Raw genomic sequence first — 44,367 nt, 5'->3', positions numbered from 1 at the left:
TGCCATGAGCCAAAATCGGCCCGCCCCGGAGGGGTCGTTCGTAGGAAGCCATTGGCTGCGTCGCAACGCTCGCACGGACTACCAGTCCGCGCTTCGCGCTGCTCCTATCCACTGGCTTCCTACGAACGATCATGCTGCCTCTATATAGTCTGGAAAGACCCTATCGCCCATTCCCGATATAGGGTGACTGGTCAAGGAAAGGGTTTCGGCGCGTCAGCGCAAGCATCAGTCCGCAACACAGACAGAGCGCCAGCGTCGACGATCCGCCATAGCTGATAAAGGGCAGCGTCATGCCTTTCGACGGGAAAATTCCCAGATTGACCGCGATGTTGATCATCGCCTGACCGCAGAATTGCGCGGCAAGCCCGGTGACTGCGAGCAGGATGAACTGGTCCTGTTCGTCAAGCATACGGATTACGACGCGGACCAATATGGCGAAAAACAGCACGGCGATCACCATGCAAGCGAGCAGACCGAATTCTTCGCCGACGACCGAGAAGATATAATCGGTATGCGCCTCGGGCAGTGCGAATTTACGCGTGCCGAGGCCCGGCCCTGTGCCGACCAGACCGCCAGCGGTCAGCGTTGCCATCGCCAGCTTGTCATGCGTGATGCCATCGGTGCCAAATATCCATGCGTCGATACGCTGCTGCGCGACGGGGTAGAAATTATAGGCGGCGATGATGCCTATCAGTCCGCCGATGGCGCTCGACCAGAGCAACTTTGCTTGCACACCTGACACCATCATCAATGCAAACCAGATACCGCAGAACAATATCGTCTGGCCAAGGTCGGGCTGCAGCATCAGTGCGCCGCAGATCAATGCCGTAAAGCCCATCGAAATCGTCCGCACCGGCAACGTCGGATCGCGTTGTCGCCAGCTGATGATCCATGCCATTGTCACGGCATAGCAAGGCTTCAGAAATTCGGACGGTTGGAAGCTGGCCGGGCCAAGGCCGAACCAGCGCTGCGAACCATTCACTTCCTTGCCAAGCAAGGGAACCAGCAGCAGAAGCAAAAGGAAGAGACAAAAACCGCCAATTGCAATCCGCTTGGCCTGTTCACGCGGGTAGAGTGAAATGACAAACATCACCGGTATGCCGAGTGCAACCCATGCCAGTTGCTTGTAGAAGAAATAGAGCGGGCTGAGCGATGCTGTGTCGGTCGAAAGGCGGCGTGCGGTTGCAGGGGAACCTGCTGCTACTGCGATAAGACCGATGGCAATGAGAACCAGAAAAAGCGACAGCAACATGCGATCAAGTTCCCAGAACCAGATGCTAAGCGGTGATCGGTCACCCCGCCCCAAACGGTTCGAAAGATCGCGCTTGCCGCCAAATCCGGGCGGCAGGCTGTTTCCATTGCCCTTCAAAATGTCCAACATCACGACCCCCCGTAGCGCAATGCAGTCACTATTTCCCGGAAACTGTCGCCCCGGTGTTCGAAATCACGAAATTCGTCAAACGAGGCGCTTGCAGGAGAAAGAAGCACCGCTTCGCCTGCTTTCGCTTCGCCTGCAGCCGCCAGCGTGGCGTCGCGGAGTTTGGGATACACGCTCACTTCTACCTTGCCGCGCAATAGGGCAGCCAGCATCGCACCATCTTCGCCAAATGCATAAGCCGCCAGCACATTGCCCAGATGTGGCAGGCAGGCATCCAGATCGTCGCCTTTAGCTTGGCCACCCAGCAACCAACGGATGGCCGGGTATGCCTCCAGTGCTGGAGCGGTCGATGTCGGGTTGGTCGCCTTGCTATCATTGACATACAGCACGCCATTCACTTCGCCGATGCGTTCCATACGGTGCGCAAGCCCCGGATAGGTGGCCAGACCGCGTTCGATGGTTTCGGCGTCAATCCCCAGCGCCTCGCAAGCTGCGATCGCGCAAGCTACATTCTGCGCATTGTGCGGCCCCTGCAGCGAGGGCCAGCGGCTCTGGTCTTGGATATCCTTGGCCGAAACGCGACGCAGCCGGTGGTGGATACGGCTGGCGATCATGCGACAGGGATCGTCATCGACCGCGATCACCGACACCTTGTCGGCGTGCTGCATATGGAACAATCGCTCCTTCGACGCCGCATAGTCCAGGAAACCATCGTAACGATCGAGATGATCCGGCGTGATGTTGGTCAACACAGCAACATCGCAATCCAAACTATAGGTCAGGTCTATCTGATAACTCGAAAGTTCGAGCACATAGACTCCGCCCTCCGGCAAAGGTTCTTGCGACAATATTGGCAGGCCGATGTTTCCGCCCATCAGCGACGGCAATCCTGCCGTCTGCATCATGTGATGCAGCAATGCGGTTGTCGTCGACTTGCCATTGGTGCCCGTGATGCCAATCACCTTATGCATTGGCAGCTTGGCCCGAGCGAGCGCGAATAGTTCGATATCACCGATGATCGGCACATTGGCATCGCGCGCCTTGTTCGCGATCGGGTGGGTGTTGAGCGGGACGCCCGGCGAAAGCACCAACCCGTCTAAACCGGCCAGATCGAATTCCATCGGATCGGCAAAGGTGACGTCGCCCGTGACCTGCGCTCTTGCCTCTTCGCGCGTATCCCATGCGGTTACGTCGGCACCGCTCGCGACCAGACTGCGCACAGTGGCAAGGCCCGACCTTGCAAGGCCGAGCACTGCATAGCGTTTGCCGCGAAAGGCGTCAGAAGTGATCATCTGAGCTTGAGTGTCGCCAATCCTGCCAGAGCCAGCACAAAGGAGATGATCCAGAAACGGATCACAACGGTCGATTCCGGCCAGCCCAATTGTTCAAAATGGTGGTGGATCGGTGCCATGCGGAACACCCGCCGCCCGGTGCGTTTGAACCAGAAGACCTGAATAATCACCGAAAGCGCCTCGACAACAAAAAGACCGCCGATAATCGCGAGAACGAATTCATGATGCGCGACCACGGCGATCGCACCCAGCGTGCCGCCAAGGGCAAGGCTTCCGGTATCGCCCATAAATACTGCCGCAGGTGGCGCGTTGAACCAAAGAAAGGCAAGCCCCGCCCCTATGATCGCCCCGCACAATATCGCCAGATCGCCTGCCCCTAGGATGAAGGGCACGCCGAGATACTCGGCATATTTCGCATTGCCCACCAGATAGGCGATCAGCATGAAAGCGAGCGACGCGATAATGACTGGCATGGTTGCCAGCCCGTCCAACCCGTCGGTCAGGTTCACAGCATTGCCAAATGCCACGATCACAAAAGCGCCAAAAATAATGTACCAATAACCGAGGTCGACGACCGGTCCGTTGATGAAGGGGAAGTAGAGTTTTCCGCCCGTTTGGTGAACGATCAGGGCAACTGCGGCGCCCGCAATCAGGAACTCCAGCAACAGGCGCAATTTTCCCGAAACCCCGGCAGTGCTGCGCTTTTTCACCTTGTCATAATCGTCCATGAAGCCAACCAAGCCAAAACCGAGCATCACAACGATGCACGCCCAGACATAGCTGTTCGAAAGGTCCATCCAGAGCAGCATCGAAATCGCAATCGACGTCAGGATCATCAAGCCACCCATGGTCGGCGTGCCGACCTTGGCGAGGTGCGTTTGCGGCCCATCGGAACGGATCGGCTGTCCCTTGCCCTGGCGCACGCGCAGCATGTTGATGAAGCGCGGACCGATGATGAGGCCTATCACAAATGCCGTTCCCACAGCCGCACCCGACCTGAATGTCAGGTACCGAAATAGGTTCAGGAAACCCGCAAAGTCGAAATATTGCGCGAGCCAGTAAAACATCAATCCCCTCCGCCGAGTAAAGCCTCGACCACCGCGGATAGGCCCACGGAATTCGACCCTTTGATCAGTATCGCGTCACCGCCGCGCACTTCGTTGCAAACCCTCTCCGTCGCATCGGCAACAGACGCGCAATGGGCGAATTTTCCGGTCCAGGCAACATCGCCTGCCAACGCTTCGGCTAGCGGAGCCATCTCTTCACCGACTAGCAGCAAATAGTCGACTTTGGCAGCTTCGATCGACTCACGAAGGCCGACATGGAATTTGGCAGACTGGTCGCCCAACTCTTTCATCGAGCCCAGCACACTAACTCGCCGATCGACATCAGCGTCACCTAGTCCCTTAAGGGTCGCCGCCATCGAAGCCGGATTAGCATTGTAGCTTTCGTCAATCAGCAGCGCATCGCCGCCTTGAACAGCAATCCGGTGCCGCGCGCCGCGCCCTTTCAGCCCCCGCATGTCGGCAAGAGCCAGCCCTGCGACCGCCAGATCGGTACCGACCGCCTGCACAGCAGCCAGCACGGCGAGCGAATTCGCCACCCAATGATCGCCGGGCTGCGACAATTCATATTGCAGCATTGCACCTGGCAGTTTGGCCGTGATCAGGCTGCCACCATTGGCGCTGGCCAGATGGTCGATACAGCGCACATCGGCGCTTTCCGAAAAGCCGAAGCTGACAATCCGAGAGGCAAATTTTTCCGCATGTCGGCGCAACCGAGCGAAATGCGGGCTATCTGCAGGAATGATCGCCACACCACCCGGTTCAAGGCCTTCGAAAATCTCCGCCTTGGCGTCAGCGATACGATCTTCGCTGCCGAAATGCTCGATATGCGCCGGAGCGATGGTTGTAACGATAGCAACATGTGGGCGAACAAATTGCGTCAGTGCGGCCAATTCGCCTGTATGATTCATGCCCATTTCAAACACGCCAAATTCGGTCTCGCGCGGCATACGCGAAAGGCTTAGCGGGACGCCGACATGGTTGTTATAGCTTTTGACCGAACGGTGCACCCTCTCTGGCGCAAAACGATCGAGCGCCGCAAATAGCGCCTCTTTGGTTCCAGTCTTGCCAGCAGAGCCGGTAACGCCGATGATTTTGCCATCAACACGCTGGCGTGACGCCATGCCGAGCTGTTCAAGCGCACGCATGGTATCGGGCACTAGGACGTGCGGGCCATCGACAGGCGCGCTTACAACCGCACCGCTTGCGCCGCTGGCAAAGGCTTGTGCGACGAAACGATGACCATCGGCCTGCTCACCCTTCATCGCAAAGAACAGATCTCCGGACCCGATTTCGCGCGAGTCAAAAGCGACGCCATTGCACTCGAAATCTGTGCTGGCCGAAGCACCTGTAGCGGTGGCGATTTCGGCTGATGTCCAAAGCGGGCTCATGCGGCACACTCTCGCGCCACTTCGACATCGTCGAACGGATAGACCTTGTCGCCAATGGTCTGGCCCAGCTCGTGCCCCTTACCAGCGATCATCACAATATCTTCGGCAGCGGCAAGACTGATGGCTTTCGCAATCGCCTCGCGGCGGTCACCAATGTTCAGCGCGGAGGGCGCTCCGGCTAGGACTTGTTGGCGAATGGTGGCAGGTTCTTCGGTGCGCGGATTGTCGTCTGTGACGATTATGATGTCTGCATCGCGCGCGGCGATTTCGCCCATCAAAGGACGTTTACCGATATCGCGATCACCGCCCGCACCAAAGACAAGGATCAACTTGCCCTTGGTGTGCGGGCGCAGCGCAGCAATGGCCGCTTCCAGACCGTCTGGGGTATGGGCATAATCGACATAGACCGGCGCGCCACTGCGGCTGATCGCTGCCCGTTCGAGCCGCCCCCGCACCGGCTGCAGCCGCGCCAGATTGGCGATCACATCTTCGGCATCGCACCCGCTCGCAATGGCAACACCCGCCGAAACCAGCGTATTTGCCGCCTGATAGGCCCCGATCAGCGGCAATTTGACCTTGCTGACTTCACCCTGCACCGAAATTTCGAGCGTCTGGCCTAACTGGGTTGGCTCGCGCGAAATCAGCTTGATGCCCTGCCCTTGCGTGCCGACAGTTATCAGCCGCAACGGCCTTTCCTTGGCCCGGGCTATGGCCTTTTCCGACCATTCATCGTCAGCCCAGATCACCGCCGTAGCATTATCGGTTGCCACCTCATCGAACAGTCGCATTTTAGCTTCGAAATAGGCCTCCATCGTGCCGTGATAATCAAGATGATCGCGGCTCAGATTGGTGAAAGCGACCACTGACACTGGAACACCTGCGATACGATATTGATCAAGGCCGTGGCTCGACGCCTCAAAAATGGCATGCGTCACGCCTTCGCGTTCCAGCCCGGCCATGTTCGACAGGAAGGTTACAATATCAGGGGTGGTCAGGCCGGTGCGCACCTGCTCATTAGCGGTTGTGATACCCAAAGTTCCGATTGACGCCGCACTATGCCCGTTCATCCGCCACAACTGGCGCGTCAATTCGGCTGTCGAGGTCTTGCCATTGGTTCCCGTGACTGCCGCGACATGTGCTGGAAAGGGTGCGAAGAAGCGCGCTGCAATCATAGCAAAGGCCTGACGTGGATTGGCGTCGGCGATGTGGATTGCACCTTCGACGCGTGCCTCTGGGCGTGCGACTACAGCAATGGCACCTGCCTCTATCGCCGCCGGAATGAAATCTTCGCCATTGGCGGCTGAACCCTGAAATGCGCCGAATATTGTGCCCGGCGCGACCTTTCTGTTATCGATGGCAAACCGGTTACGCGCGTCGAGCCGGCATCACCAGCCAGCTCGCCAATCAAACTGTCGAGGCGCATCAGGTGCTCCCTTTGGGAGACCAAAGGAGCGGCATCAGTTCGGATACGTCGACATCGCGGTGGGTATCGGGAATGATCCCGAGTTGCGGACCGATCCGCTCTACCGTGCGCTTCACAATCGGCGCAGCGGTGAATCCAGCAGTGCGCTGGAAAGAGGTTTCGGTCGAGCCTTTGGGTTCGTCTACCATAGCGATGATGATATAACGCGGATTATCCATCGGGAAAGCCGCCGCGAAGGTCGAGACGACAAGATTCCGTGCATAACCTCCCGCATTTGGCTTTTCTGCGGACCCTGTTTTTCCGCCGACTCGATATCCGGGGGCATCCGCCTTCTTACCAGTGCCGTCGACAACTATCATGCGCAGCAACTGGCGCATGCGCGCGCTGGTGGCAGCGGTGAATACGCGGCGGCTAACGGGCTTTTGCCCCGGCTTGAATTTCTTGAGGGTGGCCGGGTGCCACATACCGCCATTCACCATCGCTCCATAGGCCGAAGCGAGGTGGAGCGGCGTCACCGACATGCCGTGGCCATAGCCAACGGTCATCGTGGTCAGCCGGCCCCAGTTGGCAGGCCACAATGGGCGCGAGCGCTCGGCTAGCTCGATCGACGGTCGCCGGTCAAACTCCAGATTGCGCGCCATCTGCTCCATCTTTTGTTGACCCAGATTGTCGGCAATCCGCGCTGTCACGATGTTAGAGCTGTGGATCAGCGTTTCGGGAACGTTGAGCCAACGGCCCGATGGATGGCTATCCCGGATTTTAAAGCCCCCAATCGCCAGCGGCGCAGTGGCATCATAGCGAAGCGACAGATCGCGGACTGTGCCCGCATCGAGCGCTGCAGCGACCGTGAGCGGCTTGAACGTGGAACCCAGTTCGAACACCCGATTGGTGACGAAATTTGTTTGGCGGCTGATCGGATAACGACCATCGATGATGATCTCGCCATTATCGGGGATGTTGGCGAAAACGGGGCGGTTGGGGTTGAACGAGGGCAGGCTGGCCATTGCCAGCACTTCGCCGGTATGCGAATCCAGAATCACGCCAGCCGCACCTTTGGCGTTCGTCGTCTCCATGCCTCTCGCGAGTTCGAGTTCGAGAGCGGCCTGCACCCGGACATCGATCGACAGTTCGACCGGTTTACCGCGAGTTTCCGGCGCACGCAGATGCTTGTCCATCACCCGCTCCATCCCGAGCGCACCCTTACCGTCGCGGCTAACGAAACCGAGAATATGCGCGCCGAGTTCATGTTGCGGGTACAGACGCGTGCTTTCGCGCGGAAATTCGATGGCGATTTCGCCCAGATTGTGCACCGCTCGAACCTCTTCGGGCAAAGCGCGCTTGCGCAGATATCCGGGTGCCTTGGCCGTTAGCTTGGCGTAGAACTCAGCTTCGGGTGTATCGGGAAATATACGCGCCAGACCAGCGGCCAGTTCTTTGGGATCATTGACCAAATCGGCTGGCTTGACCCAGATCGCATAGCCCTGGATCGTCCGCGCCAGTGGCGCTCCGTTACGGTCGACGATATCGCCGCGCTCAGGCACAAATTCACCAGGTGTTGCCCCGAATGCGCGGCTGCCTTCAAACAGCGCCAGCGTCGCCAAACGACCGACAATCAGCAACAGGAAAATCGCAAACAGCCCGACCAATACAAGCAACCGCCAGAAAGCAATGGCAGCATGAACCCTCGTCGCATTGATGGCATGGCGGCTATGCGGCCGGACGACGAAAGTGGTCATTGCCGCTTACGCTCCTTTTCCGACTTGGTCTGGATTTCGTGCATCAGGCTATCGGACAGCAGCTTATCGTCCATCCGTGCCAGCCGCTCGGTACGCGTTGCAGGCTCGGCGGACTTCACCTTGTTATCCTTAGGCCTTTCGACCGCCTGTCGCGTCTCTGCAACCGGCGCGACCTTTTCATCGGAGGCCACCGAGCGAATGGCCGCACTGGCATCTGCAAGGATCGAAGAGGCAGCCGCTCCGCCACCGCCAATGTCGCCTGCGGGCATATCAACCGCAACCAGAACCGGCTTTACCAGCGGCTCCGATCCGCTCAGGCTGGCAAGACCGCGTTCACCATCGATAAACTGGTCGGCGCGCGGCGGCTCATAGCCATAGAGCAGCTGGTTCCACTCTTCGAGTTGTGCGACGCTGGCACGGGTGCGGATTTCTGCCTGCAGGAAATTGATTTCCTGCTTCGTTTCCAGAATGTCCCGGTCGATGCGTGACAAGTCGCTGTGCAGCGCGGCTACGTTGAGCGACAACGGATAGAGCAGTACTGCAACCATGAACACCAGCGCTAGCCAGCCGATATTTTTGAGGCGCTTCATCGCTAGAGTCATGCCGCCAACTCCTGCTGTGACCATGCAGGAGCATCGGTGCGGATGGCCGAACGCAAGGTTGACGAACGGGCACGCGGGTTATTCTCAATCTCGCGTGCACCCGGACGAACCGCCTTAGCGGGCTTTTCAAAGGTGGCGATGCGGCTCGCCTTGACGATCGGCATGTGCCGCGAGCCGGCAGCCATCGATCCGCTGCGTTCGCGCAAGAATTGCTTGACGATACGATCTTCAAGGCTGTGGAAACTGACCACGGCGAGCCGGCCGCCGGGTTTCAAAATGCGTTCAGCGGCTTCAAGGCCCGCGGTGAGTTCATCGAGTTCACGGTTGATATGGATGCGCAGCGCCTGAAAGGTCCGCGTGGCGGGGTCCTTGGGTGCGCCAGCGCGGTGACCGAGTGCTTTGCGCACGACATCGGCCAGCTTGGTGGTGGTATCAATAGGGCGCGCAGCCACGATGGCGCGCGCGATGCGGCGCGATTTCGGTTCTTCACCGTAAAGATAGATGACATCGGCGATGTCGGCTTCTTCGGCTGTGTTGACGAAATCGGCGGCACTCTCCCCCGACTGGCTCATGCGCATGTCGAGCGGCCCCGCCTTCTGGAAGGAGAAGCCACGATCAGCCTGGTCGATCTGCATTGAAGAGACGCCGATATCGAGCACGACGGCATCAACCTGTTGCACGCCGCATTCGGCGAGCCTTTTGTCCATTTCTGAAAAGCAGGCGGAGTGGAAGTGCAAGGCACCGCCACTCCGCTCTGCAAGGTCAGCACCCGCTGCGGCGGCATCGGGATCGCGATCAAATGCATGAACGCGCGCACCCGCAGCCAGGATAGCCCGGCTGTAACCGCCAGCACCAAAGGTGCCATCCACGACATCTGAACCAGGGGTGATGGCCAGAGCGTGAATTACTTCATCCAGAAGGACTGGAATATGGGAGGAAGACTGCGTCACTTGCCGCGCCTTCCATGTTCGCCCAGCCAATATTCCAGCTCTTCGCGAACATGTGCAAAGGCGGGCGGGGCGGAATCGAGGAACACATCCGGGTTCCACAACATGAAATGCGTGGTCGCGCCGAAGAAGAAGGCTTTCTCGCCCAGCTTGCCGAAATGACGAAGCATGGGTTGCAGAACGAAGCGGCCGCTATTTTCGAACGCGGTTTCAAAGATGGAGGAAGCAACTACGCCCGCGCTCTCGCGGTCAAATTCGCCACCGCGCTGGACAGCAGCCTGCCATTGCGCCTCGATATCGGCGCGCAGCTTCTGCCGTTCGGCACGGCCGTAACCGATCAGGCAGGGAAGATTGGGGTGGCGCGAGATGCAGACAATATTCTCGCCAGAAGATTCCGCAACCGTGTCGCGCAGTTCAGCAGGTATGGTGACGCGCCCTTTGGCATCGATCGTCGATAGTCCGGAACCGGCATAGACAACAAATGCGGACACAGCCCAGAATTACCCCTTCCCTTCGGGCGCAATCCCTCATCCGCTAAAGCGCAACGCCCTCGCGTCGACGTTCTCTTGAACGCAACAAATTGGATTTCACCCCGATACAGACAGTCCATATCAAGGGAATTCGTGGGTGAAAAGAGGGATTCTATGGGAAAGAATCGCAAAACTACGTTATCTAATTGTATTTATTGTTTATTTTTCTTTTCCGCAGCTCGCGCATGCCAAAACAAAGCCTATCCTCTCACCATTGGCACAGAACATCATGCCATTGTTTTTGAACGTATTTTTTACATCCCGCATCTTCAGCTCCAGATTTAATCTAGGATTTCCCCACGCTGTCCCACAGCCCGTTGACCCTGTTCGAGTCGCGTCAAAAGCCGTTCCACCCATGCGATATTTTCCGAATTGTCGGTGCCGGGAAGCGCGGATTGCCAAAGGCTGACATGCAGCAGATCCGCGTCAGCAACGAGGATCACCTGCCCCTTTCCCGGTCGGCACTCGGCAATCAACGGCGTTTTGCCAATCCGGCAGACCCGATCGCTGGTTGCCAGCGACTGCCATTGTCCCGCAGATATAACCTGCACGCCATGCGTCCCGATTTGGACATCGGACTCGGCGGACTCGGTTTCCGCCTCCATCGGGAGCACCAGCTCGATCCCCCAATGGGCGAATAGCGGCGAATGCATCGAGGTGAAGAGCGGCCGGGCCGGATCGCCGATCGGCAAGTCGCTTGGCCATTGCAGGGCGGGGTCGGCGAAAAAAAGCAGGCGGCCGCCCGCACGCACCCATTGATCGAGCCGGACAAGTTCCTCGGGCGAGAAAGGCCGCGGCTGCACCAGCAAGGCAACCTTGGCGCGTGAAGCCTGCAACTGGGCCACATTGTCCACAGCGCTGATTTTATGTGTTTCCGATAGGCGCTGATAAAGCGCATCGGGCTCGGCTTCCCCTTTTGCAAGCGCACCGAACTCCGCCTCGCCCCATCGCAGATCGATACTGGACATAAGCACCAGCGGTTCGTTCTTACTGTCTGTTGTTTGGCGCCCTTGCCATACCCATAAGCCCACCACCCCCGAAAGCAGGGCAAACAGCAGCAACGCCCAAAGGCGACGGTTGCGCGCAATCATCGATTTAATTCGTGACAGTCTGATTGGTCTTGGGCTCTGTTTCCGTACCGACCGACGGCGTCACTCCCAGTTCAGCCAGCGGCTCATCCTTGGGCTGCGGCTCTGCTTGTTGACCAGTAGCAGTCGACGCAGGCGCTGTATTCAGGCCATCATCGGCGCGATCGAGGATCATATTTGCAATCGAAACGAACAGCAAAACGGTCAGCAAACCCAAAAGGCCTACCTGAATGCGCTGAACAGCGGATTGTGCCGGACGTGCCATCTGGCGATTAAAGCCCAATCAATCGGCTTTGTCCAGTTGCCACGGCATCGGCGGCAATCCCTTGGCCCGCATCCATTCGGGATTGTAGAGTGTCGAAAGGTAGCGGAAGCCGGTGTCGCACAGGATCGTGGCGATCCGGTGCCCCGGTCCGAGCTGCTTGGCCAATTCTATTGCCCCGGCGACATTGATGCCGGAAGAGAGGCCCAGGCACAGCCCTTCTTCAGCCAAAAGGCGGCGAACCCAGACGAGGCCTTCTTCGTCCGAAATGCGGAACTGGGTGTCGATGGGTGCACCATCAAGATTGGCGGTGATGCGCCCCTGCCCGATGCCTTCAGCCACCGAATTACCCTCGGCCCGCAATTCGCCGTGGGCATAATAATTATAGAGTGCCGCGCCATGCGGATCGCTGAGCGCGATCGTGACATTTTCGTTCTTGGCTTTGAGGCCGAGCCCAACCCCCGCAATCGTGCCGCCAGTGCCGGCCGCACAGGTAAAGCCATCGACCCGACTGTCCATCTGTTCCCAGATCTCCTCAGCCGTCGTTTCGATATGCGCGCGGCGGTTGGCGATATTGTCGAACTGGTTGGCCCAGATCGCATTATCGGTTTCCTCTGCAATGCGGCGTGAAGTGTGCACGAAATGGCCGGGATTGGAAAAAGGTGCTGCAGGCACTAGCACCAGCTGGGCTCCGAGCGCGCGGAGCGTATCCTTTTTTTCCTGGCTCTGCGTTTCGGGCATGACGATGATCGTTTTGTATCCGAGCGCATTGCCGACCAGTGCCAAGCCGATGCCGGTATTACCAGCGGTGCCTTCGACGATCGTTCCGCCCGGTTTCAATATCCCCTGCTCTTCTGCATCGCGCACGATGAATAGCGCGGCGCGATCTTTTACCGAGGCACCCGGATTGGCAAATTCGCATTTGCCGTAAATCTCGCAGCCGGTTTCCGCGCTTGGCCCCTTGAGCAGGACGAGCGGGGTGTTGCCGATAAGGTCCAATGTCGATGGCATAGTTTTCATGGAACCACAGGTAGTTTCGGATGCAACAAGACGCAAGCGATGGCGGCTTGCGCCTTTGAAAGCTGGGCTTTGCAGAAAGGAAGCAGTTCGTCGCAGTTCAAACGCTATTTGTCGAAACCGCCCGAATGAGTATTGTTATACTATATCATTTGATCTAGCAGGCCGCAAACAAGGCCATAGGGAATGATATGAAATCGCTTCTCCGTCAAAACGCGGCTGCTTCGATACTTGCATGCATGCTGATCTCCTCTCCGTCTTTTGCGCAGGAAAAATCGGATACAGATGCTAACGACGACGATTTTCACCGCACTGGTGAAATTGTCGTCACTGCTCCCTACTTCGAGCGACTCGATTTGCTCGCCGGCACGTCTGCGATCTCGGGCGAAGATTTGGCGCAGCAATCCCGCGGGCAGATTGGTGATACGCTCCTGTCGCTCCCCGGTGTGTCGGCGACAAGCTTCACACCCGGATCATCGCGCCCGGTCTTGCGCGGCTTTCAGGGCAATCGTGTAGCAGTGCTTACCGATGGTATTGGCAATATCGACGCTTCGAACACATCTGCCGACCATGCCGTCACAATCGAATCGCTGACGACCGAGCGGATCGAGGTGCTGCGCGGCCCCGCTGTCCTTCTGTTCGGAGGGCAAGCCGTTGGCGGTGCGGTCAATGCCATCGACAAACGCATACCCCGTGCAGTGCCGGAAGAGGCTGTGCATGTCGATGCGCTTGCCGGTTATGGCAGCGCAGCAAACGAATGGTCGGGCGGCGCGTCAATCGATGTTCCGCTTGCTGATCGTTTCGTGATCCACGCCGACGGCAGCTATCGCAAGAGCGATGACCTGCGCATAGGCGGCTTCCAGCTATCACCCGACTTGCGCGCTGAAGTCCTCGATCTGGCTGACGAAGAGGAAAGCGACGGCCACCTCGATATAGCCGAAGAGCTGCGCGCTGCAGCTGCCAATCGCGGGCGCGTCCCCAACAGCGCTGTCGAAACCTGGACGGCAGGCCTTGGCACCGCGTTTATCGATGAGGGCGGAAATCTTGGCGTTTCGTTCAGCATCTACGACACCAAATATGGCATCCCGGGTCGCCCCGGCGTTGGTCACCACCATAAGGAAGTCGTCAGCACCGGCGAGCAAGTTTCGATGGCCGAAGGCGATGAGGCAGCCGTGACTATCGGCCTGCGCCAGTACCGCGCCGATCTGCGCGGTGAAGTTGAAACCGGCGATGGCTTCCTAGAAAAACTGACCTTCCGCGCGGGCTATGCCGATTACCAGCACACCGAATTCGAAGGCGCAGACGTCGGCACCATTTTCAAAAGCCAGGGCTTTGAAGGGCGCGCCGAAGCGGCGCAAGCGAACCGCAATGGCTGGCGCGGTGCGAGCGGCATTCAATATATGTCACGCGATTTCGAGGCGATCGGCGCAGAGGCCTTTGTTCCGCCTAATCGTACGCGCCAATTGGGCCTGTTCACGCTGCAGGAATTCGATCTGGGCGGCGTGCATCTCGAAGCCGCGCTGCGTTATGACCGGGTCAGTCAGGAAGCACAGACACTTGGCATAAAGCGCAACTTTAACACCATGTCCGCCGCATTCGGGGCCGCCTATCTGTTTGGCGACCTGAAAGTCGGGATCAACGCTTCTCGCACCGGTCGCGCGCCTTCAGTTGAGGAACTGTTCTCGGACGGCCCCCATGTTGCGACGCAAGCCTATGAAATTGGCGATCCGACGCTTCGCAGCGAAAAGGCGTGGAATGCCGAAATCTATGCGCGCTATGACAGCACCAATGTCGATGCCACGCTGACAGTCTATTCGAACTGGTTCGATGGCTTCATCTATGAAGATGCGACCGGAGCGGAGCAGGATGACCTACCCGTCTTCCAATATTTCCAGAGCGATGCCCGCTTCTGGGGCTTTGAAGCCGATATGTCCGCGCGGCTGGGCCAAATCGGCGGTTTCGATATCGTAGTCGATGGCGTTGCCGATTACACCCATGCGTCGATCTCTAACGGTGGCGGCCCTGTGCCCCGCATCCCGCCGCTCCGCCTGCTGGGCGGGTTGGAACTGCAAAGCGGGAATCTGGATTTGCGCGGCGAAATTGAATGGTCCGCCGACCAGCGACGCAATGCTGCGTTCGAAACTGTAACGTCCGGCTTCACGCTGGCCAATGCCTCCGCAAGCTGGCGGCCTTTCGGACGCGACCGCAACATCGCGCTGATTGCGTCGGCTAACAATCTGTTCGACGTCACGGCTCGACGTGCCGCGTCCTTCACAAAGGATTATGTGCCTTTGGGTGGGCGGGACTTCCGTCTAACGGCACGATTCAGCTTCTGATTGCGGTTTGACTCATCGGACGTTCAGCTTAGACTTTCCAATGTCGGCTGAACGCCACTTTTGAGGAAATATTTATGCGCAAACTGATCGCAACATCGTTGATTGCAGCAACATTGCTTTTGTCAGCCTGCAACACGGTAAAAGGCCTCGGCGAGGATATCGAGTCGGTCGGCGAAGCGGGCGATCGCGCAATCTAAGCGGCTCTAAGCCGCCTCAACTCCCTGTTCTACCTCAGCTTCCGATTTTTCTCGGCGGCGCTGGGTGAACCAAATTGCGACAAGCGCCAGTTCGTAGAGCAGGCAGAGCGGCACTGCCAAGAGCAACTGTGAAACAACGTCAGGCGGTGTCAACACAGCTGCAACGGCAAACGCGCCAACAATGGCATAGCGCCGACCAGCTTTTAGCTGGTCGCGCGTTACGATCCCTGCGCGCTCAAGCAGCATCAGCAAAACCGGCAACTGAAAAGCCACGCCAAAGCCGAAAATAAAGGTGGTGGCAAAGCTGAGATAGTTGCCCACGCCAGGCAGCGCTTCCTGTGTAATGCCGCCGACCTCGCCTTCAAATCCGAGGAGGAATTTGAGCGCAACCGGCATCGCGCCAAAATAGGCCAAGCTCGCACCGAGACCGAACAAGATCGGCGTCATCATCAAAAACGGCAGGAATGCCTTCTTCTCGTTTTTGTAGAGCCCGGGTGCAACAAAGCGCCAGATCTGCGTCGCCAATACCGGAAAGCTGACCATCATCGCCGCGAACAGGCCAACCTTCACCTGCACGAAAAAGGCTTCAAAAATGTCGATATAGACCAGCTTGTCCTGCCCGACATTTTTGAGCGGCTGCACCAGCCAACCGTAAATCGGTTCAGCGAAGTAAAAGCAGACGCCGAACGAAATCGCGAGGGCCAGCACGCACCACAGCAAGCGGTTGCGTAGTTCGATCAAATGATCGAGCAGCGGCATCTTGCTTTCGTCGATATCCTTCACTGCTGCGCCTCGGCCTTGGGTGCCGCAGGCTCGGCAGGTTTCGCTTCAACGTCGGGAGGAGGCAGCGAATCATATTCTCTGACCGGCGGATGCTCGCGCATGATGCGCTCATTTTCGGCCGCCCATTTCTTTTCCAAATCATCGAGTTCTGACTGGCGCACCATTTCGTCGATGCCGCTGCGGAAATGCGATGCCATCCGCCGCGCCTTGCCGACCCATTGCCCGACATAGCGCAGCACACGTGGCAAATCCTTTGGTCCGATCACCAGCAGTGCGACCAGAGCGACCAAAAGCAATTCGCCAGATGCGATATCAAACATGCGGGTTCAGCCCGAAATCAGGGGGTCAGATGGTCTTGTCGGCCTGTTTCTCGGCGTCGACCGTATCCCCCTGCGCAGCGTCGATACGCGGCGCAGGCTTGGCATCATCGTCTTCGGCCATGCCTTTTTTGAAACTTTTGATGCCCTTGGCGACATCGCCCATCATGTCCGAAAAGCGGCCCTTGCCGAACAGCAGCAGGATGATGATGCCGACGACCAGCCAATGCCAGATGCTGAAACTACCCATTTTCCAAACTCCTCGTGCGGGGTTTCCCCCAATCGCTGCGCCGATAGCAGCTATGTTGCTGAAAGGATTTAGGCGCTTTCGTCACCAATTTCCAGTTCGACGTCGCCTCCTTCGGGCAGATCGCCGCTTTCGATCGCCGAAAGCCCCTGCAATCCCTCCAGCGCAAGATCGACTGGATCGAGCAAGCCTGCCGCTTTCAGATCGGCAAGCCCGGGCAAATCGCGACGCGTAGCAAGCCCGAAATGCGTCAAAAACTCTCCGGTCGTCGCGTAAATCAAAGGCCGCCCCGGTACCTCGCGCCGACCGGCAGGGCGCACCCATCCTGCCTCCATTAACACGTCGAGCGTTCCCTTTGAAATCTGCACGCCGCGGATCGCCTCAATCTCGGCGCGGCTTACAGGTTCGTGATAGGCGATAATCGCCAGCGTCTCGACTGCAGCCCTGCTCAACTTTCGGCTTTCCTCACGCTCGCGGCGCAGCAGATGTGCGAGATCAGCCGCAGTCTGGAAGTGCCAGGTCTTACCGCGCTTGACGAGCTCTATGCCACGCCCCTGATAATGCTCCTCCAGTTTCGTCAGCGCATCGGCCACGTCCACTTCTTCGCCCACATAGGCGCGGATCTGTTCAACCGACATCGGGGCATCGGATGCAAAAAGCGTGGCTTCGACTGCTCGCACCGCCGGATCATGCTCAATCATCATATCCCTGCCCCCGCGCTCCGTTTCACCATCAACGGTGCAAAACTTGTTTCCTGCTGCAATTCCACCCTACCCTGCTTCGCCAATTCGAGCATGGCAAGGAAGCTGGACGCCAAAGCCGAGCGCCGCAGCGCCGGACTAGCATCTGGTGGAAGAAATACCTCCAGTTGCGTCCAATCGAGCGCATGGCCAAGCATCGCCGAAACCCGCTCCAGCGCTTCTTCCAATGTCATCACAGCACGGCGTTTGACCACATGCATCACAGGCGCGTTGCGCGCTTGCACCTGGCCGTAAGCCGACAGTAGTTCGAAGAAATCACAGTCCCACGCGGTGGTGCGCACCACGCGCAAGCCTTCGGGTGCACCACGCAGGAAAATATCGCGCCCGATCCGGTCGCGCGCCATCAGACGCGCCCCGCTTTCGCGCATCGCATTGAGCCGTTCAAGCCGCAATTGGAGCCGCAACGCCAGTTCTTCAGGCGACGGGTCTATCTCGGGGTCCTTCGGAAGGAGCAACGCCGATTTGAGATACGCCAGCCAGGCCGCCATCACCAGATAGTCAGCCGCAAGTTCCAGCTTCAAGGCACGGGCATTCTCGATAAAGCCCAGATATTGCTCGACCAGCTGGAGGATCGAAATCTGCCGCAAATCGACTTTTTGCGTCCGCGCGAGCGTGAGCAATAGATCGAGCGGCCCTTCCCAGCCATCGATGTCGATGGTCAGACGTTCGCTGTCGTCGGCGACCTCGAGCGGTGCGGTTTCGACCGCATCGAAATCAAGGTCGTCGTCTAGGCCCATGATGCACCCGTTTCTGCATGGGTCGCCTTTGAGTCCGCGAGATGCGCAGCCAGCCCGAGCAATTCGTCGCGCTTCGCAAGCACATGATCGAGCCGATGTTGGTCGAACGAAACCGAAGGAAGTGCCGACTTCGCTGCCTTCACTCTGCGCAGAGCTTCTTCGGAAATATCCGGCAACCTGTTTGCGATGGCCACCATCTCATCAAACCGACCCCAGCAATTGAGCGCAACATCGCATCCCGCAGCGATACAATCCACCGCATGCGTTGGCACGTCGCCTTTCAGCGCCTTCATTTCAAGATCATCGCTCATCAGCAGGCCGTCAAAGCCGATCTCGCCTCGGATGATCTCCTCAATCACCGTTGGCGACATGGTGGCACATCGCTCGCTATCCCAAGCGTCATAAACCAGATGCGCCGTCATCCCCATCGTCGCGCTATTGAGCGCGCGAAACGGCGCGATATCCTGTTCGAGTTCTTCGCGTGTTGCATGGACATGCGGTAGCTCAAAATGGCTGTCGACCACGGCGCGACCATGCCCTGGCATATGCTTGATCACGCCTGCCACGCCGCCTTTGTGCAAGCCATCGAGCACGGCCCGACCTAAGGCTGCAACACGCATCGGGTCAGATCCCATCGCCCGGTCACCAATTGCGGGCGTCGTATTGGGCACGCGCACATCGAGGACAGGCAAGTAATTGACCGTGATGCCAACCTCGTTCAGCACCAATCCCAGCGCTTCGGCATTGACCCGTGCGGCCTCGATCGCGGTCATGGCCGATATGTCGTACAGCGCATCAAAGGCGGAGCCGGGCGGGAAATCTGGCCACACCGGCGGCTGCATCCGCATCACCCGTCCACCTTCCTGATCGACAAAAATCAGTACGTCGTCACGGCCGTGCAGCGAACGCAATGAATCCGTAAGCGCACGCACCTGTTCTCGATCACGGATATTGCGCCGGAAAAAAGTGTATCCCACCGGATTTACTTCAGCGAACAGCGCGCGCTCATCGCTGGTCAGTTCTTCGCCGGACAGCCCGAATATGACTGGTTTCATGACTGGACCGAACTCCGAAATGGTCTCGCGGAAAAGGCTAGGTCAGCTTGGCTTCACTGACAAGCGCGTCGCCTAGCCTCAGAGGTGAATCCTGTGCAAAACAGGCAAAAAATGGGCCGTGGAGCGATGCCCCGCTCCACGGCCGAATATGCCTTCATCCCCCAATGAAGGCAAATCCGCCTTTCGGCGATTATTTGACCACCATGCAATTCTCGCCCGCAGCTTTCAGCTTGGCGCATAATTGCTGGGCCGCCGCCGGATTGGCAGCGACTGCCTGCAGTCGATAAACCTTGCGTCCGCCTTCGGCAGCACCTTCAGCGATGCGGCGGTTCAGCCCTGACAGGAAACCAAAGCGTTTGCCCATCGCAGCCCAGGCCTGATCGGCCTTGGCGGAGTCGCTGAATGCGCCGAGCTGGACGAAACCGGAGCCTGCGGGAGCGGGACCAGACTTAACCGGTGTTGCGCCCGGAGCTTGTTGCGGCGCTTGTGCGGCTGCCTTGGCCTTGGCAGGATCGATCGAGACTTCGACCTTCTTGCCCTCACTCGCGGCGAACGCAGAATCGCCTTCGCCCTCAAATTTCTTGCCTTCGCGGTCAGCGGGGGCGACTTTATAGTCGCCTTCCTGCGCCGCAATCAGCTCACCATTGCCCGAAGCGCCGCCCGACTGGTTGCGCTGAAGCCAGTAGATGCCGCCAACAATTGCCGCAAGAAGCGCCAACCCGGCCAAAACGAGCCCGGCGACTTTCAGCGGCGATGCGCTTTCTTCATATTCATAGCCGTCGGCGGTTTCGAGCCAGGGCAGACGATCGGGATCGTCAAGGCCCAAATCTTCGTCGCGATCGCTATCGGTCATCGCTTATATTCCCTCTGGTCACCTATACCGGGTTACATCTGCGTTGCGGCTTTAACACCCATCAATCGCAGCCCGTTTCGAATAACCTGCCCGACTTTATCTGCCAAGAAAAGCCTTGCACTGCTCAATTCTGGGGATTGTGCCAATATGAAGCGCTTGTCCGGCTGGTCGTTACCGAGGTTCCAATAGGCGTGGAAGGCTGCGGCCAGATCACCAAGGAAGAAGGCGATACGGTGCGGTTCGCCAGCTTTGGCGGCTGCCTCAACGATACGCGGTAGATTGGCGCATTCACGGATCAGTGCCAGTTCTTCGGAGCCGAGCAAATCGAGATGCTCGGCTCCGGGCTTAAAGCCCTCCTCCGCCTCTGCCTTACGCAGTGTAGAGCAGATACGGGCATGCGCATATTGCACGTAAAATACTGGATTGTCCTTCGACGCCTCGACCACCTTGGCAAAGTCAAAATCCATCTGCGCATCGGCCTTTCGCGTCAGCATCGTGAAGCGGACAACATCCTTGCCCACTTCGCGCACGACATCGGCGAGCGTTACAAAATTGCCCGCCCGCTTTGACATTTTGATCGGCTCCCCGCCGCGTAGCAGGCGCACCATCTGCACCAGCTTCACGTCGAATTCGACCTTGCCTTCGGTCAGCGCGATGACTGCTGCTTTAATGCGCTTCACCGTACCGGCATGGTCGGCACCCCAGATGTCGATCAGCCAGTCGGCGTCCTGTGCCTTCTGGAAGTGATAAGCCATGTCGGCCCCGAAATAGGTCCAGCTGCCATCCGATTTGCGGATCGGGCGATCCTGATCGTCGCCAAACTGGGTCGATTTGAACAAGGGTAGCGTCACCGGCTCCCAATCGGGATCGGGCTCACCCTTGGGCGGTTCGAGTTCGCCATCATAGACCAGCCCACGTTCGCGCAGAAAGGCTTCAGCCGCCTCGGGCTTCTTCGCGCGTTGCACTTCGGCTTCGGAGGCGAAGATATCGTGGTGAATGCCAAGCAAAGCGAGGTCCGAACGGATCATCTCCATCATCATCGCAACCGTGAATTGCCTGAAAGGAACCAGCCATTCAGACTCTGGCGCATCGACGAATTTGTCGCCATGTTCGGCAGCAAGTTTCTGCCCGACCGGAACCAGATAATCGCCGGGATACAGCCCTTCGGGGATGTCACCGATATTCTCACCCAGCGCCTCGCGGTAGCGCAAATGCGCCGAGCGAGCGAGCACATCGACCTGCCCGCCTGCATCGTTGACATAATATTCGCGCGTCACCTTATAGCCTGCAAATTGCAGCAAATTGGCCAGCGCATCGCCGACCACAGCCCCACGGCAATGGCCCATATGCATTGGGCCGGTGGGGTTGGCCGAAACATATTCAACATTGACGGTCTTACCGCTGCCAAGGCTGGAGCGGCCATAATCATCGCCTTGCGCTGCGATGGCCCGCAGTTCGCCAAGCCAGATCGATGCATCGAGTTTCAGGTTGAGAAAGCCGGGACCGGCAATCTCTACGCCCGTCACGCCCGCCACCTTTGCAAGCTCGGTAGCAATCGCATCGGCCAAAGCGCGCGGATTGGTGCCTGCGGGCTTTGCCAAAACCATCGCGGCGTTGGTGGCCAAATCGCCATGCGACGCGTCACGTGGCGGTTCGACCGTCACAGCCTTGCGGTCGAGACCGCCCGGCAGGACGCCAGCAGTTTCCAGCGCATCAAGCGCGCTGTTCAGATGGGCGGCAAATTGGACGAAGAGGGTCACTGGGTTCTTTTCCTGATTATAGGGATGCGGCTGCGCAAATCTTGCAGCCCCCTAGTCCATGCCACGGAAAAGAAAAAGGGGGCCAAGCGGCCCCTTTCGGGTCCGCCCTTATCGGGTCACATTATATCGGAGCTGGTCTTCGGTCAGCTGAAAGCCGAGGAGAAGTTCGAAACTGGAGCGCTGGATAGCCGCACGCACTTCGGGATCGGCCATCGGATCCAATGCCGCATCAGCGTCGCCGGGCTTGCGCTTCTTGGTCAGTTTTTGAACAATTTCAGGCGGCAATGCTGCCGAAGCGGGATCGATATAGGCGGCACCCTTACCTGTGCCCGATGCCCGATATTGGCCATCGGCAAAGTTCAGCGTCACTTGCCCGATCCGCTTTGCAACAACGGCGGTTCCACCCTGCACAACTGTGGAAAAATAAGGCAGCGTCACCGAACGCGCGCCGCGTGCATCACTTCGCCGGGCCTGAACTTCAAAATCGGCGACCGAATAGATTTTGTCTCCGCCGCTGTTGCACGACGGGCGAACCTTGGTGATCGACGCCACGACGTCAACCGAATCCGATGTCTGGGGAGCACCTTGCGCGAACAGCGTAATATCGCCGGTGCCGTCTGCCACAGCAACCGTCGGGCAACCTGTGCGTGTTGCAGTAACACCGACGCCCGATGAGACGTCCAACTCCCCGTCGCCCGCACAACCAGCCAAAGCCAGCGCCAGAAGGGAAGCGGAAATTGCGGTAATTCTCATCAGGGTGAAATCCTCTTGGGGCTATGGCTTGCTAGCCGTTTGATGCGTCTTTATCGGCGAGCACAATACAGTGCAACAAGGGAAAGGCCTTGGCCATTGGCTCCGGATTACCTAAATGACATTGCGCATGACTGAACAAACCGAACTCCGCCCCCGTCTCGACATCCTGCTTGCTGCCCCGCGCGGCTTTTGCGCAGGTGTGGACCGCGCCATCCAGATCGTCGAACAGGCGCTAGAACGCCACGGCGCGCCGATCTATGTGCGGCATGAGATCGTGCACAACAAATTCGTCGTCGACAGCTTGAAGGCCAAGGGCGCGATCTTTGTCGATGAACTCGATGAAGTGCCTGCCAATGCGCATGTGGTGTTTTCAGCGCATGGCGTTCCGAAATCGGTGCCAGCAGACGCCCAGAACCGTGGCCTCGCCTATTTCGACGCCACCTGTCCGCTTGTTTCGAAAGTGCATCGTCAGGCGGAGCGTCAGGTCGAGGCAGGCCGCCATATTCTCTTTATCGGCCATAAAGGCCATCCCGAAGTGGTCGGAACATTTGGCCAGGTGGCTGATGGTGCGATGACTTTGGTTGAAACCGAGGAAGATGCGGAAAAATTACAAGTTTCGGATCCCGCAAATCTCGCATTTCTGACGCAAACGACGCTGTCGGTTGATGATACGGCGGAGATTGTAGCCATCCTGCAACGGCGTTTTCCGGCGATTGTCGGGCCGAAAGGCGAGGATATTTGTTACGCAACATCCAACCGGCAGGCAGCGGTCAAGGCAATTGCCAATCAGTGCGATCTGGTTCTGGTCATTGGCGCTCCAAATAGCTCCAACTCGCTCCGGCTGGTTGAGGTTGCGGAAAGAGCGGGCACTCCGGCGCGTCTCGTCCAGCGGGCAGAAGAAATCGATTTCGCCTGGTTGGACGGCGTAACGACCTTGGGCATCACGGCAGGTGCTTCGGCACCCGAAGTGCTGGTCCGGCAATTCATCGCCCGCATTTCCGAACAATATGATGTCCGCGAAAATCAGGTTGTGACAGCCGAGGAGAGCATCACTTTCAAGCTTCCCCGCGAACTTGCAACGGCTGCTGACGCGGCCTGATGGCGGTCTATACGCAAGTCAGCGCCGAGGCAGCAGCGCAATTGCTGGCACGCTATGATGTGGGAAAGCTCGTATCGCTGAAAGGCATCGCCGAGGGAGTGGAAAACAGCAACTACCTGCTGGAAACCGACCGTGCGCGCTTCATTCTGACGCTCTACGAAAGCCGCGTCGACCCGGCGGACTTGCCTTACTTCCATAATCTGCTGGCGCATTTGCATGCGGCTGGCTGTCCAGTGCCGCGTTTTATAGACGATCGGGACGGCCGATGGCTGCAAGATGTGAGAGGCAAAGAGGCCTGCCTGATCGAATTCCTCCCCGGCATATCGGTATCTGAGCCAACGCCAACACAGGCAGCAGCCGTCGGTAAAGCACTTGCCAAAATGCATATGGCAGTGGCGGATTTTCGCGAATTGAAGCCCAACCCGCTTGGGCAGAGCAGCTGGAAAGCACTGTTTGACCAGTGTGACCAAACCGCCGCAAATGCTTTGCAGGCCGGATTTGCTGGTGAAATCGCGCGGGAATGCGACTGGTTGTCTGAAAACTGGCCGCCGAATTTACCTCAATGTGCGGTCCATACCGATTTGTTCCCCGATAATGTCTTGATTCGGGGCGATCAGGTCGGCGGGCTGATCGATTTCTATTTCGCTTGTACCGATTTCCGGGCCTATGATCTGGCGGTGACGCATGCTGCATGGAGCTTTACCGCCGACGGGCAGAACTACCTCGCCGACATTGGCCGCGCGCTTCTCGATGGCTATTGTGAGGTCGTCCAGCTCACCGGCGATGAAAAGCAGGCGTTCCCTGCCCTCGCCCGCGGAGCCTCGCTTCGCTTTCTGCTCACACGGCTGTACGACTGGATCAACACGCCCGCCGACGCCATGGTGACACGCAAAGACCCGCTGGCCTTTTATTATCGGCTGAATTTTTACAGAAATGCCGAAAGCAGTGCATTGTTCGGGGCGGTGTAATGAAGAAAGTCGAAATCTTCACTGATGGTTCTTGTAAGGGTAATCCCGGGCCCGGAGGCTGGGGGGCGGTTATCCGTTACGGCAAGCATGAAAAGGAAATATCAGGCAGCGATCCCGATACGACCAACAACCGCATGGAAATGACCGCAGCCATCAACGCGCTCAATCTGCTGATAGAACCGTGCGCCGTCATTCTGCATACTGACAGTAAATATGTGCTCGGCGGCATTACCAAATGGGTGGAGGGCTGGAAGCGCAATGGCTGGAAAAACGCCTCGAAACAGCCTGTGCGCAACGCCGACCTATGGCACGATCTGATCGAAGCCGTCGCACGTCATCAGGTCGAATGGGTGTGGGTCAAAGGCCATAATGGCCATATCGAGAATGAACGCGCGGACCGGCTGGCCAGCGATGCCGCCGCCTCAGCCGGAACGCGGTGACAAAATTCAGCCTTCGCGGGTTTCTGCGCCGGGCCCGTTCTTTTGGATCGACTCGATGGCGTTTTTGGCTGAAGCCTTGCTCTTATAGCCTTCGGTCCAGAAAATCGTTTCGCTGTTATATTTGAAATAGGCGACATACTCGCCCGCCTTGTTTTGCTTGATTTCAAAATAATGGGCCATGGTTCCTCCTTATCGCTCAGCCTTAAGTGGTCAAACTATCAAGTTGGCAATCTGGCGCAAGGCAAATGCATGTAAATTTAGCGGAAACGGTCAGTAGAATAGAGAGCCGGAACAATTTCGAAAGGCAGTTCGCGCTGTAACAGCAAAGCTGCGGCAAGTTGAGCAACCGCGGGAGCGGTCTGGATGCCAAACCCGCCCTGGCCTGCAAGCCAGAAAAACTGCTCATTTTGCGAGTCGCGTCCGATAACCGGCTTTCTGTCCGGTGCGAAGCTGCGCAGGCCTGCCCATTTGCGTTCGATACGCACGACGTTCCAGTCAACCACTTGCTCGAACCGATCGAGCGCTATCGCAACCTCAAGCTCTTCGGGCGCAGCATCGCAGGGGGGAGTCGCTATTTCGTCATGCGGACTAAGCCATAGCCGCCCACCCGCATCGGGTTTAAAATAAAAGCTGCCATCAAGCCCGACCACGAGCGGCAATTCCGCAGGAGCCGACGGAGCAACCTCAATTTGTATCATCGTGCGCCGAAAGGGTTGAATATCGAGTTTTCGTATTTGGGCCAGTTGAGCTATTTCATCGGCCCATGCACCGGCCGCGTTGACCACCATCTGCGCTACAAAACCCCCAGCAGCCGTTTCGATCTTCCAATAGCCACCGGTGAAATTTAGCGCTCGGACTGGAGCCCTGCACACAATCTCGCAGCCAAGTCGACGAGCCGAAGAGAGATAGGCCTGATGCAAAGCAGCAACATCAATATCGCAGCAGTCCGGTTCCCACATTGCGATGTCCCAACCGTCTCTGCGTCCCGAAAGATACTCATCGATTGCCTTTTTTGGCAGTCGTTCCAGTGCCACAGAGCTTGCCGCAAAATTGGTCTGCAGCTCTTCGGCGGCGGCCTGGTTCTCAACCGTACCGATATGCAGCGCACCACGCGGACTTAAAAAGCCGCGGTCAGAAAAATCCGTTGGCGGAGTGGCCAGAAATGCTTGGGAGGCCGTCGTCAGCGGCTGGATTGCAGGACCGCCATAGGTCTCGCTCCAGAAGGCGGCGGAACGGCCGGTCGAATGGTAGCCGGGAAACTCCTCCGCCTCGATAAGCAAGACTGATTTTTCGGCCGCAATTTCGGCTGCAAGGCTGGCGCCGGCCATTCCGGCTCCAATGATGGCAACGTCAAACTGGCTCATAATTTTGGCGCGTGACGATCAAAAAAAGTGCTGATAGCCGACAGGCATTTGTCGCGCACAGCATCTGTTTCGCGCAAAAGTTCGTGCGCGGCTTCGTTTCCAAACAGCACAAGCTCACTGTTTGGAAGTCTTTTGGCATCCTGGATCACGCGCTTGGTATCAACCAGCCGGTCTGCAGTGGTTGCCATCAACAGCACCGGTAATGTCACTCCCTCCAGAACATCTGGCGCAGTCAGCTGCCTGGTCGAGGCAATCGCCCTTTCGACCCAGTGCCAGCTTGGCGGCCCTAATCGCACGTCGGGGCGTTTCTCCCACCAATACAGCTCGTCTGCATAGCGTTGGGAATCATGAGTCAGGATTTTCGAACGTACATTAAGAGGCGAGCCCGGCTTTTCTCCCTCTTTCCACGCCACCCGGTTGGGATCGCCCAGTGCGCGCATCAGCTTAGCTACGGCATGGTGCACCGCATAGGGCAGGCCCATTGTTTGGATTCCGAGCATGGGCGCCGACAAGGCGACAGCTGCCGGATCTATCGCCTTTTCGCACAAAGCACGCATCGCCAAATGACCGCCCATACTGTGCGCGACCACGACATGAGGCCCGGGGGAATGCAGCTTCCACTTGCCCCAAAAGTCCTTCAAATCAGCAATCCAGGTGGAGAAATCATCGATATGCCCGATATGCGAATCCGGCAGCAATCGCCCTGATCCACCCTGCCCGCGCCAATCAATTGCGGTTACGTGCCAGCCCAAACGGGCAAAATGGTCAAGCATTTCGAGATATTTCTCATAATGATCGCCCCGACCCGGCAGAAAAAGCATCGATCCGCGCGTTTCGGTTTCGACGCCGCCAATGCAGTTTACTGCGGGCCAATCGACGCGCCGAATCCGCCAATTGTCGGGTGCGATCCAGAATCCTTCTCGCGCATATGAAGGGATGGATCGCCTTATCGTTTCCGTTTGGGCTTCGGGCATGGTTACCTTTTGGAAAGCTCTGATGGTTAACAGGGTGGCAATATGGACCAGAATTATTTCGCTTACGCGCTGCTTGGCGGCTTGGCAATTGGCCTACTGGTGTCGATCTATTCGGACATACGCCACCGGCTTATTTACAATTCAGTGACGGCGTCGATCGCCCTGTCAGCACCCCTATACTGGCTTGCTACGGGTACGTTTGGCTGGCCGGAGATCGCTTATTATCTTGGCGCAGGAATCCTCACTTTTCTGTTCTTTGCCCTGTTTTTCCACTTCGGAATGATGGGTGGCGGTGATGTGAAATTGTTCGGCGCGGTGGCGCTTTGGTTTCCACCACTGGTCGTATTGAAGTTCCTTTTCAACGCCAGCCTGCTCGGCGCGTTGGTAACCATAATTTTCTACATCATTCACAAGATACGAAAAGGAAGCGGTCAGGTCCGCGTTCCATATGGCGTCGCAATTTCGCTCGCCGGCCTTTGGTGCGCCGGTGAACAGTTTTTTAACCATTTTAGGTGATTAGCTGTCTCATTCAGGGGACCGTTCAGGAGCTTGTTCGTCATGGATAGGAAAAAAGTAATCTTGCTGGTCTGCGCGCTGCTTATAGCCGTAGTCACCGCCTTCATGGCGCGAAGCATGTTTTCAGGCGGGGGTGCGCCCAAAGCGGTGGCACAGATACCCGTGGTCACTGGCCCGAAGGTCATCGTAGCAACGCGCGCATTGCCAGTCGGAACCATTCTGACGGCAGACAGCCTACGCTACCAGCCTTGGCCTGAAGAGCTGATCGAAGAAGCCTACTTCATAAAGAAGGATGGCGAGCCTGACCAGACGACCAATTTGGTCGGTACCGTCGTGCGCAATCCGATTACAGCCGGACAGCCGATCACCCAGGGTTCGCTTGTCGCGCCTGGCGATCGCGGCTTCCTTGCTGCGGCACTTGGGCCCGGCATGCGCGCGGTATCCGTTCCTGTCTCTACGCTCACTGGTGTTTCCGGCTTTGTCTTCCCCGGCGACCGTGTGGACTTGGTTCTGACCCAGAATGTCAACGGCGCAGGCACTGGCCAGCCACTGAAAGTGTCGGAAACCATCATCCGCAACCTTCGCGTGCTGGCTACCGATCAGCGCTCGACACCCTCTGTCGATGAAAAGGGCAACAGCGTACCTTCAAAGTATAAGCTGGTTACCATTGAGGTGACGCCACGTATCGCGGAGAAGATTGCTGTCGCGCAGACAATCGGCACGATCTCTCTTTCTCTCCGTTCGCTCGCCGACAACGCCGCCGAACTCGAAATGGCGCTGGCATCGGGCGATGTGAAAGTGCCCAATGGGGCAACGGCCGAGGAAGAAGAAAAGTTCCTCGCATCGGTTCAGAAGCAACCGACCGCTGGCCCCAGCACCTATGCAACAGGCGGCGACGTTTCACGCTTCCAGCGCAGCAGTGTTCCCGCAATCACACCTGTGCAGATCGCGACCGAAGCTGTGAAGGTTGAAAGGCAAATCGAACAGGTTCGCCGTGGCAGTGTCGTTCGCGTGTCTCGCGCAGGTGCTGTCCAAGAAGTCAATGTGGACCGGAGGTAGTATAATGACCATCAAATCACTCATGAAAGCCGGTGCCGCAGCAATTTTTTTCGCCGCATCGATTTCCACCGCAGCTAACGCGGCGCCCGTAAAGGTCGAACCTGCCGCATCGAAAACCGGTGGACGCCTGATCGTTCTTTCGGTCGGTCGTGGCGAGCAGATCAACCTCGGTTCTTCGGTATCTGACGTTGTCGTGTCGAACCCGACGATCGCCGATGTTGACGTTCGCAGCCCCCGCCAGATCTACATTCTGGCGAAGGGCCCCGGCGAAACTACGGTCTATGCAACAGATGCTGCTGGTCGGACCGTGTATTCAGCAACCGTTCGCGTCGGCAACAATCTCGACTCGATCGATCAGATGCTACTGCTGGCCATGCCCGAGGCCGATATCAAGGTTTCGACCATGAACGGTGTGGTATTGCTAACCGGCACTGTAGCCCAGCCCGAAGACGTCCAGGAAGCCGAAATGCTGGTTCAGGCCTTTATCGGCGACCAGACCAAAGTCGTGAGCCGACTGAAGACGGCAGTGCCTTTGCAGGTCAACCTGCAGGTCCGCATCGCCGAAGTCAGCCGCTCGCTGGCGAAGGAAATCGCATCCAACTTCAAGACACGCGACAATGATGGCAATGGCCTTGTCTTTGGTGTCGGACGTGGCCGCAACGTGGGTACGATCGGTGATCTCGACACTTCCGGGCTTCCGCGTCTGGACGCATCGTCGCTTTATGGGTTGCCAGCTGGCTCGATTTCGCTGCCCTTCAACCCTGCAACGGGCCAATTCATCACGGGTGGAACGCAATATACGTTCAATAACCCGGTCGGTAGCAATGTGTTAAACCTTGCAGGCAAACTGTTTGGTATCGACGTGGCAGCCGCGTTCGATATCGCCGAGCGTGCTGGACTTTCTACTACGCTCGCTCAGCCGAACCTGACTACCATTTCGGGTGAAACCGCCGAATTTCTCGCGGGTGGACAGTTTCCGATCCCTGTTGCCGACAATTTCGGTTCGGTCTCCGTACAGTTCCGCGATTTTGGCGTCAGCTTACGCTACACGCCAACCGTTCAAGCTGACGGCCGCATCCTTTTACGCGTCCGTCCGGAAGTCTCCGATATCTCGTCGCAGGGCGCTGTTCGTATTGCAGGTACCGAAATTCCCGCAATTACTACGCGTATGGCAGAAACCACCGTCGAACTTGGCTCGGGCCAAAGCTTCATGATTGCCGGTCTGCTCTCCAACTCGGCAAACACCTCCGTCGACAAATATCCCGGGTTGGGCGATGTCCCAGTGCTCGGCGCCCTGTTCAAGTCGAACGGATGGAAGCGCAATGAGACCGAACTGGTCATCGTCGTAACGCCTTATCTGGTGAAGCCGGTTTCGGAATCAGAAATCAAGCTGCCAACCGATGGCTACAACACACCGAGCGATCTGGAGCGTATTCTACTGAATAAGACCGCATCCAATCTATCTGGTTCGACCGATCGACCGATGCCGACACTGGCTCCTGACGATGTGAAGGGCCCTGAATTTGGCACAGTTAGCGAGGCCGCGCCGGCAATAAGCCCGAAGCAGGCCAAGAAAAACCAAACCGGTGAAGCAGGGTCAGCGCCCGGCTTCAGCTTCAATTGAGCGACGTGAGGAGCATGAACATGCGTGCAAAACTGATTTTGACGGCAACTTTGGCCTTCACGCTCGCCGGATGCGGCGCAACCGGCTCGAATACCTCAATGTATTCGACCAACCAGCCAGTGGTACAGCGCAGCAACTATGCCCTCGACGTCAATGTCGATGGGACAAGCGGGCTTTCGCCGTTCGAACAAAACCGCATCGCAGAATGGTTTGAGGCGATGAAGGTGCGATTTGGAGACCGCATCGCTGTGGACTTTGGCGATAGCTATCCCGACGCTGCTACAAAGCAGGCGGTGGGCGACCTGGCGGCCAAGCACGGATTGCTTTTGAGTGAGACAGCGCCAGTCACGACTGGCAGTGTAGCACCTGGTACTGCCAGGGTCGTTGTAACACGCTCGGCTGCTAGCGTTCCTAATTGCCCGAATTGGACCAAAACGACCGAGGCAAACTACAACTCCAGTAACCATCCCAATTATGGGTGTGCAGTAAACAGCAATATGGCTGCGATGGTTGCTGATCCTGAAGACCTTGTCCGTGGTCGCGAATCCACCCCTGAGAACAGCCGTGGTGGATCACGCAAGAAAGCTGGAGGCGCAAACTAATGAACGCACCATTTAAAAGTGTTTCGGCTGGCGCCCGAGATCCGTTCACAGCCTATGTCTGCGATGACCTAACCCTCGATGTTGTGCGCACAGTGTGCGATGACATGGGTTGGCCGCAAGAAAAAGCCTTCAAGGGTGGCTTGCGCAACGCCGTCCAATCGCTGTCGGTGTCGGCAAGCCCGCAGATTCTGCTGGTTGACCTGTCAGAATCGGGGGATCCGATTTCGGACATCAACGGACTGGCAGAAGTTTGCGAACCGGGAACGGTTGTCATCGCGATGGGCCAAGTCAATGATGTCCGCCTTTATCGCGATCTGATGCTCTCTGGCTTGCAGGATTACTTGCTCAAGCCGGTCAGCCCGGATGCGCTGCGTGACGCAGTCACCCATGCACAGATGATCCTCAACGCGCCCAAGCATGATGACGGCGCAAAGGAACATCCGCATCTGTCGACTGCTATAATCGGCACGCGTGGCGGCGTCGGCGCTTCAACGATAGCAACCTCGATCGCCTGGTTGCTGTCTGAACGCATGGGACACCTCACCGGCTTTCTTGATCTTGATGTCCACTTCGGAACGGGCGCGCTTGCGCTTGATCTGGAACCGGGGCGTGGCTTGACCGACGCGATCGACAATCCGAGCCGCATTGACGGGCTCTTTATTGAGCGCGCGACGATTAAGGCCAACGACAAGCTATCGATCCTTTCAGCTGAAGCTGCGATCAGCAGCCCGATCATGACTGACGGTTCTGCTTTCTTCCAGCTCCAGGAAGAATTCAGGGCAGCGTTCGAGAATACCGTCATCGATTTGCCACGGAGCATGCTGATCGCCTACCCGCACTTGTTGCACGACGTAAACGTTGCGGTGATTGTCTGCGAACTGACTCTGGCTTCTGCGCGCGACGCCATTCGCCTGCTTGCTTGGCTGCGTGCGAATGCGCCATCTTGCCAGACCATCGTTGTTGCGAACAAGGCTCAAGCCGGTGGTATCGAGATTTCGCGCAAAGACTTCGAGAGCTCCATCGAACGCAAGATAGACCTCATCATTCCGCTCGATGCCAAAGCGACCGCGCAAGCAGCCAAGCTAGGTAAACCACTGGTCGATTCAGTTCGGTCAAGCAAGGTTGCGTCTGGTATTGTAGCGTTGGCCGATATGATAAAATCAACAGGCGCCGCTGCAGAAGAAGCGATTGAGACAAAAGCGGAATCGTCAAAAAAATCTATGATGGCCGGCTTCAAATCGTTGTTGGCAAAAAAATAACACTCAATTGCCATATCGGTTTTCCAGCCGGGAAATTGATTGGGGCAGAGGCGGTAAGAAATGAACAATCTGGTTCTAATTCTCGGTTTTTTGGTTTCGCTAAGCCTTCTGGCATTTGCGTTCGCCGGACCCGCAACTGGAAAAGCGGCAAGCCGACGTCTCAGCGCCGTAAAAATCCGCCATTCGGACTCGGTGGACGCAAAACTCGAGCAGCAAATGCGCAAAGCTGTTGCTGCACGGCGTCCAATCATGTTCACCGAGGGAACGAAAATGAGCGCCGCCGACAGGCTGCGGCTTCGCCTCCAGCAGACCGGCAAGAAATGGGCACTAAACCAGTATCTTTACGTCAGCGGCGGAATTTTCATCGCCCTCTTCGGAATATTGACGATCAAAGGCGCGCCCGTGTTACTGGCAATTGGTGGGGCAACATTTCTTGCGCTGGCAGTACCGCATTTTTCCGTCAGCTACTTGATCGGCAAACGCATCACCAATTTCACCGCAAAGTTTCCGGAAGCAATCGAATTGCTTGTGCGCGGTTTGAAATCTGGGCTTCCGGTTGGTGAAACGCTGGGCGTTGTTGCCCGCGAAATTCCTGGTCCAGTCGGAGAAGAATTCAAGATCGTTACCGAGAAAATCAAGATCGGCAAGACCATGGAAGATGCTTTGCAGGATACCGCAGACCGTTTGGGTACACCCGAATTCCAGTTTTTCGTAATCACCCTTGCCATCCAGCGCGAAACCGGCGGCAATCTGGCCGAAACGCTTTCGAATCTGGCCGATGTGTTGCGCAAGCGCGCGCAGATGAAACTCAAAATCCGGGCCATGTCATCCGAATCAAAGGCGTCTGCCTACATCGTAGGCTCGTTGCCCTTTATTGTTTTCGGTCTCGTCTGGTCCGTGAACCCCGAATATCTCTCCGGCTTTTTTGTCGAACAACGCCTGATGATAGCCGGCATGATTGGTCTGGTCTGGATGGGCATCGGCGTTGGCATCATGGCCAAAATGGTCAGCTTTGAAATCTAAGGGACAGGACAGAGAAAGATGAATAGCGCTCAACCTCCTGGCCCTGAAATCATGGGCATTGATGTCATGTGGGTAGCCACGTTGATGACTGCGATCGCCAGTTTTGCGGTAATCCTCGCGATCTATGCTGCGGTCACAGTTCGCGATCCGATGGTCAAACGCGTTAAGGCACTCAACGAACGCCGTGAACAGTTAAAGGCCGGTATTTCGGCGTCGACTGCGAAGAAGCGTGCCAAGTTGGTTCGCAACACCGAAACGACCGACAGAATGCGCCAAATGCTGTCGTCGCTAAAGGTGTTGCAGGATGACCAGATCAAGGTTGCGCAGCAAAAGCTTGCTCAGGCGGGCATCCGTCGCAAGGAGCTAGCGGTCGCAATCATTTTCAGCCGGCTGGTGGGACCAATCGTGCTGGGTGGCGGCGCTGCGCTCTGGATTTACGGGATGGGTGGGCTCGCCGACTGGACAACGTTCAAGCGTTTTGCTGCGTTCGCTAGCCTTACCATTTTGGGCTACAAGGCTGCTGACATCTATCTCGGCAACCTGATCCAGAAGCGCACCGATGCGATCCGCAAGGGTCTTCCCGATGCGCTCGACTTGCTCGTCATTTGTGCCGAAGCCGGCCTGACGGTCGACTCTGCTTTCAACCGGGTAGCCAAAGAATTGGGGCGTGGCTTCCCTGAACTTGGCGATGAGTTTGCACTTACTGCGATCGAATTGGGCTTCCTCACCGAACGCCGCATGGCATTCGAAAACCTCGCCTACCGCGTCGATCTCGATTCGGTTAAGGGCGTTGTAACGACCATGATCCAGACCGAAAAATATGGTACGCCGCTTGCGTCAGCGCTGCGTGTGCTCTCGGCCGAGTTCCGTAACGAGCGCATGATGCGTGCCGAAGAAAAAGCTGCCCGTCTGCCAGCGATTATGACGGTGCCGCTGATTCTGTTCATTCTACCGACACTGTTCATCGTGATCCTTGGCCCCGCGGCCTGCTCGATCAGCGATGCCTTCATCAGGAAATAAGCAACCAATCTAACCAAAGAAAAAGGCGGGAGTAACATCCCGCCTTTTCGTTGTTTCAGGCTGCAACCACCTGCTGCTCGATAACCCCGAACATCGGATGATGCTTTTCATCCTCCATCCAGATGCGAACGGTGTCGCCGGGTTGCATGAAGGGCGTTTGTGGCTTGCCCTGCTGGATGGTCTCAATCGTTCGTACTTCTGCGAGGCAGCTATAGCCAAGTCCGCCCTCCCCAATAGGCTTACCTGGGCCGCCATTGGCATCGCGGTTCGATACAGTGCCTGAACCGATGATGGTTCCAGCCGTCAGGTTGCGCGTTTTGGCCGCATGGGCGATGAGCTGACCGAAATCGAAGGTCATATCAACACCCGCATCTGCGCGACCCAAAGCCTGGCCATTCAGATCGACGCACAATGCACCATGCAGCTTTCCACCATCCCAGCGAGCACCAAGCGTTTCGGGTGTGACGAACACTGGCGAGAAAGCACTTGCTGGTTTTGACTGAAAGAAACCAAAGCCCTTGGCAAGTTCGTCAGGGATAAGGCCTCGCAACGACACATCGTTGGTAAGGCCGACGAGCCGTATATAGTCCCTCGCCTCTTGCGCACGCACACCCATCGGAACGTCGCCTGTGACAACCACGACTTCCGCTTCCATGTCACATCCCCATGCGACATCGCCCAGAGGAATATCCTCGCGTGGCCCAAGAAAACCGTCCGACCCTCCTTGATACATAAGTGGGTCGTGCCAAAAGCTGTCTGGCATTTCCGCACCGCGCGCCTGCCGGACGAGTGCGACATGGTTCACATAGGCCGATCCATCGGCCCATTGATAGGCACGCGGCAGCGGCGATGCGGCATCATGTTCGTGGAATCGCTCGCGCGGGATGACCCCATGTTCCAGATCGGTCGCCAACGCTTCAAGCTTGGGCGCGATCCTGTCCCATTCATCCATCGCCGCCTGAAGCGTGGCGCAGATATGTGAGGCACCGGCATACCAGGCGAGGTCATTGGAAACGACCACCAGCTGGCCATCGCGTCCGGATTTCAAAGAAGCAAGTTTCATAGTGGCATCCTGTTTTGGTGTTTCATCATGGCCGGATTAGGGACTTGCAGCAATCGCTATATCCTGCCTAAATTGTCGAAATTGGGGAGACAGAGGTTATGCGGTGGAAGACGTTGGCCGCCACGCTTTTCGTTGCAACCGCGATGGCCGGTCCGTCGACCAGTCAGGTCGGTTTCAACAACCGTGAGGCGGCCGAAAATGGCTGGTCGATGGAGCAGAACCGCAGTGCGGCATGGCACTTTGCGCAGCATCGACGGCTGTCCTCTGCGCTCGGCACGTTGCAGCCCCAAAGGCAAGGCATCATTGATGCCTATGTGGTTTCGATCGGGCTCGATTCCGATCCGGTTTTCGGGCGCGAAGCAGGCGAAACACAGAAAGTGCTGACCCGGCGCTATGGTGCGACTGGACGGTCTATCTTTCTTGCTGCGGGTGCTGGCAATGAAACGATCGGGACGCCACAGGGTTCGCCATCCAATCTGGCGACGTCGCTGGCGGCGGTCGCGGCGAAAATGAATGTGAAGGAAGATGTGCTCGTCCTCTTTGCGACAACGCATGGCGACCCCAAACTCGGGCTGGTCTATCGTGACGGCAACAATGCGGTCGGGATGATTGCGCCAAAGCGCCTTGCCAAATTGCTTGATGATCTTGGGATTGAGCGCCGCCTGATCATCCTGTCCGCCTGCTTTTCGGGCGTTTTCGTGCCTGCACTCAACGGCGACCAGTCGGTGATCGTCACCGCCGCCTCGTCGCAACGGACATCCTTCGGCTGCAATCCCGGCAATGACTGGACATTCTTCGGCGATGCCTTCGTCAACACGGCGTTGCGCAAACCGCAAAATCTTGAAAAGGCCAATGATGAGGCTCGGTCTTTGATCACCTTGTGGGAAGCAGGCCAAGGCCTCGTTCCTTCGGAACCGCAGATTTTCATTGGCGACAAAGCGCGCGCTTGGCTCGATGCGCTGGAAGCGCGCATGCCCAAGACCGAAACGCCCAAAGTCGGGCGCGCCGCCAACCAAACGACCTGACCGCACGGTTATTCGGACGCTTCGATCGGTTCCTTGTGCAGCCATTCCGCATGGCGGGGGGCTGTCTTGGTCTTGCTCCAGTCATCGAGCATCATCGGAGCGACGCGTTTCAACTCTGCATATTGCTCCTGGGTGCCGATGTCGCAGGCCAGTTCAAGCCGATGGCCATTGGGGTCAAAGAAATAGATCGAGCGGAAAATGCCGTGAAAGGTCGGCCCGATCACATCGATGCCGAGCGCCTCGATATGCGCCTTCGCCGCCTTCAGCGTGTCGAAATCGGCGACCTTGAATGCCAGATGCTGCACCCAGGCCGGGGTCTTTTCATCACGGCCCATTTCGGGCTGGTTGGGCAATTCAAAGAACGCCAGCACATTGCCACCGCCGCATTCGAGGAAGATGTGCATATAGGGATCATATTCGCCGGTTGACGGTACATGATCCTCGGCAAAGGCAGTCGTGTAGGTGAAGCCCAGCACGCGGGCATACCATTCGACCGTCTGTTTCGCGTCCTTGCAGCGATAGGCGACGTGATGGATGCGGTCTGTTTTGAACGGGACGCTCATTCGGCCACCTCCAGCACGCCGCGTTCGATCTGGTCGCGTTCGATGCTTTCGAACAGCGCTTTAAAATTGCCCTCGCCAAAGCCTTCGTCGCCGCGGCGCTGGATGAATTCGAAGAAGACCGGGCCGATTTCAGGCTGGGCAAAGATCTGCAACAGCAGGCGTGGCGTGCCGCCTTCGGTGGTGCCATCAAGCAAGATACCGCGTGATTTGATGGCATCCACGGGCTCGCCATGTCCCGGCAAACGCTGGTCGAGCATCGCATAATAGGTGTCGGGTGGCGGGGTCATGAAGGTGACACCAAGCTTTTTGAGATTATCCCAGCAAGCAAGCAGATCGTCACAGATCAGCGCGATGTGCTGGATACCTTCACCATTATAGGCGCGCAGATATTCCTCGATCTGGCCGCCACCGGCCTTACCTTCTTCATTGAGCGGGATGCGGATCTTGCCATCGGGCGCGGTCATCGCTTTTGAGGTGAGGCCGGTATATTCGCCTTTGATGTCGAAATAGCGTATTTCGCGGAAGTTGAAGATCCGCTCATACCAGGCCGCCCAATGCGCCATGCGGCCGCCATAGACATTGTGCGTCAGGTGATCGATCGACTTGAAACCGGCGCCGACCGGGAAATGCTCGACGCCAGGCATATAAACAAAATCGATGTCGTAGATCGACAGCGCATCGGGATATTCGAGCGTAGCATAGCGATCGACCAGATAGATGAAGGCGCCGCCAATGCCCTTGATCGCGGGGATGCGCAGTTCCATGACGCCGGTCTTGCTTTCGACCGGTTCGGCACCGCGTTCGAGGGCTTCCTTATAGGCCTTGGCCGCATCCTTGACGCGGAAGGCCATGCCGCAGGCCGAGGGGCCATGTTCGGCGGCGAAGTAAGCCGCGGGGCTGCGCGGTTCGTAATTGGCAATCAGATTGATCTCGCCCTGCCGCCAGAGGTGCACATCCTTTGAACGATGCTGGGCGACGCGGGTGAAGCCCATGCTTTCGAAGACGGGTTCGAGGTTGCCCTTTTCAGGGGCGCTGAATTCGACAAATTCGAAGCCATCAAGGCCGAGGGGGTTTTCAAACAGATCGGGCATGAGAAATCATCCAGAGATAACTGACCTATGTTCGGGGATCCCGAATCCCGTAGATAGTATCAATTGAAACCAGTTTGCGCAAGCGCGCATACCAAGGCGTGGTCAATCCGTCTTGCGCTCCATCTCGCTCACCCGCGCGCGCAGCTTGGCAAGCAGCGCCGCGAGTTGCGCCGCCTCTTCATTGCCCAATATGCCTTCAATCTCCGATTCGACGGAGAGCGCCAGCGGGACGATCTGGTCGTATAATTCTTTACCCACCGCAGTCAGCGCCAGATGGTGCGAGCGACCGTCGGTTTCGTTAGGCGCGCGCCCGATCAGCCCTCGTTCGTCCAAGGCCTTGGAAGCACGATTGACCGTCACCTTGTCCATCTGCGTCGCCGCGACCAGTTCGCGCTGGGTCGCGCTCCCCTTCTCCCCCAGCACCGCCATTACCCGCCATTCGGGGATTTTGAGGCCGAAGCGCCCGCGATAGCTGCGCGCGATCAAGTCGCTCACTGCGTTCGAGGTTATCGACAGCTGGTAGGGCAGGAATTCGCCAAGGGTCAGTTTGGAGCGGGTCATGGATTTATTCTCTAGGGTATCGCAAAGTGCACGCCAAGCCAGATAGACCGCGGGGAAGCCCTCTCGATAATGCCGTTACTGTTGGCCGCCTCAACTCGCGCGTTGAACAGGTTTTCCGCCCGAAATTCAAACCCAAGTTTATTTTGGATTGGTTCCCAGCGCAGAAATCCATCCAAAGTCAGTGCAGCTCGCAATTTCTGCGTGTTGAGATCATCCTCATACTGACGGCCTGTATAGCGCAATTTTATACCTGCTACCCATTGCACAGTTATGTTGCTCCAATCGAGAGAGGCAAAGGCGGAATGCTTCGGCACTTGCGCGGGTCTTAACCCATCGAGAAACAAAGAAGGGCCTGCCCCCCTGACGGCGGCATCCACATAGCTATAAGATGTCGTCAGATTCAGGCGATCAATGAGGAAATCCAGATTAAAATCCGCCGAAGCCTCCACCCCTTGGGACCGGATTGAAGGAAGATTTTGCCGCTGCTGATAGATACCAGCAGCAGACACAAAACCCACACCCGGAAACAGCCCCGGTCCACGACCCAGTGTCACGTTGGCGACGGCATTATCCAGCCTGTTGTGAAAAGCAGTCAGCGACAGGTCTAAACCAAATTTGTCAGTCGCATAAACATCCGCGTTCAGGCCAAGCTCCACACCTTTAACATTTTCAGGCGACAAAAGTTCATTCGCAGCGGTTGCATTCGCACCCACGCGAAAAGGGCGGTAGAGCTCGTTCAACGTCGGCAACCGCCAGCCAGAATAGACCGCGCCGCGCAGATTCAATCCCGTTAAAGCATCCCACTTAAAGCCAAGCCGTCCGGAAATTTCATGGCCTGATCGGTCCGCAAAAATGTCATTTGAACGAACCGCCCCTGCCAAGGGGGCGGCAAGTTCCGTCTCCAAACGAAAACCATTGTTGATATTCCAGCTATCGACCCGTCCACCAAGCGTTACGATGACGACAGGGTTAAGTTCCAAAGATGCATCGCCGAACAGGCCCAATATGGTGCTGCTCCCGCCTGCCCGCCTGCTTCGCTGCGGAGTGCCAGCAATGAAATTGCTGTTTTCCCTTGTTTCGCCGCTAACCGCCCGCAAATCGGCACCCAAGCGAAGTTCAATGCCGTCATTGCTGGGAGGTCGCAGTTCAAATTTAGCGCCCCAGCCAGTCGATGGAACATTAAATTGATCAAGGGTAAGGCTCACAGAGTTGCGGTCATTTGCCACTGCCCCGAACCGGTTGTTAAATCCGCGCATCTGCAAATAGGCCAGCATAGACCAACGCCAATCGCTGGCTTCTGAAACCAGCCTTACACTTGCGTCAACACCATCATTCTGACTCTCGCTGAAATCGAAGCCTCTGTCCCTGCGGTCAGAAAACCCCCGCAGATTGGCCTGCATTTCAAGGCTGTTGTTCAGCGGCAATATGGCGCGAACTGCACCACCAAATTGGCGATAGGATGCGCCGCGATCAATTGCACCGCGCTGCGCCGCTAAGATCGGAACGAAACCATCGCTTTGCGCATAGCTGCCGGATAATGTGACATGCCCGACACCAAGCGAACGTTTCAAAACCGCCTTTCCATCAACGCTGTTGAAACTGCCATATTGCAGGCGCGCATCGAATTCTTCTTCGGGGTCATAAAGGCCGCTATTGATATCATTGCTGACCAATTCCAATTGCCCCGCAATCGCGCCAGCACCTGCAGTCACACTCCCGCCACCCTTGACAAGCCGGGCAGAACGCAGTGCCAATGCGTCATAACCGGGCCATGAAACCCAGCCGCCAAAAGGATCCGCCTGTGGTACATCGTCCAAGGTTATCAGCAAACGTGACGAGGCATTCCCCCCAAGCCCGCGCAGCGTTACGCCCTGGCTTGTGGGATTGGCCGACCGCGCATCGCTACGCCGGAATTGTTGTAGGCCGGGAATGTCCCGCAGTAGATTTTCTACTCGCTCCGGCTGTCTTTCGTCCAATTTAATGGCGACAACTTCAAGCGCATTATCCCCGAGAGGCGGACGCAGGCCGGTAACGACGATAGTCAGCGGCGGCGGCGGCAAAAGTGAGGGAAGATGTTCCTCATATTCTTCAGCTTCTTCTTGAGCGTAAGCAGGCGCAATGGTCAGGGCCGACAGCGACAGGAGCGACAGCAATTGCTTCATTCCGGCTTCACCGCCTCCGGTGCCGCCTTGGCAAAAGCCTCCATCTCGCGCAGCGCGGCATCGATCCGCACCAGTTTCGGAAAAGCCTCCAACGGCGTTTCAAACCGGCGGGCATTGGCCATCTGCGGCACGAGGCAGACATCGGCTAGGTTGGGTTGCACGCCGCCGAACAGGCCGGTTTCGGGGGCCATTGCCTCCAGCGCGGTAAAACCTTCGACGATCCAATGCCGATACCATTCCGTCACCGCCACATCATCGGCGCCGAATTGCGATTTCAACCGGCCGAGCACGCGCAGATTGTTGAGCGGGTGAATGTCGGCTGCGATCACCAGCGCCTGCGCCAGCGTCTTTGCGCGCTCTGCCGGATCGGAGGAGACCATCGGCGGATCGGGATAGTTGGCATCCAGATAGTCGATAATCGCCAGGCTCTGTGTCAGATCATGCCCGTCGATCGACAGCATCGGGACAAAGCCCTGCGGGTTGCGCGCGACATAGTCCGGCTTTTTGTGCGAGGCGTCGAGCAGGTCGGTGGGCACTGATGTGTAGGCCACGCCCTTCAGGTTCAGCGCTATACGAACACGATAGCTGGCGGACGAGCGCCAATAATCGAAGAGGATGATGTCGGACATGGCCTAGCTCCGCAGCTTCCAGCCCGAGCGGAGCAGCGCATAAGCGATAATGCCCAAAGTCAGATTGATGCCGAGCAGCAACAATCCGCCGAACAGCACGGGGCTGTCCGCATTGCCGATAAAGCCATAGCGGAAGCCAGAAATCGCATAGAAAAACGGGTTGGCGTGGCTTACCGCCTGAAATGCCGGAGACAGCTTGTCGACCGAATAGAAAGTGCCTGAAAGCAAGGCCGCCGGTGCCACCACGAAATTGCCGATGGCGGCTGCATGGTCGAATTTTTCGGCCCAGATCGAAGTGATCACGCCTATGAGCGCCAGCAAAGTTGACCCCATCAGGCCGAACCAGATGACCGCCCCATAATGCGCTGGCGTAACGCCCACTCCCGGCCAAAGCGCCATCGCCAGCCAGACTGCAAAGCCCACGAGAATGGCGCGGGTGACTGCTGCGCCAACCATCGCGATCAGCAATTCAAGGTTCGACAGTGGCGGCATCAGATAGTCGACAATCGTCCCCTGAATCTTGCCGACCAGCAACGAGAAGCTGCTGTTTGCAAAACTGTTTTGCATCATCCCCATGATGATCAGCCCCGGCGCGATAAAATCGGCAAAGGGCACGCCCAGCACCGAAGGCTTCACCCCGCCCAGCGCAACAGTGAATATGATCAGGTAAAGCAGCGTCGTGATCGCAGGTGCCCAGATCGTCTGCAACTGCACCTTCATGAAGCGGCGCACTTCTTTCAGATACAGCGTTTTCAGGCCGATCCAGTTGACTGTGCGGATCAGGCGCACCGACGGTTCGGGTTGAATTTCGGCCGGTGTCGCACTAGATGGGACAGGGTCGATTGAATTGTTCTGGATAGTCATCGCACAATCGACTATCGGCTTGCCCCTTGCGCGGCAAGGCGCTTTTATATCTAATTGCAACAAGCGCCGCTTTCACGCTGCTTGGCAGAATGTTTGGAGTTTTCGATGTCCTGGACCGACGAACGGATCGACCGCCTGAAAACCATGTGGGAAAAGGGCCTGACCGCCAGCCAGATTGCTGACGAGCTGGGTGGCGTCAGCCGCAATGCCGTGATCGGCAAGGCGCACCGCCTTGGCCTCAAATCGCGCCCGTCGCCGGTGAAGGCCAATGATGGCGAAGTCAAGCCCGCGCCCAAGCCTAAGGCAAAGCCGGTCGAAAAAGCCGCTGCTCCGCGCGCATCCGCGCCGACTTCAGGCTCGACCGAACGCGTCATTCCTGCTTATTCGACACCCAGCGTCGCGCAACCGCGCACGGATATGCCCAAGATCGTCTCGATCGGCCCCGGCGGCTTCATGCGCCAGGGCCCCGGCGACCAGCAGGCGCCCATTCCCCCTGCCCCGCCGCGCCGTCTGGTTCCGGCCAAGCCGAGCCCCGAAATTGCCGACAAGACCAGTCTGCTCGATCTGAACGAGCGCGTTTGTCGCTGGCCGATGGGCCATCCCGGCGAACCGGACTTCCATTTCTGCGGCGTCGCGGTGAACCCCGGTTTCCCCTATTGCGTCGAACATTGCGGCCGTGCCTATCAGGCGCAATTGCCGCGCGGCGTTCGCCGCCCGCCCCCGCCGATGCCCTTTGGCGGCCCGCGCGTCCGCTGATCGCAGGGGCGCATGGCCAGTCGCCCACATCCCTTTGCCGACCTGATCGATCTTGCCGTCGCCCCTGATGGCAAGGGCGGCAGCACGGCTACGCTGGTTGTCGAACATAAGCATATGAACCCGCACGGCGTGGTGCATGGTGCGGTGATCTATGCGATGGCCGATACCGGCATGGGTGCTGCGCTCTACCCGTCGCTGGAAACCGGCCAGGCCTGCGCGACGATCGAAATCAAGATCAGCTATTTTCGCCCCGTAGCCAGCGGTGAAATCCTTTGCGCGACGCAGATCGACAATAAGGGCCGCAGCATCGCGCACCTCACCTCGCGTATCGAACAGGGTGGAAAGCTGGTCGCGCTGGCGACCGGGAGCTTCGCCATATTGGCGGCACCCCCGGCCTCAGCCTAGCCGGTCACATCGATAACATTGTCGTCCGAATTGCGGTCGATGTAGAAATTATACGGATCGATACCGGCAAATTTAGGCTTGGTTTTCGACGTCATAACAATCTTCTGCTTGCCGCCCTTCACCGGCTTGCGCTCGATCGACACCACATCTTTCTTGCCAAATGCGCCTACGCCGGGGCGGGCGTTGAATAGCCCGACTTCGATCGGTTCGGAAAGCGGAGCATCTTTCTCATTCCCCTTGGCATCGGCATAATATTTGGCCGCCTCAACCGAGATTGTCGTCTGCCACAGGCCATTGGCCAATTTCTTCGCCTTCGCTTCCTTTGCCTTGAAGTCGTAAACGGTGATCCGCTCGAACAGGTCGGTAATCAGCGCTTGATCTTCGGGCGTCTTCGCCTCCTTGCGGAATTCGGCGATCAGATCGACCGAGCGATGATAAGGCGCGCCCTTGAACTTCCAGGTCTGGATGAAGCGGGCGAGCGCACGGTTGACCGCATCCTCGCCCAGCCGTTCCTGCAGCAGATACATGACCAGACTGCCTTTGCGGTAATGGACATAATCCTGATTTTCGACCCGGTAGAGCGGTTGTTCGCCAATCGGATCGCCCTTGCGCCCGGCCAGATACAGGTCGAGCTCATATTTCAGGAAGCGGCGGATCTTGTCTGGGCCGTAGATTTTTTTCATCACCATCAGCGCCGAATATTGCGCCAGCGTTTCGCTGGTGATCGTATTGCCCTGCATATCAGCGCCGATAACCTGGTGCGCCCAATAT

At 57.5% G+C, this 44,367-nt stretch carries 45 protein-coding genes and 2 pseudogenes (1 of these 47 cut by a window edge); 15 read left to right on the top strand and 32 right to left on the bottom strand.

Going from position 1 to position 44,367, the window contains the following annotated elements:
• Positions 1–160: 160 nt before the first annotated feature.
• The 12 genes and pseudogenes from ABL922_RS03245 to ABL922_RS03190 all read right to left on the bottom strand — a co-directional run bounded on the left by ABL922_RS03245 (position 161) and on the right by ABL922_RS03190 (position 12,733).
• Positions 161–1,381, bottom strand: a complete 1,221-nt coding sequence (locus ABL922_RS03245; RefSeq protein ID WP_349022766.1) for a putative peptidoglycan glycosyltransferase FtsW — start codon at positions 1,379–1,381, stop codon at positions 161–163.
• Positions 1,381–2,670, bottom strand: coding sequence for a UDP-N-acetylmuramoyl-L-alanine--D-glutamate ligase (gene murD / locus ABL922_RS03240; RefSeq protein ID WP_349022765.1), 1,290 nt, complete (start codon positions 2,668–2,670; stop codon positions 1,381–1,383). The genes ABL922_RS03245 and murD overlap by 1 nt, the downstream gene beginning before the upstream one ends.
• A complete protein-coding gene (gene mraY, locus ABL922_RS03235; RefSeq protein ID WP_349022764.1) occupies positions 2,667–3,737 on the bottom strand; it encodes a phospho-N-acetylmuramoyl-pentapeptide-transferase in 1,071 nt (356 codons plus the stop codon). The genes murD and mraY overlap by 4 nt, the downstream gene beginning before the upstream one ends.
• On the bottom strand, positions 3,737–5,125 hold the full coding sequence (gene murF, locus ABL922_RS03230; protein ID WP_349022763.1) for a UDP-N-acetylmuramoyl-tripeptide--D-alanyl-D-alanine ligase: 1,389 nt from the start codon (positions 5,123–5,125) through the stop codon (positions 3,737–3,739). The genes mraY and murF overlap by 1 nt, the downstream gene beginning before the upstream one ends.
• Positions 5,122–6,548, bottom strand: a pseudogene (locus ABL922_RS03225) (UDP-N-acetylmuramoyl-L-alanyl-D-glutamate--2,6-diaminopimelate ligase). The gene murF and the pseudogene ABL922_RS03225 overlap by 4 nt, the downstream one beginning before the upstream one ends.
• The gene (locus tag ABL922_RS03220; protein ID WP_349022762.1) at positions 6,548–8,284 is read right to left on the bottom strand and encodes a penicillin-binding protein 2; all 1,737 of its coding nucleotides are present in this window, start codon (positions 8,282–8,284) and stop codon (positions 6,548–6,550) included. Before ABL922_RS03220 ends, ABL922_RS03225 begins: the two are co-directional and overlap by 1 nt.
• A complete protein-coding gene (locus ABL922_RS03215; RefSeq protein ID WP_349022761.1) occupies positions 8,281–8,886 on the bottom strand; it encodes a hypothetical protein in 606 nt (201 codons plus the stop codon). Before ABL922_RS03215 ends, ABL922_RS03220 begins: the two co-directional genes overlap by 4 nt.
• Positions 8,883–9,836 (bottom strand): 16S rRNA (cytosine(1402)-N(4))-methyltransferase RsmH, encoded by a 954-nt coding sequence (gene rsmH / locus ABL922_RS03210; RefSeq protein WP_349022760.1) that lies wholly within the window; start codon positions 9,834–9,836, stop codon positions 8,883–8,885. The genes ABL922_RS03215 and rsmH overlap by 4 nt, the downstream gene beginning before the upstream one ends.
• Positions 9,833–10,324 (bottom strand): hypothetical protein, encoded by a 492-nt coding sequence (locus ABL922_RS03205; RefSeq protein ID WP_324333301.1) that lies wholly within the window; start codon positions 10,322–10,324, stop codon positions 9,833–9,835. Before ABL922_RS03205 ends, rsmH begins: the two co-directional genes overlap by 4 nt.
• Before the next feature lie 320 nt (positions 10,325–10,644).
• The gene (locus tag ABL922_RS03200; protein WP_349022759.1) at positions 10,645–11,454 is read right to left on the bottom strand and encodes a DUF4350 domain-containing protein; all 810 of its coding nucleotides are present in this window, start codon (positions 11,452–11,454) and stop codon (positions 10,645–10,647) included.
• 4 nt (positions 11,455–11,458) lie between these two features.
• Positions 11,459–11,716, bottom strand: a complete 258-nt coding sequence (locus tag ABL922_RS03195; protein WP_349022758.1) for a hypothetical protein — start codon at positions 11,714–11,716, stop codon at positions 11,459–11,461.
• Between the two features lie 18 nt (positions 11,717–11,734).
• Complete coding sequence (locus ABL922_RS03190) at positions 11,735–12,733, bottom strand: cysteine synthase A (protein ID WP_349022757.1); 999 nt, start codon at positions 12,731–12,733, stop codon at positions 11,735–11,737.
• Between the two features lie 188 nt (positions 12,734–12,921).
• Between ABL922_RS03190 and ABL922_RS03185 the strand changes: the two genes are divergently transcribed.
• Both ABL922_RS03185 and ABL922_RS03180 read left to right on the top strand, forming a co-directional pair.
• Positions 12,922–15,066, top strand: a complete 2,145-nt coding sequence (locus ABL922_RS03185; RefSeq protein WP_349022756.1) for a TonB-dependent receptor — start codon at positions 12,922–12,924, stop codon at positions 15,064–15,066.
• 74 nt (positions 15,067–15,140) lie between these two features.
• Positions 15,141–15,263 carry an entericidin A/B family lipoprotein gene (locus tag ABL922_RS03180; RefSeq protein ID WP_115548067.1) on the top strand — a complete coding sequence of 41 codons (123 nt, stop codon included), beginning with the start codon at positions 15,141–15,143 and terminating at the stop codon, positions 15,261–15,263.
• Positions 15,264–15,269: 6 nt separating this feature from the next.
• Here the strand turns inward: ABL922_RS03180 and tatC are convergent, their stop codons facing one another.
• The 9 genes and pseudogenes from tatC to ABL922_RS03135 all read right to left on the bottom strand — a co-directional run bounded on the left by tatC (position 15,270) and on the right by ABL922_RS03135 (position 22,529).
• Positions 15,270–16,046, bottom strand: a complete 777-nt coding sequence (gene tatC, locus ABL922_RS03175; protein WP_349022755.1) for a twin-arginine translocase subunit TatC — start codon at positions 16,044–16,046, stop codon at positions 15,270–15,272.
• Entirely contained in the window at positions 16,043–16,366 is a 324-nt protein-coding gene (tatB, locus tag ABL922_RS03170; protein ID WP_349022754.1) for a Sec-independent protein translocase protein TatB, read from the bottom strand. Before tatB ends, tatC begins: the two co-directional genes overlap by 4 nt.
• A gap of 55 nt (positions 16,367–16,421) precedes the next feature.
• Positions 16,422–16,613: pseudogene (locus ABL922_RS03165) on the bottom strand (twin-arginine translocase TatA/TatE family subunit); the annotation flags it as partial.
• Between the two features lie 68 nt (positions 16,614–16,681).
• Positions 16,682–17,314: an SMC-Scp complex subunit ScpB gene (scpB, locus tag ABL922_RS03160; RefSeq protein WP_349022753.1), complete on the bottom strand. Its 633-nt coding sequence runs from the start codon at positions 17,312–17,314 to the stop codon at positions 16,682–16,684.
• Positions 17,311–18,108 (bottom strand): ScpA family protein, encoded by a 798-nt coding sequence (locus tag ABL922_RS03155; protein ID WP_349022752.1) that lies wholly within the window; start codon positions 18,106–18,108, stop codon positions 17,311–17,313. The genes scpB and ABL922_RS03155 overlap by 4 nt, the downstream gene beginning before the upstream one ends.
• Positions 18,099–19,163, bottom strand: a complete 1,065-nt coding sequence (nagZ, locus tag ABL922_RS03150) for a beta-N-acetylhexosaminidase (RefSeq protein WP_349022751.1) — start codon at positions 19,161–19,163, stop codon at positions 18,099–18,101. Before nagZ ends, ABL922_RS03155 begins: the two co-directional genes overlap by 10 nt.
• A 190-nt stretch (positions 19,164–19,353) precedes the next feature.
• A complete protein-coding gene (locus ABL922_RS03145; RefSeq protein WP_349022750.1) occupies positions 19,354–20,016 on the bottom strand; it encodes an SPOR domain-containing protein in 663 nt (220 codons plus the stop codon).
• 32 nt (positions 20,017–20,048) lie between these two features.
• Positions 20,049–21,776, bottom strand: coding sequence for an arginine--tRNA ligase (gene argS / locus ABL922_RS03140; protein ID WP_349022749.1), 1,728 nt, complete (start codon positions 21,774–21,776; stop codon positions 20,049–20,051).
• 108 nt (positions 21,777–21,884) lie between these two features.
• Positions 21,885–22,529 carry a hypothetical protein gene (locus tag ABL922_RS03135; protein ID WP_349022748.1) on the bottom strand — a complete coding sequence of 215 codons (645 nt, stop codon included), beginning with the start codon at positions 22,527–22,529 and terminating at the stop codon, positions 21,885–21,887.
• 127 nt (positions 22,530–22,656) lie between these two features.
• Between ABL922_RS03135 and ispH the strand changes: the two genes are divergently transcribed.
• The 3 genes from ispH to rnhA are packed head-to-tail and all read left to right on the top strand — an operon-like array spanning position 22,657 to position 25,036.
• Complete coding sequence (gene ispH, locus ABL922_RS03130) at positions 22,657–23,628, top strand: 4-hydroxy-3-methylbut-2-enyl diphosphate reductase (RefSeq protein ID WP_349022747.1); 972 nt, start codon at positions 22,657–22,659, stop codon at positions 23,626–23,628.
• A complete protein-coding gene (gene thrB, locus ABL922_RS03125; protein WP_349022746.1) occupies positions 23,628–24,596 on the top strand; it encodes a homoserine kinase in 969 nt (322 codons plus the stop codon). The genes ispH and thrB overlap by 1 nt, the downstream gene beginning before the upstream one ends.
• Positions 24,596–25,036 carry a ribonuclease HI gene (gene rnhA, locus ABL922_RS03120; RefSeq protein WP_349022745.1) on the top strand — a complete coding sequence of 147 codons (441 nt, stop codon included), beginning with the start codon at positions 24,596–24,598 and terminating at the stop codon, positions 25,034–25,036. Before thrB ends, rnhA begins: the two co-directional genes overlap by 1 nt.
• A 6-nt stretch (positions 25,037–25,042) precedes the next feature.
• Here the strand turns inward: rnhA and ABL922_RS03115 are convergent, their stop codons facing one another.
• The 3 genes from ABL922_RS03115 to ABL922_RS03105 form a co-directional block, all read right to left on the bottom strand.
• The gene (locus ABL922_RS03115) at positions 25,043–25,216 is read right to left on the bottom strand and encodes a DUF1508 domain-containing protein (protein ID WP_298602498.1); all 174 of its coding nucleotides are present in this window, start codon (positions 25,214–25,216) and stop codon (positions 25,043–25,045) included.
• A 77-nt stretch (positions 25,217–25,293) separates the two neighbouring features.
• On the bottom strand, positions 25,294–26,400 hold the full coding sequence (locus tag ABL922_RS03110; protein ID WP_349022744.1) for an FAD-dependent oxidoreductase: 1,107 nt from the start codon (positions 26,398–26,400) through the stop codon (positions 25,294–25,296).
• Positions 26,397–27,374 carry an alpha/beta hydrolase gene (locus tag ABL922_RS03105; protein WP_349022743.1) on the bottom strand — a complete coding sequence of 326 codons (978 nt, stop codon included), beginning with the start codon at positions 27,372–27,374 and terminating at the stop codon, positions 26,397–26,399. Before ABL922_RS03105 ends, ABL922_RS03110 begins: the two co-directional genes overlap by 4 nt.
• Positions 27,375–27,416: 42 nt before the next feature.
• Between ABL922_RS03105 and ABL922_RS03100 the strand changes: the two genes are divergently transcribed.
• The 7 genes from ABL922_RS03100 to ABL922_RS03070 all read left to right on the top strand — a co-directional run bounded on the left by ABL922_RS03100 (position 27,417) and on the right by ABL922_RS03070 (position 34,477).
• On the top strand, positions 27,417–27,890 hold the full coding sequence (locus ABL922_RS03100; protein WP_349022742.1) for a prepilin peptidase: 474 nt from the start codon (positions 27,417–27,419) through the stop codon (positions 27,888–27,890).
• Between the two features lie 42 nt (positions 27,891–27,932).
• Positions 27,933–28,949 (top strand): Flp pilus assembly protein CpaB, encoded by a 1,017-nt coding sequence (gene cpaB / locus ABL922_RS03095; RefSeq protein WP_349022741.1) that lies wholly within the window; start codon positions 27,933–27,935, stop codon positions 28,947–28,949.
• 4 nt (positions 28,950–28,953) lie between these two features.
• Positions 28,954–30,573 carry a type II and III secretion system protein family protein gene (locus ABL922_RS03090; RefSeq protein ID WP_349022740.1) on the top strand — a complete coding sequence of 540 codons (1,620 nt, stop codon included), beginning with the start codon at positions 28,954–28,956 and terminating at the stop codon, positions 30,571–30,573.
• A gap of 20 nt (positions 30,574–30,593) precedes the next feature.
• A complete protein-coding gene (locus ABL922_RS03085) occupies positions 30,594–31,175 on the top strand; it encodes a CpaD family pilus assembly protein (protein WP_349022739.1) in 582 nt (193 codons plus the stop codon).
• Positions 31,175–32,434: a pilus assembly protein CpaE gene (locus ABL922_RS03080; protein WP_349022738.1), complete on the top strand. Its 1,260-nt coding sequence runs from the start codon at positions 31,175–31,177 to the stop codon at positions 32,432–32,434. The genes ABL922_RS03085 and ABL922_RS03080 overlap by 1 nt, the downstream gene beginning before the upstream one ends.
• Before the next feature lie 270 nt (positions 32,435–32,704).
• A complete protein-coding gene (locus ABL922_RS03075) occupies positions 32,705–33,457 on the top strand; it encodes a type II secretion system F family protein (protein WP_349022737.1) in 753 nt (250 codons plus the stop codon).
• 51 nt (positions 33,458–33,508) lie between these two features.
• Positions 33,509–34,477 carry a type II secretion system F family protein gene (locus tag ABL922_RS03070; RefSeq protein ID WP_349022736.1) on the top strand — a complete coding sequence of 323 codons (969 nt, stop codon included), beginning with the start codon at positions 33,509–33,511 and terminating at the stop codon, positions 34,475–34,477.
• Between the two features lie 55 nt (positions 34,478–34,532).
• On the opposite strand, the gene ABL922_RS03065 is transcribed toward ABL922_RS03070, so the two are convergent.
• The gene (locus tag ABL922_RS03065; protein WP_349022735.1) at positions 34,533–35,540 is read right to left on the bottom strand and encodes a fumarylacetoacetate hydrolase family protein; all 1,008 of its coding nucleotides are present in this window, start codon (positions 35,538–35,540) and stop codon (positions 34,533–34,535) included.
• Between the two features lie 98 nt (positions 35,541–35,638).
• Here ABL922_RS03065 and ABL922_RS03060 point away from each other — a divergent pair, with 98 nt between their 5' ends.
• Positions 35,639–36,565 carry a C13 family peptidase gene (locus ABL922_RS03060; protein ID WP_349022734.1) on the top strand — a complete coding sequence of 309 codons (927 nt, stop codon included), beginning with the start codon at positions 35,639–35,641 and terminating at the stop codon, positions 36,563–36,565.
• 8 nt (positions 36,566–36,573) lie between these two features.
• Here the strand turns inward: ABL922_RS03060 and ABL922_RS03055 are convergent, their stop codons facing one another.
• The 6 genes from ABL922_RS03055 to ABL922_RS03030 all read right to left on the bottom strand — a co-directional run bounded on the left by ABL922_RS03055 (position 36,574) and on the right by ABL922_RS03030 (position 42,435).
• Positions 36,574–37,128 (bottom strand): VOC family protein, encoded by a 555-nt coding sequence (locus ABL922_RS03055; protein ID WP_349022733.1) that lies wholly within the window; start codon positions 37,126–37,128, stop codon positions 36,574–36,576.
• Positions 37,125–38,219 (bottom strand): 4-hydroxyphenylpyruvate dioxygenase, encoded by a 1,095-nt coding sequence (hppD, locus tag ABL922_RS03050; protein ID WP_349022732.1) that lies wholly within the window; start codon positions 38,217–38,219, stop codon positions 37,125–37,127. The genes ABL922_RS03055 and hppD overlap by 4 nt, the downstream gene beginning before the upstream one ends.
• Positions 38,220–38,321: 102 nt before the next feature.
• Positions 38,322–38,780 (bottom strand): MarR family winged helix-turn-helix transcriptional regulator, encoded by a 459-nt coding sequence (locus ABL922_RS03045; RefSeq protein ID WP_349022731.1) that lies wholly within the window; start codon positions 38,778–38,780, stop codon positions 38,322–38,324.
• Positions 38,781–38,791: 11 nt separating this feature from the next.
• Positions 38,792–40,942 carry a TonB-dependent receptor gene (locus tag ABL922_RS03040; protein WP_349022730.1) on the bottom strand — a complete coding sequence of 717 codons (2,151 nt, stop codon included), beginning with the start codon at positions 40,940–40,942 and terminating at the stop codon, positions 38,792–38,794.
• The gene (gene maiA, locus ABL922_RS03035) at positions 40,939–41,571 is read right to left on the bottom strand and encodes a maleylacetoacetate isomerase (protein ID WP_349022729.1); all 633 of its coding nucleotides are present in this window, start codon (positions 41,569–41,571) and stop codon (positions 40,939–40,941) included. The genes ABL922_RS03040 and maiA overlap by 4 nt, the downstream gene beginning before the upstream one ends.
• Before the next feature lie 3 nt (positions 41,572–41,574).
• Positions 41,575–42,435: an ABC transporter permease gene (locus tag ABL922_RS03030; RefSeq protein WP_349022728.1), complete on the bottom strand. Its 861-nt coding sequence runs from the start codon at positions 42,433–42,435 to the stop codon at positions 41,575–41,577.
• A 105-nt stretch (positions 42,436–42,540) separates the two neighbouring features.
• Between ABL922_RS03030 and ABL922_RS03025 the strand changes: the two genes are divergently transcribed.
• Complete coding sequence (locus ABL922_RS03025; RefSeq protein WP_349022727.1) at positions 42,541–43,191, top strand: GcrA family cell cycle regulator; 651 nt, start codon at positions 42,541–42,543, stop codon at positions 43,189–43,191.
• 12 nt (positions 43,192–43,203) lie between these two features.
• Positions 43,204–43,596 (top strand): PaaI family thioesterase, encoded by a 393-nt coding sequence (locus tag ABL922_RS03020; protein ID WP_349022726.1) that lies wholly within the window; start codon positions 43,204–43,206, stop codon positions 43,594–43,596.
• Here ABL922_RS03020 and ABL922_RS03015 read toward each other — a convergent pair.
• Positions 43,593–44,367 carry the 3' portion of a M1 family aminopeptidase gene (locus tag ABL922_RS03015; RefSeq protein ID WP_349022725.1) on the bottom strand. Its footprint extends 2,819 nt past the window's final position, so only the last 775 of its 3,594 coding nucleotides appear in the window; its start codon lies off the right edge, out of view; its stop codon occupies positions 43,593–43,595. The two genes, ABL922_RS03020 and ABL922_RS03015, sit on opposite strands and share 4 nt — an antisense overlap.

Source organism: Sphingorhabdus sp. (assembly GCF_040079335.1).
Lineage (GTDB): Bacteria > Pseudomonadota > Alphaproteobacteria > Sphingomonadales > Sphingomonadaceae > Sphingorhabdus_B.
Note: the sequence above shows the minus strand (reverse complement) of the source record. Positions and strands in the feature narration are given on the sequence as shown.

Excerpts from the sequence above, each read along its gene's own strand:
- tatB (WP_349022754.1), bottom strand. The coding sequence starts at position 16,366 with ATGTTTGATATCGCATCTGGCGAATTGCTTTTGGTCGCTCTGGTCGCA.
- nagZ (WP_349022751.1), bottom strand. The coding sequence starts at position 19,163 with ATGAAACCAGTCATATTCGGGCTGTCCGGCGAAGAACTGACCAGCGAT.
- ABL922_RS03220 (WP_349022762.1), bottom strand. The coding sequence starts at position 8,284 with ATGACCACTTTCGTCGTCCGGCCGCATAGCCGCCATGCCATCAATGCG.
- ABL922_RS03025 (WP_349022727.1), top strand. The coding sequence starts at position 42,541 with ATGTCCTGGACCGACGAACGGATCGACCGCCTGAAAACCATGTGGGAA.
- ABL922_RS03040 (WP_349022730.1), bottom strand. The coding sequence starts at position 40,942 with ATGAAGCAATTGCTGTCGCTCCTGTCGCTGTCGGCCCTGACCATTGCG.
- ABL922_RS03100 (WP_349022742.1), top strand. The coding sequence starts at position 27,417 with ATGGACCAGAATTATTTCGCTTACGCGCTGCTTGGCGGCTTGGCAATT.
- cpaB (WP_349022741.1), top strand. The coding sequence starts at position 27,933 with ATGGATAGGAAAAAAGTAATCTTGCTGGTCTGCGCGCTGCTTATAGCC.
- ABL922_RS03110 (WP_349022744.1), bottom strand. The coding sequence starts at position 26,400 with ATGAGCCAGTTTGACGTTGCCATCATTGGAGCCGGAATGGCCGGCGCC.
- ABL922_RS03245 (WP_349022766.1), bottom strand. The coding sequence starts at position 1,381 with ATGTTGGACATTTTGAAGGGCAATGGAAACAGCCTGCCGCCCGGATTT.
- ABL922_RS03085 (WP_349022739.1), top strand. The coding sequence starts at position 30,594 with ATGCGTGCAAAACTGATTTTGACGGCAACTTTGGCCTTCACGCTCGCC.
- rnhA (WP_349022745.1), top strand. The coding sequence starts at position 24,596 with ATGAAGAAAGTCGAAATCTTCACTGATGGTTCTTGTAAGGGTAATCCC.
- ABL922_RS03055 (WP_349022733.1), bottom strand. The coding sequence starts at position 37,128 with ATGAGCGTCCCGTTCAAAACAGACCGCATCCATCACGTCGCCTATCGC.
- ABL922_RS03135 (WP_349022748.1), bottom strand. The coding sequence starts at position 22,529 with ATGAGAATTACCGCAATTTCCGCTTCCCTTCTGGCGCTGGCTTTGGCT.
- ABL922_RS03155 (WP_349022752.1), bottom strand. The coding sequence starts at position 18,108 with ATGGGCCTAGACGACGACCTTGATTTCGATGCGGTCGAAACCGCACCG.
- ABL922_RS03065 (WP_349022735.1), bottom strand. The coding sequence starts at position 35,540 with ATGAAACTTGCTTCTTTGAAATCCGGACGCGATGGCCAGCTGGTGGTC.
- scpB (WP_349022753.1), bottom strand. The coding sequence starts at position 17,314 with ATGATGATTGAGCATGATCCGGCGGTGCGAGCAGTCGAAGCCACGCTT.
- murD (WP_349022765.1), bottom strand. The coding sequence starts at position 2,670 with ATGATCACTTCTGACGCCTTTCGCGGCAAACGCTATGCAGTGCTCGGC.
- thrB (WP_349022746.1), top strand. The coding sequence starts at position 23,628 with ATGGCGGTCTATACGCAAGTCAGCGCCGAGGCAGCAGCGCAATTGCTG.
- ABL922_RS03215 (WP_349022761.1), bottom strand. The coding sequence starts at position 8,886 with ATGACTCTAGCGATGAAGCGCCTCAAAAATATCGGCTGGCTAGCGCTG.
- ABL922_RS03075 (WP_349022737.1), top strand. The coding sequence starts at position 32,705 with ATGAGCGCCGCCGACAGGCTGCGGCTTCGCCTCCAGCAGACCGGCAAG.
- ABL922_RS03185 (WP_349022756.1), top strand. The coding sequence starts at position 12,922 with ATGAAATCGCTTCTCCGTCAAAACGCGGCTGCTTCGATACTTGCATGC.
- mraY (WP_349022764.1), bottom strand. The coding sequence starts at position 3,737 with ATGTTTTACTGGCTCGCGCAATATTTCGACTTTGCGGGTTTCCTGAAC.
- ABL922_RS03090 (WP_349022740.1), top strand. The coding sequence starts at position 28,954 with ATGACCATCAAATCACTCATGAAAGCCGGTGCCGCAGCAATTTTTTTC.
- ABL922_RS03195 (WP_349022758.1), bottom strand. The coding sequence starts at position 11,716 with ATGGCACGTCCGGCACAATCCGCTGTTCAGCGCATTCAGGTAGGCCTT.
- ABL922_RS03060 (WP_349022734.1), top strand. The coding sequence starts at position 35,639 with ATGCGGTGGAAGACGTTGGCCGCCACGCTTTTCGTTGCAACCGCGATG.
- ABL922_RS03115 (WP_298602498.1), bottom strand. The coding sequence starts at position 25,216 with ATGGCCCATTATTTTGAAATCAAGCAAAACAAGGCGGGCGAGTATGTC.
- ABL922_RS03030 (WP_349022728.1), bottom strand. The coding sequence starts at position 42,435 with ATGACTATCCAGAACAATTCAATCGACCCTGTCCCATCTAGTGCGACA.
- ABL922_RS03070 (WP_349022736.1), top strand. The coding sequence starts at position 33,509 with ATGGGCATTGATGTCATGTGGGTAGCCACGTTGATGACTGCGATCGCC.
- hppD (WP_349022732.1), bottom strand. The coding sequence starts at position 38,219 with ATGCCCGATCTGTTTGAAAACCCCCTCGGCCTTGATGGCTTCGAATTT.
- maiA (WP_349022729.1), bottom strand. The coding sequence starts at position 41,571 with ATGTCCGACATCATCCTCTTCGATTATTGGCGCTCGTCCGCCAGCTAT.
- murF (WP_349022763.1), bottom strand. The coding sequence starts at position 5,125 with ATGAGCCCGCTTTGGACATCAGCCGAAATCGCCACCGCTACAGGTGCT.
- ABL922_RS03200 (WP_349022759.1), bottom strand. The coding sequence starts at position 11,454 with ATGATTGCGCGCAACCGTCGCCTTTGGGCGTTGCTGCTGTTTGCCCTG.
- ABL922_RS03105 (WP_349022743.1), bottom strand. The coding sequence starts at position 27,374 with ATGCCCGAAGCCCAAACGGAAACGATAAGGCGATCCATCCCTTCATAT.
- ABL922_RS03145 (WP_349022750.1), bottom strand. The coding sequence starts at position 20,016 with ATGACCGATAGCGATCGCGACGAAGATTTGGGCCTTGACGATCCCGAT.
- ABL922_RS03045 (WP_349022731.1), bottom strand. The coding sequence starts at position 38,780 with ATGACCCGCTCCAAACTGACCCTTGGCGAATTCCTGCCCTACCAGCTG.
- ABL922_RS03020 (WP_349022726.1), top strand. The coding sequence starts at position 43,204 with ATGGCCAGTCGCCCACATCCCTTTGCCGACCTGATCGATCTTGCCGTC.
- ABL922_RS03190 (WP_349022757.1), bottom strand. The coding sequence starts at position 12,733 with ATGAAAACTATGCCATCGACATTGGACCTTATCGGCAACACCCCGCTC.
- ispH (WP_349022747.1), top strand. The coding sequence starts at position 22,657 with ATGACTGAACAAACCGAACTCCGCCCCCGTCTCGACATCCTGCTTGCT.
- ABL922_RS03080 (WP_349022738.1), top strand. The coding sequence starts at position 31,175 with ATGAACGCACCATTTAAAAGTGTTTCGGCTGGCGCCCGAGATCCGTTC.
- ABL922_RS03180 (WP_115548067.1), top strand. The coding sequence starts at position 15,141 with ATGCGCAAACTGATCGCAACATCGTTGATTGCAGCAACATTGCTTTTG.